Here is a 54919-nt window from a genome sequence, read left to right on the forward strand (position 1 = left end):
CTGCGACTACGTCGCCGGCATGACCGACCGATACGCCATTGAGGAGCATCGGCGGTTGTTCCACCTGGAGATCGGCCGCGAGGTGTGAGTCGTTCCGCCGCGTTCCGGCGGAGCTTCGCCTTCGGTAGAGTGTCGACCAACTGCGTCGCGATTCGGAAATTCGCGCCGCCCCGGAGGTTTCGTGCCCATGTCCGATCAAGAACGCGGCGCCTACACGCCGCCCACCGACGAGCCCCTGGCCTTCGACGCGCGCCGCACCACCGGCGAACGCCGGCCGGTGCCGATGACGCTGGTCGCCAGCGCCGTGGTGCTGGTGGTGCTGGTCGTCGCCGTGGTGCTGTTCTACCGCTCGGGCGTGCGCAGCCGTAACGAGGCCCCGAACGTGGGCGAGCCGGTGGCCGCGGTGAAGACCGCGCCGGCCCAGGACGCTCAGCCGGTCGACGAGGCCGCGGGCCTCGACGTCTACGTGGCCGAGCCGAACGCCCCGGCGCCGGCCCAGCCGACCTTCGCCCCCGGTCCGGAGCAGCCCGCCCCGCGTCCGGCCCCGCAGGCGACCCCGACCGCGCCGGTCGCTGCTCCGACCCAGCCCGTGACCTCCGGCGCCCTGCGCCCGGCCCAATCGGCCGCCGCCCAGCCGCAGGCGCCGGTCACGGCCGCGCCGAAGCCGACCCCGGCCGCCCCGATCCAGACCGCCCAGACCCCGACGCCCGCGCCGTCCGCCGCCGGCGGCTCCGCGGCCGTGCAGATCGGCGCCTTCTCCTCGACGGCCATCGCCGACGCCGAGTTCGCCAAGGTGGCCAAGGCCTTCCCGCAGTTCGCCTCGGGCAAGGCCAAGCGGGTCGAGCCGGTCGAGCGCGACGGCAAGACCCTGTACCGCACCGCCTTCACCGGCTTCTCGAAGGCCGACGCCCAGGCGTTCTGCTCGGCCCTGAAGGCCGCCGGCAACGCCTGCTTGGTGAAGTGATCTGAGACAGAGAGGGGGTTGGACGTGACGCTCGCCTGCATCCTGGGCTGCTCGGGTCCGACCCTCACGCCGGACGAACGCGACTTCTTCCGCGACGTCCGCCCCTGGGGCTTCATCCTGTTCCGCCGGAACGTGGAGACGCCTGAACAGGTGCGCGCCCTGGTGGACGCCCTGGTCGAGACCACCGGGCGCACCGACGTCCCGGTCCTGATTGACCAGGAGGGCGGCCGGGTGCAGCGCCTGCGTCCGCCGCACTGGCCGAAGTACCCGCCGGGCCGCGCCTATGGCCAGGTTTCGGCCAACGATCCCCTCGTGCAGCGTGAACTGACCCGGTTGGGCGCGCGTCTGATCGCCCACGACCTGCGCCAGCTCGGCATCAACGTCGACTGCCTGCCGGTGCTGGACGTGCCGGTGCCCGGCGCCCACGACATCATCGGCGACCGCGCCTACGCCGAGGACCCGTACACCGTCTCGGTGCTGGGCCGTGCGGCGGCCGAAGGCTTGATGGCCGGCGGCGTTCTGCCGGTGGTCAAGCACATTCCCGGCCACGGCCGCGCCTTCGCCGACAGCCACGAGGCCCTGCCGACGGTCGACACCGCGCTGGAGGAACTGGACGCGTGGGACTTCCAGCCGTTCAAGGCGCTGTCGGACATGCCCGCCGCCATGACCGCCCACGTGGTCTACACCGCCATCGACAAGAAAAAGCCGGCCACCACCTCGAAGAAGGCCGTGCGCCTGATCCGCGAGGAGCTGGGCTTCGGCGGGCTGCTGATGTCCGACGACCTGTCGATGAACGCCCTGTCGGGCGGTCTCGGCGAGCGGGCCCGCGACGCCCTGAAGGCCGGCTGCGACGTGGTCCTGCACTGCAACGGCGTCATGGCCGAGATGCAGCAGGTGGTTTCGCACACCGGAAAGCTGAAGGGCGACGCCAAGCGCCGGGCTGAGGCGGCCATGGCCCGCATCGTGCGTGCGCCCGAGCCGTTCGACCCGGCCGAAGCCCGCGCCCGCTTCGACGAGGCCTTCGCCGGGATCGACGCCGCCGCCGGTCCCAAGGTCGGCGAGGCGTGAGCGAGGCCTTTCAGCCTCAGCTGGACTTCGAGGCCGTCGACAACGCCGTCGAGGACGGCGAGGCGCTGGTCGTCGACCTGGAGGGCTACGAAGGCCCGCTGCACGTGCTGCTGGCGCTGGCCCGCACCCAGAAGGTGGACCTGCTGAAGCTGTCCATCACCAAGCTGGCCGAGCAGTACCTGAAGTTCGTGCAGGAGGCGCGCCGGCGCCGGTTCTCGCTGGCCGCCGACTACCTGGTGATGGCCTCCTGGCTGGCCTACCTGAAGTCCCGCCTGCTGCTGCCCAAGCCCGAGCGCAAGCAGGGCGAGGAGCCGCCGGCCGAAGAGATGGCCGCCGCGCTCGCCTTCCGGCTGATGAAGCTGGAGGCCATGCGCCGGTCAGTCGACGAGCTGAAGGCCCGGCCGCAGCTGGGTCGTGACGTCTTCACCCGCGGCGACCCCGAGGCCATGGTCGTGATCCCGTCCTCGCGGGTCGAGGCCACCCTCTACGAGCTGATGCAGGCCTACGTCACCCAGCGGGTGCGCGAGAGCCAGCGTACCTACAATCCCGGCCAGCGGGTCGAGGCCTACCAGCTGGACGACGCGCGCAAGCGGCTGCGCGGCCTGCTGCCGCGAATGGAGAGCTGGACCACGCTGAAGAGCGTCGCGCCGGAACCCGAGGCGGACGGTCCGGACGGCCCGACCGGCGCCTCCTACCTGGCTTCCACCTTCGCCGCGACGCTGGAACTGGCCAAGGAGCGGGCGCTGGAGGTCAAGCAGCTCGAGGCCTTCGCCGATCTTTACCTGCGCCGCATCGAGCGCCCGGCCGAACCGCTGGAACTGACGCCGTGAGCGAAGACCTCATCGAAATCGAACGCATGATCGAGGCCCTGCTGTTCGCGGCGGCCGGCCCGTTGTCGGCGCACGACCTGGCGCGGCGCTTGCCGGAGGGCGCGGACGTCGGCCGCGGCCTGGCGGCGCTGAAGGCGCGCTACGCCGGACGCGGCGTGGAGCTGGAGTGCGTGGCCGACCGCTGGCGCTTCCGCACGGCCGCCGACCTGGCCGGCCTGATGACCGAAGAGCGCGAGGATCCGCGCCGGCTGTCCAAGGCGGCGCTCGAGACGCTGGCCATCATCGCCTACCACCAGCCGGTCACCCGCGCCGAGATCGAGCAGATCCGCGGCGTGAGCCTCAGCAAGGGCACGCTCGACGTGCTGCTGGAGATGAACTTCGTGCGCCTGCGCGGCCGCCGGCGCACGCCGGGCCGGCCGGTGACCTACGGCACCACCGACGGCTTCCTGGAGCACTTCGCCCTGGCCAGCCTCGCCGACCTGCCGGGCGCGGCCGAGATGCGGGCCGCCGGCCTGCTCGACGTCGGCGTGCCGGCCGGCTTCGAAGTGCCCGACCCGTCGGGCGCGCGCGACGGCGAGGACCTGCTGGACGCCATCGACGAGGACGCGCCGGAGTTTCAGATGGACTTCGTGGGCGAAGGGGAGGGGTGAGCCTCTTCTCTTCCTCCGCGTCGCAGGGGAAGAGAAAAGTGACTCGCGGCCGCGTCGATAGGTTCCTTGGCTCGACGCCGTCCTTGCGCCTATATGACCGCCGACAGGAATTGCGGCCGCCTGAGTCTTTCGCGGCCATAGGGAGACAAGCCCATGGGCTCCATGAGCATCTGGCACTGGCTCATCGTCGCGCTCGTCGTGATGCTGCTCTTCGGCGGCCGCGGCAAGCTGTCCGGCCTGATGGGCGACGCCGCCAAGGGCATCCGCGCCTTCAAGGAAGGTCTGAAGGGCGAGGATGAAGCGCCGCGCGCCGGCGAACTGCCGCGCACCGACGCCGAAAAAGAAGACCTGAAGCGCTGACCGCCCGCGTCCCCGTTGCGTGAGGCTTAAGCCATGATGCCCTCCGTCGGGGGTTTCGAACTCGTCGTCATCGCGATCGTCGCCCTGCTGGTCGTCGGTCCGAAAGACCTGCCCGTCCTGATGCGCAAGGTCGGCCACGTCATGGGCCGCATGCGCGCCATGGCGGCCGACTTCCGCGCCAGCTTCGACGAGATGGCGCGGCAGTCGGAGCTCGACGAGCTGCGCCGCGAGGTCGAGGCCCTGCGCACCGGCCGGCTCAACGATCCGCTGGGGCGTGACGCCGACGCCCTGGTCCATGAGATCGACGAGGGCCTGCGCATCCAGCCGGACTACCAGCCGCCGGCCCTGCCGGACGCAGGCGAGATCGCCTCGCCGGACGCGGCCGAAGACGTCACGGAAGAGGCGGCGCCCGCCGTCGAAGCCGTCCCGGCGCCCGAGGCCGCTCCGGCCGACGCGCCTGTGAAGAAATCCCGCCGGAAGAAGACCGCGTGACCCAGGCCTACGACGACGAAGCCGACCTCGAGTCGTCGCGCGCGCCGCTGCTCGATCACCTGATCGAGCTGCGCTCGCGGCTGCTGATCTGCGTGGTGGCGGTGGGCCTGGCCTTCGCGCTGTGTTTCGCCTTCGCCAACCAGATCTACCTGTTCCTGCTGCACCCGTTCGAGGTGGCCGGCGGCCTGCTGGCGGCGCAGAAAGCCTCGGGCGGCAAGCATGGGCCGTTCGACCTGCTGCTGGCCCTGATGGGCCTCAAGGACGTCCCCCGGATGGCGGGCGGCGAGCTCAAGCTGGTGTTCACCGCGCCGCTGGAGTTCTTCTTCGCCAAGTTGAAGCTGGCCGGCTTCGGGGCGGTGATCCTGGCCTTCCCGGTGATCGCCTGGCAGCTGTATCGCTTCGTCGCGCCGGGCCTCTACCGGCGCGAGCGCAAGGCCTTCCTGCCGTTCCTGGTCGCCTCGCCGGTGCTTTTCGTGATGGGCGCGGCGCTGGTCTACTTCGTCATGCTGCCCTTCGTGCTGTGGTTCTCGCTGAACCAGCAGATCGTCGGCCCGGGCAACGTGCAGGTCGAGCTGCTGCCGAAGGTCTCGGAGTACCTGACCCTGGTCACCACCCTGGTGCTGGCCTTCGGCCTGTGCTTCCAGCTGCCGGTGGTGCTGTCCCTGCTGGGCATGTCCGGCATCATCGACTCCAAGGCGCTGGCCTCCGGCCGCCGCTACGCCATCGTCGGCATCGTCGTCGTCGCCGCGGTGGTCACGCCGCCCGATCCGATCAGCCAGCTGATGCTGGCCGCGCCGCTGGTGCTGCTCTACGAGGTCTCGATCTGGTGCGTGCGCCTGATCGAAATGCGCCGCCGCCGCCAGGAGCGGCTGGAGCAGGGCTAATTCCTCCCCCTGGCGAAGCGCTGGGGGAGGGGGACCGCCCGTAGGGCGGTGGAGGGGGCTGGGTTCGCGCGACGGCCGCCGTCCCACTCCGCTGGAGCCCCCACGGCGGCTTGCGCCGCCTGCTCCCCCCAGCGCTTACGCTCGGGGGGAGATCTTCGGAGCGCCCTTGGCGAGCGACTCGGCGCGACGTAAACAGGCCGCTTTCCTCCGCTCAAGCCAACCGAGGCGGCCATGCACGACATCCGCGCCCTCCGTGAGACTCCCGACGTTTACGTGCGCGGGTGGTCGTCTCGCGGCATGGCCGACGCGGAAAGCGTGGTCGCCGGCCTGCTGGATCTGGACCGCAAGCTGCGCGCCGCCCAGACCGCCTTCCAGGAAGGCCAGGCCCGCCGCAATGAAGCCTCCAAGCTGATCGGCCAGGCCAAGGCCAGGAAGGACGAGGCCGAGGCCCAGCGCCTGATGGCCGAGGTCGAGCGCCTGAAGGGCGCCATCGCCGCGGCTCAGGACGACGAGCGCGCGCTGGGCGAGGAGCTGCGCGAGAAGCTGGCCGCCCTGCCGAACCTGCCGGCCGAGGACGTGCCCGTGGGCGAGGACGAGACCGGCAACGTCGAGCAGCGCCGCTGGGGTGATGCGGCGATCCTGCCGGCCGGCCGCAGCGGCGCGACCAAGGACCATGCCGACCTGGGCGAAGCGCTGGGCCTGATGGACTTCGAGGCGGCCGCGCGCATGTCGGGCGCCCGCTTCGTGGTGCTGAAGGGCCAGCTGGCGCGCCTGGAACGGGCCATCGGCCAGTTCATGCTGGACCTGCAGACCAACGAGCACGGCTACACCGAAGTGAACCCGCCCGTGCTGGTGCGGGACGAGGCGGTGTTCGGCACCGGCCAGCTGCCGAAGTTCGCCGAGGACCTGTTCCACACCACCGACGGCCGCTGGCTGATCCCCACCGCCGAGGTGTCGCTGACCAACCTGGTGCGCGAGCAGATCACCGCCGAGGAGGAGCTGCCGCTGCGCCTGACGGCGCTGACCAGCTGTTTCCGCGCCGAGGCCGGCTCGGCCGGGCGCGACACCAAGGGCATGATCCGTCAGCACCAGTTCCAGAAGGTGGAGCTGGTCTCGATCACCACGCCGGAATCGTCGAACGAAGAGCACGAGCGCATGACGCAGTGCGCCGAGGCGGTGCTGAAGAAGCTGGAGCTGCCGTTCCGCACCATGCTGCTGTGCTCGGGCGACATGGGCTTCACCGCGCGCAAGACCTACGACCTGGAGGTCTGGCTGCCCTCGCAGGGGACCTATCGCGAGATCTCGTCCTGCTCGAACTGCGGCGACTTCCAGGCCCGGCGCATGGACGCTCGCGGCCGCAAGGCCGGCGAGAAGGGCACGCGCTTCCTGCACACCCTGAACGGCTCGGGCCTGGCCGTCGGCCGCACCCTGGTCGCCGTGCTGGAGAACTACCAGGACGAGGGCGGCCGCATCGCCGTGCCGGCGGCGCTGCAGCCGTACATGGGCGGCCTGACTCACATCGGCTGATCCCATGCGCGTCCTGCTCACCAACGACGACGGCTGGGATGCGGAGGGCTTCCACGTCCTGCAGCGCATCGCCGCCCAGCTCAGCGACGACGTGTGGATCTGCGCGCCGGAGCAGGAGCAGTCGGGCGCCTCGCGCGGCGTGACCCTGGCCAACCCCTTGCGGGTGCGCCGGTTCGGGCCGCAGGCCTGGGCGGTGTCGGGCACGCCGACCGACTGCGTGCTGCTGGCGGTCAACGACCTGATGGAGCAGAGGCCCGACCTGATCCTTTCGGGCGTGAACCGCGGACAGAACCTGGGCGAGGACGTCACCCTGTCCGGGACGGTCGCGGGCGCCCTGCAGGGCATGGCGCTGGGCATCCCGTCGATCGCCCTGTCGCAGGCGATGATGGTCTATCCGGAGCGCCGGGCGGACCTGTTCGCGCCGGCCGAGGCGTTCGGGGCGGGGATCGTCTCGCGCCTGATCGAGGCCGGCTGGGCCTCCAACGTGGTGATGAACGTCAACTTCCCCGACCTGCCGCCCGAGCTGGTCAAGGAGGTCGAGGTCACCACCCAGGGCTTCCGCGACGTGCACCACATGCACGCCGAGCGCCGCACCGACCTGCGCGGGCGCGACTACTACTGGATGGGCTTTCGCGGAAAGCTGTCCAACCCGCAGGAGGGCACCGACCTCAGGGCCGTCTACGAGGGCCGCATCTCGGTCACGCCTCTGCACATCGACATGACCCACATGCCCAGCGTCCACGACCTGAAGGGCGTTCTGGGCGGCGCGCCGCCGAAGGGCCCGCGCGAGGGCGCCGCGGGATGACGCGCACTTCCGGCCTCGCAATCCGTACGCGTCCTGATACGACGGGCGCCGAGCACCTCTGAATCGCACCCGCATGTCCGACCGCCCCGAAGACCGCGACGAAGCCAGTCCCCGCGCCCGCATGGGCCGGCTGATCATGGCGCTTCGCGCTCAGGGCGTGACCTCGCCCAAGGTTCTGAACGCCGTCGAGGCGACCCCGCGCGAGATCTTCGTGCCGGAGCTGTTCCAGGAGCGCTCCTGGGAGGATTCGGCCCTGCCGATCGACTGCGGCCAGACCATCAGCCAGCCGTTCATCGTCGGCCTGATGACCCAGGCCCTGAACGTCGAGCCGCGCCACCGCGTGCTCGAGATCGGCACCGGATCGGGCTACCAGACGGCGATCCTCTGCAAGCTGGCCCGCTACGTCTACACCATCGAGCGCTACCGCACCCTGCTGACCGAAGCGGAAGGCCGCCTGCGGCAGCTGGGGGTCGAGAACGCCGTCACCCGCTTCGGCGACGGCTCGCTGGGTTGGCCCGAGCAGGCGCCGTTCGACCGCATCATGGTCACCGCCGCCGCCCCGACCGAACCGAAACGCCTGCTCTCGCAGTTGAAGCCTAACGGCGTGCTGGTCGCGCCGGTCGGCCGTGGGCCGGTGCAGAGCCTGGTGCGCTACGTGGGCGACGGCGAGGGCGCCTTCCTGCGCGAGACGCTGGGCGAGGTGCGGTTCGTGCCGCTGGTCGAAGGCGTCGCGCGCGAACTTTGAACCGAGGCTGAACGCCGCGTTAACCCCGTTAAGCGGCGTTGGCGCTAAGGTGGAGCTTCGGGGATGTTTTCTCGAACCTCTTTGACGACTCGACGGCCGGCTGGCCGATCGACGCTTTCCGATGGTTGGATCGGCATGACGACGACGCTTTCACGGCTGCTTCTGCTGGGCGCTTCCGCGGCGGCGCTTTCCGCCTGCACCACCGTGGACCTCGCGTCCCTGCCGCAGCCCAAGTATGCGACCCGGATCGAGGACGTCGTGCCGGGCGGGCAGCCTGCGCCGCCGCCCACGCCCGTCTACGCGGCGCCGTCCGAGCCTGCGCCGGCCCCGCCGTCGGCCGAACCGGTCCCGCCGACCGTGCGCGCCGCGCCGGCGCCTTCGGGCCGGGTGACCAGCGAGGCCCTGCCGCCGCCCGCCCCGTCGGCCCAGGCGTCGAGCTATCCGGCCGACCACACGCCGCCACCGCCGCCGCCGCCCGTCAAGGGCGCGACCAAGCCGGCCACGACCGTGTCGGCCCCCAGGCCGGCGACGGCCACGACCGGCGGCCTGCGCTACACCGTCCAGCCGGGCGACACCCTGTCGGGCGTCGGCCGGCGCTTCGCCGTGCCGGTGCGCGCCCTGATCGACCTGAACGGCCTGCCGGCCGAAGGCGGGATACGCTCGGGCCAGAAGCTGAAGCTGCCGCCGGAGGCCACGGACCGCGGCACGGACCCCTACGCCTCGGGTCCGGTCACCGGCGAACCCGTCCGCCAGGTGGCCGAGGCCACGGCGCCGAAGCCGGTCACGCCCGCGCCCACCCGGCGCGAGCCGACCCCGGTCCGCACCGATCCCGCGCCGGTCGCTGTCCAGCCGGCCGAGACACGGCCGGTCCCGCCGACCGGCAAGGGCGTAAAGCCCTCGACCCCGCGCGCCGAAGTCTCGACGCCGGTCGCCCAGGCGCCGGTTCCGCCGTCCGGCCCGGCCGCCCCGATCATCGCCAGCGGCCCGCCGATCGACCCCGACGCTGTGATCGCTTCCGCACGCGGCCGCTTCGCCTGGCCCCTGAAGGGCGAGATCCTGTCGCGCTATGGCTCGATGGGGCAGGGGCTGCGCAACGATGGCATCAACATCGGCGCCTCGTCGGGCGCCCCGGTGAAGGCCGCCGACGCCGGCGAGGTGGTCTATGCCGGCGACTCCGTGCCGGGCTTCGGCAACCTGGTGTTGATCAAGCACGCCGACGGCTGGGTCACGGCTTATGGCCACCTGGCCAAGATCGACGTGAAGATGCGCCAGCAGGTCGCCCGCGGCGCGGTCATCGGCCAGGTCGGCCAGACCGGCGGGGTGGACCGGCCGCAACTGCACTTCGAGATGCGTTACGCCACCAGCCCCGCTGAAAAGGCGCGCCCGATGGACCCGCTGCCGCTGCTGCAATAGTCGCGGTGGTGTCGGCGCTCGTTGCAAACGCGGCCTTCGCATCATAGCTTCCGCGCCTGCTTTCGCCGGGACGCCTGCGCCCGGCGCCTTCTCATGGAGTGCCCATGGCTCCCGCTGATGCCGGCCCGATGGCTTTCGTCGTCCAGTTCGCGCCGCTGCTGCTGATCTTCGTCCTGTTCTACTTCCTGCTGATCCGCCCACAGCAGAAGAAGGCGAAGGAGCACCAGGCGCTGGTCGAAGCGGTTAAGCGCGGCGACACCGTGGTGCTGTCCAACGGCATGATCGGCAAGGTGACCCGCGTCGAGGACGCCGAGGCCATGGTCGAGATCGCCCAGGGCGTGAACGTCCGCGTGGTCAAGTCGATGATCGCCGACGTCCGCAACCGGACCGAGCCGGCGCCGGCCAACGACGCCAAGGCGTCGTCGCGCTAAGGCGCGGCTTCGGGGGATTTCACGCCAATGATTCAGGTTTCACGGTGGAAGGTGACGGTCGTCGCGCTGGCGACCGTCTTCGGCATTCTGTTCGCCCTTCCCAACGTCTTGCCGGCCGACGTGCGCGCGCGCATGCCGGGCTGGCTGCCGTCCAAGACCCTCAACCTCGGCCTCGACCTTCAGGGCGGCTCCTACCTGCTGCTCTCGGTCGACACCGAGGCGCTCAAGCGCGAGCGGGTGACCAACCTGATGGAAGACGTGCGCCAGGTGTTGGGCACGGATCAGATCGCGTTCAGCGGTCTGCAGAAGCTGCCGGACGGCGTGCGCGTGCGGATCAACGATCCCGCTCAGGTGAAGCAGGCCAAGAAGACGCTCGGCAACCTGGCGGTGATCAATCCCCGCACCGGCAAGCCTGAACTGGCGGTCGGCGACGCCGGCGACCAGAACGTGACCCTGCGGTTCACGCCGGAGGCGCTGTCGACCATCGGGGCCTCGGCGGTCGACCAGTCGATCGAGATCGTGCGCAAGCGCGTCGACGCCATGGGCACGCGCGAGCCGACCATCCTGCGTCAGGGCGCCGAGCGCATCGTGGTCCAGGCGCCGGGCGAAAGCGATCCCGAGGCGCTCAAGCGCGTCATCGGCCAGACCGCCAAGCTGACCTTCCAGATGCTCGACGAAACCGTGCCGGTGGCGGAAGCCCAGGCTGGCCACGTCCCCCCGGGCAGCGAGCTGCTGCCGCAGCCGAGCCGCCCCGACGAGCCCTACGTGCTGGTCAAGCGCCGCGTGCTGGTCTCGGGCGAGAACCTGACCCAGGCCAACGTCGGCCAGGACCAGAACCGCCGTCCGTCGATCGACTTCCGCTTCGACGGCGTCGGCGGGCGCAAGTTCGGGCAGGTCACCGCCGACAACATCGGTCGCCGTTTCGCCATCGTGCTGGACGGCAAGGTCATCTCCGCCCCGACCATCCAGTCGGCGATCACCGGCGGGTCCGGCCAGATCACCGGCAACTTCACCATCCAGGAAGCCTCCGAGCTGGTGAACCTGCTGCGCGGCGGCGCCCTGCCGGCGCCGCTGAAGGTCGAGGAACAGCGCACCATCGGCGCCGAGCTCGGCAAGGACGCCGTCGACAAGGGCAAGATCTCGGCCGTGCTCGGCTTCGCCCTGATCGTGGTGTTCATGATCCTGGCCTACGGCTTCCTGTTCGGCGGCATCGCCATCATCGCCCTGCTGCTCAACATCATCCTGCTGTTCGCGGCCATGACGGTGGGCCAGGCGACCCTGACCCTGCCCGGCATCGCCGGCATGATCCTGACGCTGGCCGTCGCGGTCGACGCGAACGTGCTGATCTACGAGCGTATCCGTGACGAGGAACGGGCCGGCCACAGCCCCCGGGCGGCCATCGACATCGGCTTCCAGCGCGCGCTGGTGTCCATCATCGACGCCAACGTGACCTCGCTCATCTCCGCCCTGATCATGTTCCAGTTCGGGGCCGGCCCGGTGCAAGGCTTCGCCTGGACCCTGCTGATCGGGGTGTTCACCTCCGTGTTCAGCGCCGTGCTGGTCAGCCAGCTGTTGCTCGGTCTCTGGCTGAACGCCAAGCGGCCGAAGACGCTTCCGATCTGAGGACCCGACCATGCGTTGGCCACTTATCCGCAACCTGCCGCACGTCACGAACTTCAAGTTCACGCGGCTCGCGCCCTACGCCGCCATCGTCTCCGGACTGCTGGTGCTCGCGTCCTTAGCCTGCCTGTTCACCATGGGCCTGAACCTCGGCACCGACTTCAAAGGGGGCACCCTGATCGAAGTCACCACGCCTGGGCCGGCGCCGCTGGGCGAACTGCGCACCACGCTGGGCCGCATCGGGGCCGAAGACGCCCAGGTGCAGGGCTTCGGCGCGCCCAACTCCGCCCTGCTGCGCTTCCGCACGCCTGAAACCGGCGGCGAGGCGGCGGCCGCCGTCATCCAGCAGAAGCTGACCGCCGAGTTCCCCGGCATCCAGATCAAGCGGGTCGAGGTGGTCGGTCCGAAGGTGTCGGGCGAGCTGCTCCGCTCGGGCTTCATGGCGCTGGGCGTCGCCCTGCTGCTGATGCTCACCTACATCTGGTTCCGCTTCCAGCTGCAGTTCGGCCTGGGCGCGGTGCTCGCGGTGCTGCACGACGTGGTGCTGACGGTCGGCTTGCTGGCGGTGCTGCAGATCGAGTTCTCCATGACCTCGATCGCGGCCCTGCTGACGGTCATCGGCTACTCGATGAACGAAAAGGTCATCACCTTCGACCGACTCCGCGAGAACCTGCGGAAGTTCAAGAAGACACCGCTGCGCGAGATCATCGACCTGTCGGAAAACGAGCGACTGTCGCGCACCCTGATCACCGGCTCGACGGCGCTGCTGGCGCTGGCCGGCATGCTGTTCCTCGGCGGCCCGGCCCTGTTCCCGCTGGTGTTCACGATGATCTTCGGCATCATCATCGGCACCTACTCGTCGATCTACGTCGCCCTGCCGGTCATCCTGGTGTGGGGCGTCAAGCGAGGTGACGAGGACGCCAAGCCGATCGATCTGTCGGTCGGCACCAGAAGCCAGTCGAAAAGGCCCTAATTCCCGTCGGGTGGAGCCCCGCGACAAAACGCCCTATACGGAATCCAGGGGGATCGATTCCCTGGATTCCGATAGGGTTGACGATGGGCGCTCTGCTCCAGAACTTCCGCAACACCATGGTGGTCAGCGTCTTCCTGGCGCTGATCATGATCTTCGGCTTCGGGATGCACGGTCCCGACCAGTTCGGACCGATTTTCTGGCAGGCCGTGACGCGCTGGGCGCACGTCTTCTTCGGCGTCCTCTGGATCGGCCTTCTCTACTATTTCAACTTCGTCCAGATCCGGAAAATGCCGGACATCCCCGCCGAGCTGAAGCCGGCGGTGTCGAAGTACATCGCCCCTGAAGCGCTGTTCTGGTTCCGCTGGGCGGCCCTGTTCACCGTCCTGGCCGGCCTGCTGCTGGCCTTCCAGCGCGGCTACATCGTCGAGGTCCTGTCGCTGGGCATGGCCGGCCCGCAGGCCGGCGCGGCCCAGTACACCCTGCTGGGCGCCGGGATCTGGCTGGCCATCGTGATGTTCCTGAACGTCTGGGTGTTCATCTGGCCGAACCAGAAGATCGCGCTGGGCCTGGTCGAGGCCGACGCCGACAAGAAGGCCAAGGCCGCCCGCACCGCCATGCTGTTCTCGCGCACCAACCTCTTGCTGTCGCTGCCGATGCTGACTTCGATGGCGATGTACCAGACCCTGTTCAACTAAGAGCAGGAACCGTTTAGAGCGAAGGCCCGCCGGCTCCCGGCGGGCCTTTTTCGTTTGTGCGATGACCGAAGCTCACGAAGACCTCGACGCCCGCATCGAGCGGGTCGACCCGGACCGCTGGCTGGCGACCCGCTTCATCGACGATCCGGACAAGCGGGCCGACGTGGTCGCCCTCTATGCGCTGAACGACGAGCTGGCCCGCATCCCGTCCGCGGTCACCCAGCCCATGCTGGGCGAGATCCGCTTCGCCTGGTGGCGCGAGGCGATCGAGGACGTCTTCGAGGGCCGCATGCCGCGGGCCCATCCGGTGACCCTGGCCCTGTCGACCGCCGTCAAGCGCCGCGGCCTGCCGCGGCCGCTGTTGGAGGCGCTGGTCGACGCCCGCGAGCGCGACCTCGATCCCGCGCCCTTCGCCGACGCTGACGAAGCCCTGGACTATGTCGACCGCACCGCCGGCGCCTTGGCGGCCCTGGCGGCCAAGGTGCTGGACGTCAGCGCCGATCCGCACGCGGTGCGCTCGGCCGCCCGCGCCTGGGGCCTGGCCGGCCTGCACCGGTCGGCGGCCTCCGGCGGGCCGGCGCGCCTGCCGGCCGAGCTGACCGCGAACCTGCGCGGCGAGGTGGCGCGGGCCGTCAAGGCCGCGCGCGGCGAGACCAAGGCGCTGTCGGTGCCGGCCTTCCCGGCGGTGGCCTACGTGGCGCTCGCCGCGCCCTACGCGCGCGGGCGCACGCCCTCGGACCTGATGCGGCGCCTGCGGGTCACTGCGGCGGTGGCGACCGGGCGGCTCTAACCCCGCGCCAAGGCGTGAGGCGCGGGATCCAGCGCGGCACGCCGGCGACGTAGGCCGGGTAGTCGTCAGGGAAGCGGCGGCGCAGGTCCGGCTCCTCGTAGAGCAGCACGAACAGGTGCGAGACCAGCCAGACCAGGACCGCATAGGCCAGCAGGGCCGTGTTTGCGAACAGCAGGCCCTGACCGAAGATCAGGGCGGTGACCGCGACATAGATCGGGTTGCGCACATGGCGGTAGACGCCCCCCACCACCAGCCGCGAGGGCGGCGCCACCGGGGCCGGCGTGCCGAACCCCTGCAGCACGAAGCGGGCGTAGCAGTCGAGCAGCAGGGCGAGGCCCGCGACGGCCAGCGTCGCGCCGACCCAGCGGCCGAGCTCCAGCCCCAGCAGCGGCGCCCCTAGCCGCCAGCCGGAGATCCACCAGGGGATCAGGCCCGCGACGGTCGCGGGCGCGAGCAGGAAAAGCAGGGTTCCGAGGGCGGCCGCCTTGCGGGTCATGGCCGCCCTCCGGTCATTCGGCCGCGAGCGCCGTTTCGCCCAGCCAGCCGTCGAGGTCGGCGATGGCGCGCGCGCTCATCGCCCGCTTCTTGGCCCGGCCGCGTTCCTGCGGCGGCAGCTTGCGACCCTCGGCGTCGCGGCGCGGGGCCTCCATCGGCGGCAGCAGGCCGTAGTTGATGTTCATCGGCTGGAACGCGCCGCCGCCCTCCAGCCATCCGCCGGTGATGTGGGCGATCAGCGCGCCCAGCGCCGTGGTGGCCGGCGGGGCGGCCAGCGGGCGGCCCAGGCGCTCCGCCGCGGCGAAGCGGCCGGCCAGCAGGCCGACCGCGGCGCTCTCGACATAGCCCTCGACCCCGGTGACCTGGCCCGCGAAGCGCAGGCGCGGCATGGCCTTCATTCGCAGCGAGCTGTCCAGCAGGCGCGGCGAGTTGATGAAGGTGTTGCGGTGCAGGCCGCCCAGGCGGGCGAACTGAGCGTTCTCCAGCCCCGGAATGGTGCGGAACACCTCGGTCTGGGCGCCGTGCTTCATCTTGGTCTGGAAGCCGACGATGTTGAACAGCGTGCCCAGCGCGTTGTCCTGGCGCAGCTGGACGACGGCCCAGGGCTTCTGGTCCGGCTGGTGCGGGTTGGTCAGGCCCACCGGCTTCATCGGCCCGTGGCGCGGCGTTTCGCGCCCGCGCTCGGCCATCACCTCGATCGGCAGGCAGGCGTCGAAGTAGGGGACGTTCTCCCAGTCCTTGGACTCGGCCTTCGGCGCGTCCAGCAGGGCCTGCACGAAGGCGTCGTACTGCTCCTTGGTCATCGGGCAGTTGATGTAGGCCGCCTTGTCGCCGCCGGGACCTTCCTTGTCGTAGCGCGACTGCCGCCAGGCCACCGACATGTCGATGCTTTCGGCGTGCACGATCGGCGCGATGGCGTCGAAGAAGGCCAGCTGGCCCTCGCCGGTCAGCTCCAGCACCGCCTGTGACAGGGCGGGCGAGGTGAGGGGGCCGGTGGCGACGACCACGCTGTCCCAGTCCTCCGGCGGCAGGCCGGCGACCTCTTCACGGACGATGGTGACCAGCGGGTGGGCTTCCAGCTTCGCCGTCACGGCGGCGGAGAAGCCGTCGCGGTCGACCGCAAGCGCGCCGCCGGCCGGCACCTGGTTGGCGTCGCCGCAGCTCATGATGATCGACGAGCAGCGCCGCATCTCGGCGTGCAGCAGGCCGACCGCGTTGTGCTCCCAGTCGTCCGAGCGGAACGAGTTGGAGCAGACCAGCTCGGCCAGCCCCTCGGTCTGGTGGGCCGGGGTGCCGCGCACCGGGCGCATTTCGTGCAGCACGACGGGCACGCCGGCCTGGGCGATTTGCCAGGTCGCTTCGGAGCCGGCCAGGCCGCCGCCGATCACATGAACGGGTTTCACAGTCATGCGCCCCACATAGCGCATTTTCCGCCGAAGTGGCCGCCGGTTCGGCGGAGAAAATGCGCGCACTCAAAGTCTTCCGAGCCTCATCCGATGCAGTGGATCGGATGAGGCCTGGCGGCCGTGACGTAGGAGGAAAGCGTCCCGGGATGGCGGGGCGTCACAGAACCCTGATATGGTTACGCCGTCGTTTGGGGGGATGACCATGTCTTCGAGTTCTGCCGCGGGCGCGGGCGCGCGCCTGTCCGTCGTCAACGCCGCCTTCGCCGGCTTCCGGCTGATCGCGCGACGGCCGCTGGCCGTGCTGGTCTGGGGCGCGCTGTACTTCGCGCCGCTGTTCCTGCTGCTCTGCGCCGTCCTGGCGCTGGCGGGGGCGGACGTCGGCGTGGACGCCGACAGCCTGTTCGCCGGAAGCTCCGATCCCGGCCTGCTGTTCCTGCTCGCCATGCTGGCCGTCGGCGTGCTGACCGTCATGGTCCGCGGCGTGGTCCAGGCCGCCACCATGCGCGCGGTGCTCAAGCCCGACAGCAAGTCCCTCGGCTACCTCGGCTGGGGCCGGGCCGAGCTGGACCAGACCATGCTCTATTTGGTGCGCGGTCAGATGTCCTGGTGGCCGGCCGAAGCGGTGGCCGTCGCCTTCGGCGCGCCGCTCGTCGCCGTGGGCGGCGTGCTGGCGTCCATGGCCATGCTGCCCGAGCCCTGGAGCTTCGTCGGCGCGGGCGTGTTCGTGATCGGCGCGGTCGTGGCCCTGGCCTATCTCAGCGTGCGCATGTCGATCATGCGCCCGCTGGTGTTCGAGCGCGGCCTGCATGGCATGCGCTCGGTCTGGCCGCTGACCCGCGGCATGGCCTGGGAGCTGCTGGCCATGAACATCGTCGCCTACGTCATGGCCCTGCTGACCTATGTCGTGCCGGCCCTGCTGGCCCTGGTTCTGATCGTCGGCGTGCTGCCGCAGGCCCTGCTGGCGGGCCTGCCGGTCCACGTCGCCACCGGCCAGTTCCACGTGTCGGGCGTGATCGCCGCCGTGGCGGCCGCCGCCCTGATCTCCTTGTGCAACGCGGTTCACCACGCGGTCGCCTACGCGCCGGCGGCAGTCGCCTATCAGGCGTTGAGCGCTCGCCACGGCGACGCGGCGGGCTAAGGTCGTTCCCTTAGTTTATAAACCGTAAAGCTTGGCGTATCGTCCCGTCAGCCGCCGGGAGGCGGACGGGACCAGGGGCGCGGCCGAAGCCGCGGGGTCGAGGGTGGCATGAGTGGTGGTCGTAGATTGCCCGTCTGGGCGTGTCTGGGCGAAGCGGTCCGGTTCCTGCCCCGGGCCTGGAGCGGCGCGTGGGCGGCCCTGATCCTGATCGGCCTGGCGGTCGGCGCGCCGGTGGTGCTGGCCGAGAGCGGCTGGCTGCGGGCGAACGCGTGGGCGTCCGCGCCGATCGTGCTCGCCGCGGTCGCGGCCGCCCTGGTCGCCGACGGCGCGCTTTATCGCCTGGGGGTGTTCGGCGCGGACGCCCGCCGCGAGGGTCTGGGCGTGGCCGGCCTGCAGTTCGGCCGGCCGGAGCTGCGCCTGCTGGCGGCGCGGCTCCTGATCGATCTGTTCCTGCTGATGATCGGCATCGCCTCGGTGGTGGTGCTGGCCGTCGCCCTGACCGCCGGCGGGCTGGGCGAGGTGGACTTCGCGACGGTGCGCTCGCTCGCCGACCTGCGCGAGCTGGCCGGGCCGGTGGAGCTCGTCGTGACCGGCGCCCTCGTCGCCGGGATCGCGGCGGTGTTCCTGCTGCTGAGCGTCCGCTTCTCGCTTTACGGCGCCGCCACCCTGGGGCGCCGCCGGATCGTCGCCCTCAACGCCCTCGGCGTCGCCGAGGGCGCCTTCTGGCCGCTGCTGCTCGGCATCGTGCTGGTCTCCCTGCCGGCGACGGCCCTGTTCGTCTGGCAGCACTGCGTCTCCGGCCTCACCGGGCGCAACCTACTGATTTTCCACGGGCTGCAGGCCCTGGCGTACGCGTTCGTCCAGAAACCGCTCACCGCCGGGTTCCTCAGCGCCGCCTATCGACGCCTGGAGTACCTGCCGGCCGGGCCCGACGGGAAATGACTTCATGGCGACCTTTTCGATAAGCGACGCCCTAGAGGCGGGCTTCAACGTGATCCGCCGGCGGCCGGTCTCGCTGCTGGCCTGGGGGCTGGTCTATTTCGTGCTGGCGGTGCTGCCGAGCGCGGCCCTGTTCTCCCTGGTCGGCGGCGACATCTTCGAGGTCTTTCGCACGGCGGGGGCCGGGGGACGTCCGGAGCCGGACCTTGAGTCCCTGGTGCGCGTGAACAGCACCCTGACCCTGTATCAGCCGATCGCCTTCCTGGCCGCGATCGCCGGGCGCGCCATCCTGACTTCGGCCGTATTCCGAGCGGTCCTCGAGCCTCAGAACCGCGGCTTCTTCTACCTGCGCCTGGGCAAGGACGAGCTGTGGCAGGCCCTGGTGTTCCTCTGCCTCTACGTCCTGCTGTTCATAGCCGCCTTCGCCATGGCGATGGGCGGTGCGGCCGCCGGCGCGGTGGTCTGGCTGCTGGGCGGCCTGGCCGCGGCGCCCTGGGCGGGGGTGATCCGCGCCGTCGGCCTGACGGCGGTGGTCCTGACCTCGGTGGGCGCGCTGATCTGGGTCGGCCTGCGCCTGTCGCTGGCCCCGCCGATGACCTTCGCGGACCGGACCTTCCGCCTGTTCGAGTCCTGGACCCTGACCCGCGGCCAGGGCGGACGCCTGTTCGGTCTGGCGGTGCTGATCCTGGTGGTCGTTCTCGTCATCGAAATGGTGGTGGGCGCGCTGGGCTGGGCCGCCGTGCTCGGCTTCGGCGTCGACGGCGGGTTCGATCCGCACCGCTTCCAGGCCTTCTTCCAGCAGCCGATGGAAGCGTGGATATCCGAACTGCTGCCCGCGATCCTGGCGTTCTCGTTCCTGCTGTCGCTGGTGACGGCGGCGCTCTACGCCATCGTCACGGCCCCGTGGGCGGTGGCCTACCGCCAGCTCGGCGCCCCTCAGACCGAGGGGGCCTGAGATGAGCTTTTCGATCTCGCACACGGGGCTGGAAGGCTTTCGCCTGATCGGGCGCCGGCCGGTGTCGGTGGCGCTCTGGGCCCTGGTGATGCTGGTGTTCTGCGCGGCGATCGTCGCGCTGTTCCTCGCCGTCGCCTGGCCGACCCTGGCCGCACTAGACGGGCTGAAGGACGAGACCCTGGGGCACGCCGAAGCGCTGCGGCTGTTCGGTCCGCTGGCCCTGGCCGTCGCCGCCGTCCTGCCGGTCGCCCTGCTGATGAAGGGCGTGCTGCTGGCCGCGCTGTTCCGGGCCGTGCTCAAGCCTGAAAAGGTCGGGTTCGGCTATCTGCGGCTGGGCGGGGACGAGCTGCGGCAGGTCGCGGTCGCCCTGCTGCAATCCCTGATCGCCATCGTCCTCGTTTTCGGTCCGGTCTTCGCGATCGTGCACCTGAACCTGGCCTTCCCGTTCACGGCCGGCCAATGGGCCCTGGGCGTGCTGGCCTGCGTCGCGGCCTTCCTGCTGTACATATGGGTCGGCGTGCGCCTGTCGCTGGCCGGACCGATGACGCTCGCGGCCGGTCGGGTGCGGTTCTGGAAGTCGTGGACGCTCACGCGAGGCCGGTTCTGGCCGCTGCTGGCCATGTTCCTGCTCGCCAACATCCTGGCCATGGTGATCTATTTCGTGGGCGACATGGTCGCCGAGGCCGCCCTGGCCTCCTCCGGCGTCCCATTCCACTTCAGCTACGACACCGACCACCTGCCGCCCTTGGCCGAGCTCGCGCTCACGTCGAAGGCCTGCATCGGCCTGGGCGTCTATTTCCTGTTGCAGATGGTGCTCGCGGCGTTGCAGTTCGTCGTCGCCTACGCGCCGCAGGCGGGGGCTTACCGCGACCTGACGTCGGCGCGGGAAGCGTAAGGCGCGCGGCCGAACGTCCGGCCTGCTCGCTTGTTGTTTCCGGGCCCGTGCGGCCCGCAGTTCGCTCTGGAGACCAGACATGGCGTTTTCCGCCACCGACGCGGCGTTCGAGGGCTTTCGCCTGACCCGCGAGAAGCCGTTGGCGGTGGTGGGCTGGGCGGTCTTCTACGTCGTGGCGACCGCCCTGGCCGGCGCCCTGATGGTGATGGCGGCGGGCCCGGGCGCGCTTGAGACGCTCGGGCCGAAGGCGCAGCCGGCCACGCTGGCGGAGGCGGTGAAGGCGCTCGAGGCGCTCGTCCCGTTCGCCGCCGTCGGCGGGTTGGCCTGGCTGTTGATCGGCAGCGTGGCCAAGGCGGCGGTGTACCGGGCCGTGCTGCGGCCGCAGGACGGCCGCTTCGCCTATCTCCGGCTCGGCGCCGACGAACTTCGGCTGATGCTGGTCACCCTGGTCCTGGTCCTGGTCGGGGCCGTCCTGCTCGCCGGCCTGGTGGCGGCCGCCGGCGTCGCGGACGGCGTGGCCGGTCCGGCCGCGGCCGGCGTGGTGGGCGTGATCGGCTTCCTGGTGATCGTCGCGCTCGGCGTCGTCTGGAGCGTGCGGCTGTCGCTCGCCGCGGCCATGACCTTCGCCCAGAAGCGGGTGAGGATCTTCCAGTCGTGGACCCTGACCCGGGGCTGGTTCTGGCCGCTGCTGGGCATGTACGTGCTGGTCGCGGCGCTCTACGTGGTCGTGCTGCTGCTGGGCTCGACCATCATCATCGCCCTGGTGATGATCCTGGGCGGCGGCTTCCACGCGCTGGAGGCGGTCAGCAACCCGGATCTGGGCGATCTCGGGCCGGGCCTGTGGGCGGCCTTCGCCGTCTACCTGCTCGGCAACATCGTGCTCGCGGCGCTGCAACTGGCGATCGCCTACGCGCCTCAGGCGTTCGCCTATCGAGAACTGGCGGGCGAGGGGGCCTGATCGCGCGGAATCGCGTTATCGGCAAGCGCGAGCCTGCGGAGGAAGTCGTGGCCCAGAATAAGTTCGGCGTGTTGGATGCGGTCGGGCACGCGGTGTTGTTCGCCAAGGCGAACTGGAGGTCCGCGTTCGGCGCGCTCACCCTCGTCGCCGTCACCACCGGAGCGACCATGGCGGCCCCGTATCTGGGCGCGCCGCAATTGACCCTGCCGGCGGTGGTGGCTTCCGCGCTCGCCGGGTGCGTGGCCTACGGCGCGCTCTATCGCCGGGCCTTCGCCCACGAGCATCCGGGAGACTCGGGTTTCCGCACCGGGCCGGGCGGCCTGCAGTGGGGCAAGCCGGAGTGGCGGCTGCTGGGCGCCGGGGCGTATCTGCTGGCCGTGATGGCCGCCCTGATGCTGGCGACGTTCGCGGTCATGGTGGCGATCGTCTTCGCCGGCGGCGGCGGTCCCGTCCTGCAAAGCCTCAGCCCGAGCGCTTCGCCGGAAGCGGTGTCTGAAGCGCTGATGAAGGTGCTTCCCGCGCAGTCCTCGGCTCTGCTGAGCCTGGTCGTGCTGGTCTTCCTCGTCCTGGTTTTCTGGCTGGGAATCCGCCTGTCGCTTTACCAGGCCGCCGTCGTCGCCGAAGAGCGGGTCGTGCTGTTCCGGAGCTGGACGCTGACCAAGGGGCGGTTCTGGCTCGTGTTCGCGTCCACCGTCCTGGTCAGCCTGCCGAGCTTGACCGCCTCAGCCGTCACGACCGCGGTCGAGCGCGCGCTGGGTATGCCGGGCGCTAACGGCGCGCCGGTCCTGCCGCTGGGCGCGGTGCTGGCCGTCTCCGTCTTGACCGCCGTGGTGGCGGGGTACGTGCAGCTGCCGCTCGCGACCGGGCTGTACGCCGAGCTCTACCGCCGACTGCGGTCGGACGCGGCGCAGCGGGGCTAGGCCCGCTTGCGCCGTTCCTTGCGCCGGTCCTCGTGCCGGCGGAGCACCTCGGAGAGATAGCGGCCGGTCCAGCTCTGCGGATCGGCCGCGACCTTTTCGGGGGAGCCTTGGGCCACGATCAGGCCGCCGCCGTCGCCACCCTCCGGACCGAAGTCCAGGATCCAGTCGGCAGTCTTCACGACGTCGAGGTTGTGCTCGATGACGACCACGGTGTTGCCCTGGTCGACCAGCTCGTGCAGCACCTCCAGCAGCTTTCGGGTGTCCTCGAAGTGCAGGCCGGTGGTCGGCTCGTCGAGGATGTACAGCGTCCGCCCGGTGGCCCGGCGCGACAGCTCCTTCGACAGCTTCACCCGCTGCGCCTCGCCGCCTGACAACGTTGTCGCCTGCTGGCCGACGTGGACGTAGCCCAGGCCGACGCGCTTCAGCGTCTCCATCTTGTCGCGGACGCTCGGCACCGCCTTGAAGAAGTCGGCGGCCTCCTCGACGGTCATGTCCAGCACGTCGGCGATCGACTTGCCCTTGAACACGATCTCCAGGGTCTCGCGGTTGTAACGCTTGCCCTTGCAGACGTCGCAGGTGACGTAGACGTCCGGCAGGAAGTGCATCTCGATCTTGATGACGCCGTCGCCCTGGCAGGCCTCGCAGCGGCCGCCCTTCACGTTGAAGCTGAACCGGCCCGGGCCGTAGCCGCGCGCCTTGGCCTCGGGCAGGGCGGCGTACCAGTCGCGGATCGGCTGGAAGGCGCCGGTGTAGGTCGCCGGGTTCGAGCGCGGCGTGCGCCCGATCGGCGACTGGTCGATGTCGACCACCTTGTCGAAGTGCTCCAGCCCCTCGATGCGGTCATAGGGGGCGGGTGCGTCGGTGGCGTTGTTCAGGCGCCGGGCGGCGGCCTTGTAGAGGGTCTCGATGGTGAAGGTCGACTTGCCGCCGCCGGACACGCCGGTGATGCAGGTGAAGGTGCCGACCGGGATCTCGCCGGTGACGCTCTTCAGGTTGTTGCCCGTGGCGCCGATCACCTTCAGCCGCTTCTTGCCCAGCGGCCGGCGGTCCTCCGGCACCTCGATCTCGCGCGCGCCGGTCAGGTACTGGCCGGTCAGCGACTTCGGGTTGGCCATCACGTCGTCGGGCGTGCCTTCGGCGACGATCTCGCCGCCGTGGACGCCGGCGGCCGGGCCCATGTCGATGACGTAGTCGGCGGTCAGGATCGCCTCCTCGTCGTGCTCGACGACGAGGACCGAATTGCCGAGGTCGCGCAGGCCCTTCAGCGAATTGAGCAGGCGCGTGTTGTCGCGCTGGTGCAGGCCGATCGACGGCTCGTCCAGCACGTAGAGCACGCCGGTCAGGCCGGAGCCGATCTGGCTGGCCAAGCGGATGCGCTGGCTCTCGCCGCCGGACAGGGTGCCCGACGAGCGCGCCAGGTTCAGATAGTTCAGGCCGACGTCGTTCAGGAACCGCAGGCGGTCCTTGATCTCTTTCAGGATCCGCCGCGCGATCTCGGCGTCCTTGGGCGACAGGGTCGGTTCAAGCGCCTCGAACCAGGCGTGGGCGTGCTGGATCGACAGGTTGGAGACCTTGCCGATGTGCTCGCCCCCGACGCGCACGGCCAGGGCTTCCGGCTTCAGGCGATAACCGTCGCACGCCTCGCACGGCGTCTCGGACTGGTAGCGGCCGAGTTCCTCACGCACCCAGGCGCTGTCGGTCTCGCGCCAGCGGCGCTCCATGTTGTTGACGACGCCTTCGAAGGCCTTGGAGACGTCGTACTTCCGCGCGCCGTCGTCGTAGGAGAACTTCACCTTCTCCTCGCCGGTGCCGAACAGCACCACCTTGCGCGCCTTCTCCGGCAGGTCGCGCCAGGGCTTGTCCATGGAGAAGTCGTAGTGCCGCGCCAGGGCCTGCAGGGTCTGGGTGTAGAAGGGCGAGGGCGAACGGGCCCAGGGCGCGATCGCGCCCTTGTGCAGGGTCTTGTCCTTGTCGGGCACGACCAGCTCGGCGTCGAAGGCCAGCTTCACGCCCAGGCCGTCGCACACCGGACAGGCGCCGAACGGGTTGTTGAACGAAAACAGCCTGGGCTCGATCTCGCTGATGGTGAAGCCGGAGACCGGGCAGGCGAACTTCTGCGAGAACAGGATGCGCTTGGGCTCCTTCTCGCCGTCCTCGACGCTCGCCCATTCGGCCGTGGCGATGCCGTCGGCCAGGTTCAGGGCGGTCTCCAGGCTGTCGGCCAGCCGCTGCTCCAGGCCGGGCTTGGTGACGATGCGGTCCACCACGACGTCGATGTCGTGCTTGAACTTCTTGTCGAGCGCCGGGGCGTCCTCGATGGCGTAGAACTCGCCGTCGATCTTCAGGCGCTGGAAGCCCTGGCGCTGCCAGTCGGCGATCTCCTTGCGGTACTCGCCCTTGCGGCCGCGCACGACGGGGGCCAGCAGGTAGAGGCGCTCGCCCTCGGGCAGGGCGGTGATCTTGTCGACCATCTGGCTGATGGTCTGGCTCTCGATCGGCAGGCCGGTGGCGGGCGAGTAGGGGACCCCGACCCGCGCCCACAGCAGGCGCATGTAGTCGTGGATCTCGGTCACCGTGCCGACGGTGGAGCGCGGGTTCTTCGACGTGGTCTTCTGCTCGATCGAAATGGCCGGCGACAGGCCCTCGATCAGATCCACGTCCGGCTTGCCCATCAGCTCCAGGAACTGGCGCGCGTAGGCCGACAGGCTCTCGACGTAGCGGCGCTGGCCCTCGGCGTAGATGGTGTCGAAGGCGAGCGAGCTTTTGCCCGAGCCCGACAGGCCGGTCATGACGACGAGCTTCCCGCGCGGGATGTCGACGTCGACGCCCTTGAGATTGTGCTCACGCGCGCCGCGCACACGAATGAAATTCTGATCGGACATGGGGCTCTTCGAAATACGCGCCGTACGGCTGGCCGAACGACGTAACGCCCGGGATGTAGTGCCGAGACTCGCGTTTTGCACAAGAACATTTTGCGAACGCGTGCGGCTTGGCGTCGCGCCGTTCGGAGAATCACGTTCAATAAGATCGTTAACGCGCGTTAATGCGCGGCTCCTCAGTGCATTCCGTTCAACCCAGTCGCCTTCTTCAGGGGGGGAGAATGCGTACTCTGGCCGTGCTGTCCCGCAAGGGCGGAACCGGAAAGACCACCGTCGCCGTCCAGATCGCCGTGGCGGCGTCCAAGGCGAAGCGCCGCGTCGTCGTCGCCGACCTCGACCCGCAGCGCTCGGCGCTGGACTGGCGTCGCGAGCGCATCGGCGACGGTCCGCGCGTGATCGAGGCCAAGGCCGGCGGCCTGTTCACGCTCAAACAGGCGGAGCAGCGGGCCGGCACCGACCTGCTGGTGCTCGACACCCGTTCCTCACACGATCAGGAGTCGGCCGAAGCCGCGCGCGAAGCGGACTTCTGCGTGATCGTCACCCGCCCGTGCTTCTTCGACGTGCGCTCGATCCAGCGCACGGCCGAGCTGGTCAACAACCTGCGCAAGCCCGCCTTCATCGTGCTGAACCAGGCCCCCTCGCGCCGCAATGGCGAGGAGCCGAGGCTGATCCGCGAGACGGTGGAGATGCTGGACTCCTACGGCCTGCCGGTCGCCCCGGTCGGCCTGCGCTACCGCGCCGCCTACCAGACCGCGGTGCGCGCCGGCCTCGCCGCCCAGGAGATGGACCCCGACAGCCTGGCCGCCTTCGAGATCAACGCCCTGTGGCGTCACCTCAAGCGCGAGATCTGGCCGGTGCAGCCCAAGACCGCGCAGCCGGTCGTCGAGCGGATGCTGGGCGCCGCCTGAGGCTCAAAGGTCCGGTTCGGCCGGCGGCGTCGACGCGTCGAACACAGCCGACAGCAGGCACGCCCGGTCGTGACCCGGGCGTGCGGCCCGGCCGGATGGGCGCCGAGCGCGTCCTGGACGTGCACCATCTCGCGATAGGTCGGGCGTGCGCCGCGGCCTCTGGTCGGCCGAAGCTCGATCCGGGCTTGCGCCGGGGCCGTTCGCCCCTAAGTTACGCCTCCCGCATCCGAGGAGAAGACGATGATCGAAGCGCTGGAAACCGGCACCGCCCTTTCCCGCCCTTGCTTCGAGTCTCGTCATGTCCGCCTTCGTCACCCTGGATCGCGTCAGCGCCGTCACCCCTGACGGCCGCACCCTCTTCGACAATCTGAGCTTGGCCTTCGGCCCCGAACGCATCGGCGTGGTCGGGCGCAACGGCACGGGCAAGACCACCTTGCTGCGGCTGCTGGCGGGGGAGGCGGCGGCTGCGGCCGGCACGGTCACGCACAGCGGGCGCGTCGGCGTGCTGCGCCAAAGCCTGCCGCTGGGGCCCGGAGACACGGTCGCCCAAGCCCTGGGGGTGGCCGAGGGACTCGCTCGGCTGGACCGCATCGAGCAGGGCCGCGCTTCCGATGCCGACTTCGAGGCGGCCGACTGGCTGCTGCCGTCGCGGCTGGAGGCCGCTCTGGCCGAGGCCGGCCTGGGTTCGATCGGCCTGGACCGGGAAGCCGCCACGCTCAGCGGGGGCGAGCGCACGCGCGTGGCCCTGGCCGCCCTGCTGGTCGACGCCCCGGACCTGATCCTGCTGGACGAGCCGACAAACAATCTCGACGTCCAGGCCAGGGCCGACGTCACGCGCCTGCTGGAAGGCTGGCGCAGGGGCGCGGTGGTGGTCAGCCACGACCGCGAGCTGTTGCGCCGGGTCGACCGGGTGCTGGAGCTCTCCAGCCTGGGGGCGCGGCTCTATGGCGGCGGCTGGGACCACTACGCCGAGCGCCGGGTCGAGGAGCGCGACGCCGCCGAGCGTGGCCTCGACGCGGCGGAGCGGGAGCTGCGCCGGGTCGAGCGGGAAAGCCAGACCGCCCGGGAGAAGAAGGCTCGCCGCGACAGCGCCGGCCGACGCGACGCGGCCAGGGGCGGCGCTCCGAAGATCCTGCTGGGCGCGCGCAAGGCGAACGCCGAGAACAGCGCCGGCCGCGAGCACCGGCTGGCCGAGCGCCTGCGCGACCAGGCCGCCGAGGGGCTGATGGCCGCCCGCGAGCGGGTCGAGCAGGTGCGGCTGCTGGGCTTCGACCTGCCGTCCACCGGCCTGCCGGCCGGGCGCGCGGTCCTGAGCTTCGACCGTGCCGGCTGGAGCAACGGGGATCGTCTGGTGCTGGCCCCGCAAACATTCGGTCTGAGCGGGCCGGAGCGCGTCGCGGTGAGCGGTCCGAACGGCGCCGGCAAGACCACCCTGCTGCGGCTCGCGAGCGGCGCGCTGGGGCCGACCGAGGGCCGGGTGCTGCGTCCGGTCCCGGCGGCGCTGCTGGACCAGCATGGCGACGCCCTGACGCCGGGTCTGACCCTGGTCGACAACTTCCGCCGCCTGAATCCCGGCGGGACCGACAACCAGGCCCGCGCCGCCCTGGCGCGCTTCCTGTTCCGGGCCGACGCCGGCCTGCGCACGCCCGAGACCCTGAGCGGCGGCGAACGCCTGCGCGCCGCTCTGGCCTGTGCGCTCGGCGGCGATCAGCCGCCGCAACTGCTGATGCTGGACGAGCCGACCAACCACCTCGACCTCGACTCCGTGCAGGCGGTCGAGCGGGCGCTGGCGGCCTACGACGGCGCGCTGCTGGTCGTCAGCCACGATCCGGACTTCCTCGCCGCGATCGGGGTGCAACGGGAGATCGCGCTCGCGCGCGGGTGACCGCCGTGCGCGCATCCTTCGCGCCTCTGGGACGTTGCTTTTGCGGGCTGTTCGCAATGCGCCGCCCACGGGCGGCCGGCAGGAAATGCCGCCATGACCCACGGACTGACGTCGGCCGATTTCGAGGCGCACTGGCCGCGACCGGAGGTGCGCCGAATTTCCGTAAAGGATCTGCGCGCGGTGCTGGCTGCCGGTTGGCGGGACTTCAAGGCCGCGCCCACCCAACTGCTGCTGCTGGGCGCCATCTACGCGGTGATCGGCCTGATCGCCGCCCGCGTCGCCTTCGGCGCGAAGCTTCTGCCCATGCTTTACCCGCTGGTCGCGGGCCTGGGCCTGGTCGGGCCGTTCCTGACCGTGGGATTCTGCGAGCTGAGCCGGCGGCGCGAGCACGGCCTGCCGGTGTCCTGGCGCAACGTGTTCGACGTGTTCGGCTCGTCCCAGGTCGGCGCGATTTGCGGCCTGGGCGCGGTGCTGCTCGGGATTTTCGTGCTGTGGGTGGGCGCGGCCGCGTCAGTCTACGCCGCCACCTTCGGCCCGGCGCCGGTCACACACATGGATTTCCTGGGCCGGCTGTTCACGACCCCTGAAGGCTGGCGTCTGGTGGTGCTGGGCAACGCCGTGGGCCTGTTGTTCGCGGTGGTGGCGCTCAGCCTCACCGTCGTGGCCTTCCCGGTGCTGATCGACCGGCACGTCGGCCCGTTCGTCGCGGTGGAGACCTCGCTGCGGGTGATGCGCGCCAATCCCGGGCCGATGGCGGTCTGGGGGCTGATCATCCTGGCCGCGCTGGCGCTGGGCTCGCTGCCGCTGTTCGTCGGCCTGGCGGTGGTGGTCCCGGTGCTGGGCCACGCCACCTGGCACCTCTATCGCCGCACCGTGGTGTGGGAAGACGCCCGGCTGTGAGCGGGGCCTCAGGCCTGCTTGTTGAGCGCGACCGCGCGGCTGTCGCCGACCGTCGCGCGGGCGCCCGGGCCGTAGCCGGTCCCCGCCGCCCGGGCCGAGGCGACCTCACGGGCCACCGTCTGCACCAGGCCTTCGGTGATGGCCTTGGCGGCGGCCAGGGCGTGCGAGTGGCGCTCCAGCATGGTCTCGAACGCGCGGGTGGCCTCGACGAGTTGAAGGCGCATCGCCTTGGGCGCCCCGGCCACCAGGTCCGGATTGGCCTTCACCCGCATCGACTCGTGCCGGTACAGGTTGGCCAGCCGTCCAGTCTCTTCCAGCCCTGCGGCCGCGTCCTGCGGACGGCGCGCCTCGAACAGGGCGGCTTCCTCGGCCAGTCGGCCGGTCAGCTGCTCGGTCAGGGCGATCAGCTGCTGCACGCGGTCGGCGGCGTCGATGGCGGCGAGGGTCACTGGTCCAGTCCCTGGAGCTTGAGGAGGTCGCGCGTGACGGAGTCGGCCAGGCCCACGCCGCCGGCCTTCACCGTCTGCTTGGCCATGGCGTCGACCAGGAACGACTTGAACGCCGCCTCGCCCTGGCCGCCGCCGAACGGGCCGTCGCTCTCCAGGCTGGAGAACACCGGCTGCAGCAGGGCCGACAGGAAGGTCGCCTCGAAGTCTTCGGCGGCCTTGCGGACGTCGGCGGGGACGGCGGTCTTCGACGCGGTCGCGCCGCGCACGCCCTGCAGCACGTCCAGCGGAAGGGAGGAGGCGGCGAGGTTGCTCATCACATCACCTCGATGTCGGCCTGGAGCGCGCCGGCGGCCTTCACGGCCTGCAGAATGGAGATCATGTCGCGGGGCGTGACGCCCAGCTTGTTCAGCCCGTCCACCAGGGTCGACAGCGACGCGCCCGACTGGATCACCATCATCTGCCGGCCGGTCTCTTCCGAGAAGCTGACGTCCGAGCGCGGCGCCACGGCGGTCTGGCCCTGGGAGAAGGGGGCCGGCTGGCTGATCTGCGGGGTCTCCTGCACCGAGATGGTCAGGTTGCCCTGGGCGATGGCGACCTTGGACAGGCGCACGTTCTCGCCCATCACCACCACGCCGTTGACCTCGTCGATCACCACCTTGGCCGGGGCGTCGACCTCGACGTTCAGCTGCTCGACGGCGGTGAGGAAGCTGATCATGTCGGCCCCGGCCGGCGCGCGCAGGGCGACGATGGTCGGGTTCTGGGCGGCGGCCGAGCCCGGGAAGCGGGCGTTCACCGCGTCGGCGATGTGGCGGGCGGTGGTGAAGTCCGGATTGCGCAGGGTCAGGCGCACCTCCGGCAGGGAGGCCAGCGCGAACTGCACCTCGCGCTCGACCGTGGCGCCGGAAGCGATGCGGCCGGCGGTCGGCACGCCCTTGGTCACCGACGAGCCCGACGCGCCAGAGGCCGAGACCGAGCCGGTCTGCACCGTGCCCTGGCCGACCGCATAGGCCTGGCCGTCGGCGCCCATCAGCGGGGTGACCAGCAGGGTGCCGCCCAGCAGGCTCTTGGCGTCGCCGAGCGCCGAGACCGACACGTCGATGCGCGAACCGGCCGCGGCGAAGGCCGGCAATTCGGCGGTGACCATGACGGCCGCGGCGTTCTTCGTGTTCAGGTTGGCGTCGCGGGTGTTGACCCCCAGCCGTTCCAGCATGGCCTCGAGGCTCTGCTTGGTGAAGGGCGAGTTGCGCAGGCTGTCGCCGGTGCCGTTCAGCCCGACCACGATGCCGTAGCCGACCAGCTGGTTTTCGCGCACGCCCTCGACGTCGACGATGTCCTTGATGCGCGATCCGGCGTGGGCCGGGGCGCAGGCCAGGCCCAGCGCCAGGGCGGCGAGAGCGGTGCGGACGAAGGTGCGGAGCATGACGCGGCGCCTGTTAAGCATGATTGCTGTGGACGGAGATGCGATATCCGTGCCACCCGGCGCTGGCCGCAAAGGCTTGTCGCGCAAGGGTTTGGAGTCAGGTTCGGGCGGCGCCTCGCGCCGGGCGGCAAGATTTGCCTGCTCGTTAAGAAACAGGTTACGCAGGGGCGGAACACTCTGAATCCAGAGAGTCTCTCGGGGGCTTTGCGTCGCATGAAGATCAACGGCACGGGCGGACCTTCTTCCGTGGGCGCGTCGCGCCCGTCGCGCGCCAGCGCGGGCGGCGGTTTCAGCGTCGGCTCGGCCGGCGAGAGCCGCGAGAGCGCGCCGGCGGCCAAGGCCGGCGCGGTGGGCGGCGTCAGTTCGGTCGACGCCCTGCTGGCCCTGCAGGCGACCGAAGGGCCGCTGGAGCGCCGCAGGCGTGCGATGGGCCGCGCCAGCCGCATTCTCGATCGCCTCGACGAGATCAAGCTGTCCATGCTGGGCGGGGGCGCCGCCGCCGGCGTCGCGCTGCAGGACCTGGCCCAGGCGGTGCGCGAGGAGCGCGCCGAGACCGACGACACTGGCCTGGAAGGCGTGCTGAACGAAATCGAGACCCGCGCTGCGGTGGAGCTCGCCAAGGCGGAAATGGGGCGGGTTGCGGCGTAACGAAGCTGGGCGGCCGGTGTCACAGAAGCGCCGTTGAACGGGACTTCCGACGTCGGTATAAGCTCAAGTGCCTCAAGGGGGCGCTAATATTAGCGTGAGGGCGTCAATGCAGGCCACCGCGTCTGTTGTCTTGGAGAAGGCTTACAAGCCGACCGAAGACGAGCCGTTCATGAACGAACGGCAAGTGGAATACTTCCGGAACAAGTTGCTCGCCTGGAAGGAGGACATCCTCCGGGAATCGCGGGAAACCGTGATCAATCTGCAGGCCGAGACCGAGAACCACCCCGACCTGGTGGATCGCGCGTCGTCGGAGGCGGATCGGGCGCTGGAGCTGCGGACTCGCGATCGTCAGCGCAAGCTGATTTCCAAGATCGACGAAGCCCTGCGCCGGATCGAAGACGGCTCCTACGGTTACTGCGAGGAGACCGGCGAGCCGATCGGCGTGGCCCGTCTGGACGCTCGTCCGACTGCGACGCTGAGCCTGGAAGCCCAGGAACGGCACGAGCGGCGTGAGCGGGTCCACCGCGACGACTGACACGCGTCGGGAGAGCGGGCCGGTCACCGTGTCCGCTCTCGCAGCGCTGGGGGGCTTACGGCGCTTGACAGGGCGTCGTGAGTGACGGACCTACGCGGCCTCTCCTCAAGAGGCCGCTTATGTCCGTGAAGGTTCGTTTCGCGCCGTCCCCGACGGGACGCATCCACGTCGGCAACGTCCGCGCCGCTCTGGCGAACTGGCTGTTCGCGAAGCGACAGGGCGGCACCTTCGTGCTGCGCATCGACGACACCGACCTGGAGCGCTCCACCAAGGAGTACGAGCACGGGATCGAGACCGATCTGCAGTGGCTCGGCCTGGCGTGGGACGAGCGTTACAACCAGTCGCAGCGGTTCCCGGTCTACCAGGAAGCGGTCGAGCGCCTGAAGGCGGCCGGCCGGCTCTATCCCTGCTACGAGACGCAGGAAGAGCTGGACCGTCGCCGCAAGGTGCAGCTGTCGCGCGGCCAGCCGCCGATCTACGACCGCGCCGCACTGAAGCTCTCCCATGAGGAACGCGCCGCGCTGGAGGCCGAAGGCCGCCGGCCGCACTGGCGCTTCAAGCTGAACGGCGAGCGCGTGAAGTGGAACGACATGGTCCGCGGCGACTGCGAGGTCGACACCGCGTCGATGTCCGACCCCGTGCTGATCCGCGAGGACGGCGCCTTCCTCTACACCCTGCCGTCGGTGGTCGACGACGTCGACATGAAGATCACCCACGTGATCCGCGGCGAGGACCACGTCACCAACACCGGCGCTCAGATCGAGATCTTCCGCGCGCTCGGCGCGCCGGAGCCGGCCTTCGGCCACATGCCGCTGCTGGTCGGCGCCGACGGCGGGCCGCTGTCCAAGCGGCTGGGCGCCCTGTCGATCTCCGAGCTGCGCGGCGAGGGCTTCGAGCCGCTGGCCGTCACCAGCCACCTGGCCAAGATCGGCACCAGCGACGCGCTGGAGGCGGGGGCGTCGCTGCAGGCTCTGGGCGAGAGCTTCGGCTTCGAGAAAATGGGCCGCGCACCGGCCCGCTACGACCCGGCCGACCTGGCCCGTCTGAACTCCGGCGTGCTGCACGCGCTCAGCTACGCCGACGCCAGGACGCGTCTGGCGGACCTGGATTGCGACCTCGGCGAGACCTTCTGGAACACGGTGCGCGCCAACCTCGGCAAGTTCGAGGAAGTGAAGCTGTGGGCGCGCGTCGTCCGCGGGCCGATCGAGCCGCTGGCCGAGGATTCCGACTTCCTGGAGAAGGCCGCCGCCCTGTTGCCCGAGGTGGTCGACGAGACCGCCTGGGCGCGCTGGACCGAGGCGGTGAAGGCCGAGACGGGGGCGAAGGGCAAGGCCCTGTTCATGCCGCTGCGCAAGGCGCTGACCGGTCTGGACCACGGTCCGGACATGGCCGCCATGACGGCGCTGATCGGTCGTGAGCGGATCGAGAAGCGGCTGCGCGGCCAAGCCGCCTAAAGACGCGTAAGTCGCCGCCGGGCGCCTGAACAGGCGGCTTAGGAGTGAAAAAGGCGGCGAACCCTGTGTTCGCCGCCTTTTGCTTCGTCAGGCCTTGGCCGCGGCGTTGCACTCGGCCAGGGCGTCGCCCGAGAGGGCTTCGCCGCGCCAGCTGAAGGCGCTGACCGTCCCGAGCTTGGCGACGACGCGCTTGCAGGCGCGCGCGGCCGGCTGGGCCTTGATCGAGCCGCCGGCGACGCAGGTCACGCCTTCGCACTTCCAGACGGTGCCGTCGACGATGACCTTGGCGGCGGCGCCTTCGCCGTTCTGCAGGGTGAGTTGGGTCTCGCCGCCCTGGGCGGCGGCGGCCCCGGCGGCCGCGAGCGAGAGCGCGAGGCTCAGAGCGATAGCACGCATGACTGTCTCCTTTGATCGCGCCGGGGTGGCGCGAGGGCATAGTGCGTTTTCAAAAGAGACTGTCAACGCCAGTTTTTATTTGAGACGCACTTTTAGCGTGACCATTGTTTACTGATCGCCGTTAAGTGTGCAACCAGCAATCAGCGCGCCCGCAGGCGGGCGCGCGCCGACGCGTCCGCGGCGTGACATTCAGGCGTCAGGGGAAGTGGGGGCGTTCAGGCCGCTTCGGCGGCCTTGGACAGCACCGGGATGATCTGGTCGACCCGGTCCACCACCGTCCAGCAGTTGCGGAACCAGGCGGGGGTCAGGTTGGCCTCGATGGTGTGCTCCATCAGGGCGAAGAAGGGATCCCAGAAGCCCTTCAGGTTCACGAACACCACCGGCTTGGCGTGCAGGTCGAGGCGCCGCCAGGACAGCAGTTCGACGATCTCCTCCAGCGTGCCGATGCCGCCCGGGAAGACGACGAAGGCGTCGGACTGCTCGAACATGATCATCTTGCGCTCGTGCATGGAGCGCACGACCACCGTCTCGACGTCGTCGAGCAGCATTTCGCGCGAGCGCAGGAAATCCGGCATGACGCCCAGCACGCGCCCGCCATTGGTGTGGGCGGCTTCGGCCGCGGCGCCCATCAGGCCGATGCCGCCGCCGCCGTAGACCAGCCGCACGTTCGCCTCCGCCAGGGCTTTGCCGAACTCGGCCGCGGCGGCGATGAAGTCGGGATCCGCCGCGTTCGACGAACCGCAATAGAGGCAGACCGAGTCCACGCGCCGCGCCGCCGCCGTCATCGATGGAATTCCCCGAACTTGGACGCGTCGCTTGCGGGCGCGTCTCTACTGAACGATTAAGCCAAGGTCGGGTTTCCAAACTTCGAAGGCAAGGCATGGATCGGCGTCGCGCATATCTTCTGTCGGCCGGCGCGCTCGCGCTGGCGGCTTTGCTGTCGGCCTGCGGCGAGGGCGGGGGACGCTCCGAGGGGCCGGCCAAGGCGAACGGCGAGGCCGCCGACGCCGGCTATCAGGCCCCGCTGCGGACAGTGTCGGTGAGCGCTTCGCCCGAAGGCGGCGCGATCGTGCGCGGCACGGCGCCGCCGGAAGCGCGGGTGCGCGCCTCCATGCCGGACAAGTCGGCCTACGGCGCGACCACCGACGGCGACGGGGCCTTCGTGATCGAACTGCCGCGCTCGGCCGAGCCGCGCCTGGTGGCGCTGTCGGCGGAGGAGGCGGACCGCTCTGTGCAGGCCGAGGGCTGGCTGTTCGTGCCGCCCGACCGTCCGGACGCGGCGGTGCTGCTGCGCGCCGGCGCGCCGGCTGTGCCGTTCCCCGGGGCGGGGCTGCTGGCGACGGTGGACTATGACGGCGCCGGCGGCGCCGCGGTGGCCGGCCGGACCACCGCGAACACGCCGGTGCGGGTGTCGGTCGACGGTCGCCCGGCCGGCCGGGGCCGGTCCGACGCCGCGGGCGTGTACGGGGTCCGCCTGAACGGCCCGATCAAGGCCGGCGAGCACGCCTTGCGGGTGGAGACGGACAAGGTCGCGGCGGAGCGGCGCGTCGTCCTGGCGAGCCGTGCGCCGGGCGGGGTGTTCTCGGCCGCCCGGACGGAGGCCGGATGGCGGGTGGACTGGACGCCGCCGGGCGGCGGCGCCCAATCCACCCTGGTTCTGGTCGAACCGAAGGCCTAGGGCCTGTCTACTCGGCCGGTTCCGGCAGCGGCCGGCCCGGCTGCGGCGGGTAGTCGCCGAGGGGCGGGAGCGCCGGCTCGGTGCGCTTGCGGGTGAAGCGGGCCTTCATCACGCTGGGCAGGGCCAGCATGGTCGGCGTCACCAACAGGGTGAGGAAGGTCGAGAACGACAGGCCCCACACGATGGCGCCGGCCATCTGCACCCACCATTCCGAGCCGGGCGGCTTGAACTCGATCGCGCCGGTGCGGAAGTTCGGCTCGATCTGGAACATCAGCGGCAGCAGGCCGACCACGGCGGTGAGCGTGGTCAGCAGCACCGGACGGAAGCGCATGGCCGCCGCCCGCATGGCCGCGAAGTCGCCCGGCACGCCCTTGCGCTTCTCCTGATAGAAGGTGTCCACCAGCACGATGTTGTGGCCGACGATGACGCCCGCGAGGGCGACGACGCCGGTGCCGCACATGATGATCGAGATGTAGTCGAAGGTGCCCAGAAGGTTGATCTGGATGCCTAGCACGACCCCGACCGTGGACAGGATCACCGCGAAGAGGGTGCAGAACACGCCCCAGAAGCTGTTGAACTGCCAGAGCAGGATCATGCCCATCATGAACAGCGACACCATCATGGCGGTCGCGAAGAACATGCCGGCCTTCGCCGTGTCCTCGTCGGCGCCACGGAATTTCCAGCGGACCGCGTCGCTGATGCCGGCCTTCTCGAGGCGCGGCTTCATCTTGGCGATCACCTGGTTGGCGGCGATGCCCGGCTTGGCGTTGGCCTGGATGACCACGACGCGCTGACCGTCGCGACGGTTGATGGTGGTCACCTGCGGCGCGGCCTGACGGGTCACGAAGTAGGAGGCCGGCACCGCGCCCTGCGGCGTGGTGATCTTCAGCTGGTCGAAGGTCGACAGGTTGCGCGCGTCGGCCGGGAAGCGGACGCGGATGTCCAGCTCGTCGTCGGCGTCGTCGGGACGGAAACGCCCGGCCAGCACGCCGTTGGTGGCGAACTGGATGGCCTGGCCGACCGACAGCACGCTGACGCCGTAGCGGCCGGCGGCTTCACGGTCGACGGCCAGGTTCCATTCCAGGCCCGGCGAGGTGCGGCTGTCCTCGATCTCGAACAGATCGCCGGTCTTGCGCATGTCGGCCAGGATGGTCTCGGCCGCGCGGTCCAGCGCCACGACGTCGGAGCTGCGCAGTTCGACCTGCACGTCCTTGCCGCCCTGAGGGCCGCCTTGCGGCTTGCGAACTTCGATGCCCACGCCCGGGATCTCGCCGACGCGGGCGCGGACGTCCTTTTCGATGTCCGCGCCGCGGACACCCAGCACCTTACGCTGGTCGAAGTCGACGAAGTCCATGCGCACGGAGCCGATAGTGTCGGCCGGGGCGCCGCCGAACAGGCCGCCGCCCTGGCGGCCGACGCGGACGAAGACGTTTTCCACGCCCTTGACGTTCTGCAGCTTGGCTTCGACCTGGCTGACGATCTGGTTCATCGCCGGGGTCGAGAGGTTGCCGCGCGCCTTGACGTAGACGGTGGCCCACTCCGGATCCTGGTTGAGGAAGAACTCGGTCTTGTGCGGAGTCTTGATGAACCAGAACATGATCGCGACGATCGCGACGATCATGGTGACCATCACGATGCCCGGCCGGTGCACCGCGCCCCACAGGAAGCGCGCGTAGGCCCCCATGAAGCCGCTCATCTCGCGGGCGTCGCCCTCTTCCGAGATGCGGATGTTCTCCTCGTCGTGGGTGTGCTCCTCCGAGCGCTTGCCGAACAGCGAGCCCAGCGCCGGGGTGAAGATCAGGGCGATGAAAATCGACGAGCCGAGCACGAAGAACAGGGTGATCGGCAGGTAGCTCATGAATTTGCCGGCGATCTCGTTCCAGAAGAGGAACGGCACGAAGGCGCAGAGCGTGGTGGCGATGCCGTTGAACACCGGCCAGAACATCCGCTCGCCGGCCAGCTTGTAGGCTTCCTTCTTTTCGAAGCCCTCGGCCAGTTTGCGGTCGGCGTACTCGACCACGACGATCGAGCCGTCGACGAGCATGCCCACGGCCAGCACCAGGCCGAACATGACCATCATGTTCAGGGTGATGCCGGTCGCCTGCAGGATCAGGAAGGCCAGCATGAAGCAGGCCGGGATGGCGGCGCCGACCAGGAAGCCGGCGCGGATGCCCAGCGAGGCGACGATGATGATCATCACCAGGATGACGGCGATGATCAGGCCGGACTCCAGCAGCGACAGGCTGCGGTTGATGTCCTCGCTCTGGTCGAAGGTGTAGGTGACCTTCGCCGCGCTCGGCCAGTGGGCCTTCTCGTCCTCGACCAGCTTGCGCGCGTCCTTGACGGTGTCGAGGATGTTGGCGCCCTGGCGCTTGATGATGTCGACGGACATGGACGGCTCGCCGTTCACGCGCGACATCGAGCCGGCTTCCTTGAAGGTGCGGTGCACCTGGGCGACGTCGCCCAGCGTCACGACCCGGTCGCCGTTGACCTTGATCGGCAGGCTGAGAATGTCGTTCGGGCCTTCGACGACGCCCGGAATCTTGACGGCGAACTTGCCCTGGTCGTTCTCCAGGTTGCCGGCCGGGACGAGCTGGTTGTTCGCGCGGATCACGTTGGCGATTTCGCCGGCGGTGATTTTGTAGGACTCCATCCGCAGCGGATCGATGGTGACCTCGAGCAGCTCTTCGCGGCCGCCGTAGACGTCGGCGCGCAGCACGCCGGGCAGGGTCTCCAGCCGGTCCTTGAGGTCCTGGGCGGTCTTGAACAGCTGGCGCTCCGGCAAGCCGCCATGCAGCACCACGGTCAGCACCGGGTCTTGGTTGGCGTTGTACTCCTCGATGATCGGCTCCATGGCGTCGGGCGGGAAGCGGCCCTTGGCCATGTCGACCTTCGAGCGGATGTCGTTGAGCGCCTTTTCCTTGTTGAAGTTGACCGGGAACTCGAGCGTCACGGTCGCCGCGCCCTGGGAGGCGACGGCGTTCATCTCCTTCAGGCCCTCGATCGACTGCAGCTCGACCTCCATGGGCCGCACCAGCAGGCGCTCGGCGTCCTCGGGGCTGACGCCCGGGTAGGGCACCGTCACCGAGACGAACGGGAAGGTGATGTCCGGGTTCGACTCACGCGGCAGGGTCAGGTAGGCGGCCAAGCCGAACAGGCTGGCGACCAGGGTGACGGCGAGCACCACCTTGCGTCGGGCGATGGCGCCGCTGATCATGGCTCCGATCATCGGTTCAGTTCCTTTCTCGGACCCGCGCTCAACGCGACGCCACGCGCACCTTCTGACCTTCGGCCACGTACGACTGGCCGACGGTGATCACATTGACCGAGCCGGTGAGGCCCGAGACCCACACGCCCCCGGCGGTCTCTTCCAGCACCTTGACCGGCGCGAACGCGACCGTCCGGCCGTCGTCCGCCACGTAGCGCACGCCCTGGCGGCCGGCGGCGTCCAGCACCAGCGCAGAAACCGGCACCAAGTGCGCGGCGCCGCGGCCGGCTTCGACGTTGATCTGCGCCGACAGGCCGGCGCGGACCGCGCCGTGCGGGTTCGGGGCGGCGATCTCGACGCGGTAGGTGCGGGTGGTCGGGTCGGCCTGGCGGGCGACGAAGCGCACCTTGCCCGACAGCGTGCCGCCGGCGCCCAGGTCGGCGCGGGCGGGCGCGCCCGCGGCGATGCGGCCGGCGTCGGCCTCCGGCACGTCGCCGACCAGCAGCAGCGGGCTCAGCTCGACCACCGTGCCGCAGGGCTGGCCCGGCGACAGGTAGGAGCCGACCTCGGCGTCGCGGTTGTCGAACACGCCGGCGAACGGGGCGCGGATGTTGATCTGCTCGTAGGCGACCTCGGCCTGGCGCACCTGGGCGGCGGCCTGGTCCATGTCGGCGCGGGCGGAGGCGACCTGGGTGTCGGAGCGGAAGCCCTTCTCCGCCAGGCGCTGGCCGGCTTCCCACTGAAGCGTCTTGGAGCGCAGGTTGGCGCGCGCCTGGTCCAGGGTGGCCTGGCGGGCGTCGACGTCGAGGCGGCACAGCACCTGGCCGGCCTTCACCCACGAGCCTTCCGGCGTCGGGGTGGCGGCGACCACGCCGGCGGTTTCGGAGCGCGCCACCACCGAACGCATCGCCTCGGTGCGGCCGCGGAGCACCACGGCGTAGGGGCGGACCGATTCCGGCGTCAGCACGGTGCGGACCAGCTGCAGCTCGTCCTTCTTCTTTTCGGCCGGGGCCGCTTCGGCGTGCTTTCCGCGGCCCACCGCGGCGCTGATCGCGAAATAGGCGATGACGACGCCGAAGATCACGCCGGCGAACAGGTAGGATTTGTTGACGCGCATTGGAGCTGCAGTCCGTTGGTTGCGGCTCCGGGGAGTCGAGCCGTCGGATATCGTTTCTCAGTGAAGCGCGGACCGCGAAGGCTCAAATGAATTCGCGGTAACCGCGTCGCTTCGACGCGAAGGTGTGGAGTTCGGGAAACGGTGGGGCGAGCCAAGACGCGCTCAGGCGCGGAGTATACTTCAGATCGCCCTTAACGCCCCCTTGTCCGCGGCGATTTAATCTATGCCGTGAGCGACCAACTGTTTGCGATCAAGCAATGCGGCGGTTCGGGATCTTGGCCGCTCGGCGGAGGGCGGCCTGCCGCGCGAAGTCGGGCGCGCGGCCCACGAACAGCTATGCCGGGGCTGTGAGCGGCCGCTAGGCCGATCGAGCATTTTTAAGGGGGAGCGCGATGGCTCCGCGGGTAGGATTCGAACCTACGACCAGCCGGTTAACAGCCGGCTGCTCTACCACTGAGCTACCGCGGATCAGGGCTCATCGCCGAGAGGAGGGGCGTATAACAGCCTCGCGGTTCGGGGCGCAAGGCGGGTTTTTCGTCTCTCCCAAAAAAAGAGCCCGACGCGTGCGCCGGGCCTGGTCGAGTTCGGTGATGGTGGGTGTCTCCAAGAAGAAGACCACGCCTCCATCGCGCCGATTTGGTTAGCGAAGGCTTAACGTGCGCGGCCCTCGTTCAGGTCGCGACAACCAAGCCGCCGGGCCGGTCTGGGACGGCCGCTCTGGCGCCAGCTTTGCTGGACGACCGGCGGTCGCCGATGATAGGTTAACGAAGTCTGACGGGCGGGGCTGCGCGGGGGAGCGGCGTCCCGACCGAAGGGGTCGCGGGACCGGGTTGGTGACGGCCGGTCTGGGGGGAATAGCGTGTCGTTGGATCGCGAGGCCGGCGAGGAGAGCGGCGCTTTCGGGCCTGTCGCCCGCTGGCTCGGACGGCGTTCGAGCATCTTCTACCTGGGTCTGGTCGCCGGCGCCCTGATCGGCCTGGTCGTGACGCCCGAGGGGCGGGCCGGCGCGGCGGCCCGGATCGCCGACTTCTTCGCACACCTGCCCACGTCCGGCGGCTCCGCCCAGGCGGCCGGGCGCGCGGCCGTCGCCGCGCCGGCGCCGGCTGTCGTGCCGGTCGTGAACGATCCGGCCGTGGTGCTGCGCGGGGCCGAGGCGGACGGTCGCATCACCGTGGGCGTGTTCGGGGACTCCATGGGCGACGGTCTGTGGGCCGGCCTCTACCGCCAGCTGCGCGCCGACAAGACCTACGAGGTCAGCAAGTTCAGCCGGGTCTCCACCGGCCTGACCCGCTACGACTATGTCGACGTGCAGGCCCAGACGGTCGAGCAACTGGCCGCCGGCAAGGTCGAGGTCGCGGTCATCGAGTTCGGCTGCAACGACGGCCAGGCCATCGCCGTCGACGGCCACGTCTATCCGTTCAAGAGCGAGGGCTGGCGCAAGGCCTACCTGGCGCGGATCGACGCCCTGGTGGCGGTCCTGCGCGCCCAGGGCGCGGCGGTCTACTGGGTGGGCCTGCCGAAGATGCGCCGCGCCGACCGCGACGCCAGCGCCGTCTACCTGAACGAGCTCTACGCCGAGCGGGCGAGGGCGCTGGGCGTGCCCTTCATCGCCACCGCCGAGCTGTTCCAGGACGAGAGCGGCGCCTACTCGGCCTACCTGTCGGAGCCTGGCTCGGATCACAAACGCCTGATGCGCGCCGACGACGGCGTGCACATGACCCCGGCCGGCTATCTGCGGCTGGCCGCGCCGGTGGCCAAGCGCATTCTCGCCGACGTGGCCCGGGCGAAGGCGCCTGCCGCCGGGACCGCGGCGGTCACGACCCGGACCGCGTCATGAGAATCGCGGCGCTCGCCCTGCTGCTGGGTCTGGCCTGCGCGCCGCTGGCGGCCGCCACCGCGCCGGAACGGCTGTCGGACGCGGGCGCGTTGCAATCGTTCGAAGCGGCGCTGCGGGACCTGCAGGCCGGCCGGCGCACCCGGCCGGTGCACGTGCTGCAGATCGGCGACAGCCACAGCGCCGCGGACCTGATCTCGGGCGCGCTGCGCGACCGGCTCCAGGCGCGCTACGGCTCGGGCGGGCGCGGGGTGCTGATCCCGGGCGCGCCCTATCCCGGCCTGGTGCAGCGGCTGGTCGACGTGCAGGCGAGCGGCTGGCGCATCGAGTACAGCCTCGCGCCCGCGGGTCGCGCGCCGACCCCGGCCAGCGGACCCTATGGCCTTTCCGGCTTCCGCCTCGTCGCTGACTCGCCCGGTGCGCGCCTGTCCCTGGCGGCCGAACCCGCGGCCGGCTTCGACCGGGCGACCGTGTGTCTCGAAACGGGACATGCGGGCGCCGATCTCGTCGTCACCGCCGGCCAGGAGCGCCGGCCGGTCTCGCTGCCGGCCGATTCCGGCCCGACCTGCCGCGCCTTCGACTTCCCGGCGCTCCAGACGCGGCTGGACCTGACCGTCGAGCGCGGCGGAGCGACCGTCCTGTCCTGGGCGAGCTTCCGGCGCGAGGGCGGGGTCGTCCTGTCCAACCTGGGCGTGGTCGGGGCCCAGCTGTCCCACTTCGCCCAGCGTGACGACCGCGCCTTGGCCGTCGAGCTGGAGGCCTATCGCCCGGACCTGATCGTGCTGGCCTTCGGCACCAACGAAGGCTTCGCCAGCGACATCGATCCGGTGGCGTACGAACAGCTTCTGCGCGACCAGATCCGCCGACTGCGGCGGCTCTCCGGCGGCGCGCCGGTGCTGGTCCTGGGCGCGCCCGACGCGGCCACCATTCGCCCCGACCTGCTGACCGACGGCATCGACCGGGAGTACCCGGCCTGCGGAGGGCTGTCCGAGGCCGAGCGCCGCGACTACGCGACCCTGGTCGAACACCGCAGCCCGGCGCTTGAGCGCTGGTACGCCCCGCCCATGCTCGACGTCGTGCGCACCGCTCAGCGCCGGGCGGCGGCGGCGGAGGGCGCGGCCTTCTGGGACTGGGAGCAGGCCATGGGCGGCGCGTGCGGCGCGCACGCCCTGACCGCCGGCGATCCGCCGCTGATGCGTCGCGACCACGTGCACTTCACGGCCCACGGCGGGGCGATGATCGCCGAGCGGCTGTTCGACGATCTGATGCGGGCCGGGGAGAACTGAGGCCATGCTCTTCCCGACCATGGCGTTCGCCCTGTTCTTCCTGGTGGTCTACGCGGTGTCGTGGAGCCTCGAGCGCGAGAACGAGCGCCGCAAGGCGTTCCTGATCGCCGCCAGCTGGTTCTTCTACGGCGCCTGGGACTGGCGCTTCGTCGGCCTGCTGGCCGGCAGCGCGCTTCTGAACTGGGGCGCGGCGCAGTTGATCGTGCGGGCCGACACGCCGACCATCCGCCGCTGGGTGGTGGGCCTGGGCGTCGCCGCCAACCTGACCATCCTCGGCTTCTTCAAGTACTACGGCTTCTTCGTGGAGCAGGGCGGGGCCCTGCTGCACCTGTTCGGCTGGGAGCGCGACCTGCCGCTGCTGCAGGTGCTGCTGCCGGTCGGCATCTCCTTCTTCACCTTCCAGGGCGTGTCCTACGTCATCGACGTTCACCGCGAGAAGGTGGCCGCGGCGAAGCTGCTCGACGTCACCCTGCTGATGTCCTTCTTCCCGCACCTGGTGGCGGGTCCGATCGTGCGGGCCAGCCACCTGCTGCCGCAGTTCGAGCGCACGCCCACGGTCACCCGCGAGATGACCGCCCACGCCTTCCTGCTGATCGCCTGGGGCCTGTTCAAGAAGACGGTGATCGCCTCGGAGCTGTCGTCCGGCATCGTCGATCCGGTGTTCTTCGACCCCGGCGCCCACGGCGCCTGGGACCTGCTGGCCGCGGTCTACGCCTACGCCGTGCAGATCTACTGCGACTTCTCGGCCTACAGCGACATGGCCATCGGAGTGGCGGCGCTGCTGGGCTACCGCTTCCCGCGCAACTTCGACCAGCCGTACCGGTCCGCCTCGCTGCAGGACTTCTGGCGGCGCTGGCACATCAGCCTGTCGAGCTGGCTGCGCGACTACCTCTACATTCCGCTGGGCGGCAGCCGCGGTCCGCTGTGGAAGGGCTGCCGCAACGTCTTGATCACCATGCTGCTGGGCGGCGTCTGGCACGGCGCGGCCTGGACCTTCGTGGCCTGGGGCGGCCTGCACGGCGTGGTGCTGGCGTTCGAGCGGGTGTGGCGCGCCTGGCGCCCGGCCGCGACCGGCCGATGGGCGAGCGTGCTGGGCGTCGTGGTCACCTTCCACATCGTCTGCCTGGGCTGGATCCTGTTCCGGGCCGAGTCCTTCCAGCTGGCGCTGGACTACGTGGAGGGCTTCGCGCGGGTGACGCAGCCGGCGGCTCTGGTCACGCCTTTCCTGGCCGTGCTGATCGCCGGCGGCCTGGCCATGCACTTCCTGCCGGCGCGCGCCGCGGAGCGGCTGGCCGGGCTGGTCCGTCCGCTTCCGTCGCCGGTGTTCGGGGCGGGTCTGGCCCTGGTGCTGCTGGCCGTCGAGGCCATGCGGCCCGAGGGCGTGGCGCCTTTCATCTACTTCCAGTTCTGAGGAGGCGGGGATGACGACCGAGACCCACCCGGGCGGCGCGATCGACATCTTCGGCGAAGGCGAAATGGTCGCCGACGAGCTGGAATCCTCCCGCGCCCGGCGCTGGGGCGCCCAGGTCGTGGTGGTGGCGCTGGTGATGCTGCTGTTCCTGAACGCTCGCTCCCTGCAGAGCTGGGCCTACACCCTGGAACCCAGCTGGCGCGCCGAGACCATCCGCGCGCTGGCCGACACCTGGGCGGCGCGCACCAAGCTGGCGGGCTTCGACGACCTGCGCGCCGGCCTGCGCTCGAACTACGAGGCGGCCAAGGCGCGCCCCGAGTCGGGCAAGCGCCGTCCGCCCGCCTGACGGCGAGGGGCGCCCTCGGCGCGACGAGCTTCTTATTCAGAAGGGAAGTTTGGAGGCCTGGCCGAGAATCGAACTCGGGTACACGGATTTGCAGTCCGCTGCGTAACCACTCCGCCACCAGGCCGTGGCGCTTGTCGCGCTGGAGAGGCGAGGGGTTAGCAGATCGGTTTCCAGCCCGCAACGCACAGGCGTCCGAAACTTTCCTGTTTTTTCTGGGTTTCGCCCTGCGTTGCCATTTCCGCGGCGCGCGCCCTATAAGCGGCGCGATTCAAAAGGCGGCCCTTATAAGGAAAGGCGAGCGCGATGGATTTCGTGTCGGCGCGGCTGAACATGGTCGAGTCCCAGGTGCGGACCAACGACGTGACCGATTTCGAGATCCAGGACGCCATGCGTCGGGTCGCGCGGGAGCGGTTCTGCGCCCCGGCCCGGGCGTTCGCGGCCTATGCCGAGGTCCCGGTCGAGATCTGCCCCGAGCGCTGGCTGATGGGCCCGCGCGAAGTGGCCAAGCTGCTGCAGGCGGCCGCGCCCAAGGCGGGCGAGAAGGCCCTGGCGATCGCGGCGCCCTACGCCGGCGCGGTCCTGGCCTCGATCGGCCTGGACGTCACCGCTCAGGAAAGCGACGCGCGCGCCGTGGCCGTGCTGGAGACGGCGCTGGGCGATTACGGGGTGAAGCTCAAGGCGGGCGACCTCGCCGTCCCGACGGGCGGCGACTACGACCTGATCATTTCGGAAGGCGCGGTGGCCGAGGCTCCGGCGGCCTGGATCGAGGCCCTGAAGGTCGGCGGCCGCCTGGCGGTGGTCGAGCGGGACGGGCCGGTGGGCCGCGCGCGCCTTTACGTGCGCACTCCGTCGGCGGTGGCGACGCGCGAGGTGTTCGACGCTGCGCCGCCGGTTCTGGCGGGTTTCGAGCGGCGTCCTTCGTTCCAGTTCTGAGCGACTTCCGAAAGCGTCGCCTTCGGGCGACGGAATTCCGGCGGTCCAACGTGAAAAAAGCTTAACTGGTGGATTGCTGGTCGGGCGGCCAGAGCGTGAGTATATGTCGCACTCGCGCCGCCTGGGCCGACTTTAGGGACTAAGTGTCATGTCGAATCGCCGTCGCGCCCTCCGATCGGCTGCGGCCCTGAGCCTGGTGCTGTCGCTGAGCGCCGGCGCGGCCTCCGCCGAGACCCTGGCTGAAGCGATCGGGCTGGCCTACCAGACCAATCCGACCCTGCAGCAGCAGCGCGCCAACCTGCGTGCGCTCGACGAGAACTACGTCCAGGCCCGCGCCGGATGGCGGCCCAACGCCGACGCGGCGGTGGGGGTGACCTACAGCGATCCGGAATTCGTGATCTCGTCCTTCCCGCTGGAGAAGGAGCGCTATCTGTCGTCGGCCTCGCTGTCGGCGACCCAGCCGCTCTACACCGGCGGCCGGGTGGCTTCGGGCGTGAGCGCGGCCGAGGCCGACATCATGCAGGGCCGCGAGAACCTGCGCTCGGTCGAGGCGGAAGTGCTGCAGTCTGTCGTCACGGCCTACGCCGACGTCCGTCGCGACCTGGCGGCCCTGGGCATCCAGCAGGAGAACGTGCGCGTCCTGCAGCGTCAGCTGGAAGAAGCCAGCGCCCGCTTCGAGGTCGGCGAGATCACCCGCACCGACGTCGCCCAGGCCGAAGCCCGTCTGGCCGCCGCCCAGGCCAACCTGTCCGCCGCCCAGGCCAATCTGGCCGTCAGCCGCGCTTCCTACACCTCGGTGGTGGGGCAGACGCCGGGCGAGCTGGCCGAGGAGCCGACCCTGCCGGGCATGCCGGGCGACTTCGATGCCGCCATGGACGCCGCCGAGCAGGCCAACCCGGCCCTGCGCGCGGCCCAGTACGCCGAAGACGCCGCCCGCGCCCGCGTGGTGCAGGCCAAGTCGCAGTTCCTGCCCAACGCCTCGCTGCAGGCCAGCGTCACGTCGCAGACCTCGATCAACGACTTCCTGACCAACCTCGACCAGCGGGAAGTCCGCGCCACCGCCAGCATCTCGGTGCCGCTGTACACCGGCGGCGTGAATTCCTCGGTGGTCCGCCAGCAGCTGGAACGCCAGAACGCCGCCCAGATCGCCGTGCAGGGCGCTCGCCGCGACGTGCTGCGCCAGGTTTCCAACGCCTGGTCGCTGCTCCAGTCGGCCAAGGCCGCCTACACCGCCAACGAAGAGCAGGTGCGCGCCCAGCGCATCGCCGCCGAGGGCGTGCGTCAGGAGAACCAGGTCGGCTTGCGCACCACTCTGGACGTGCTGAACGCCGAGCAGGAGCTGCGGACCTCCGAGCTGGCGCTCGTCAACGCCCGGCGCGACCAGTACATCGCCGGCGCCACCCTGCTGTCGGCCATGGGCCGGCTGGAGGCCGCCAACCTGGTCCAGGATGTCCCGGCGTACGATCCCAAGCGCAACTTCAACCGCGTGAAGGGCAAGGGCGGCGTGCCGTGGGAGCCGCTGATCGCCGTCGTCGACCGCACCCTGAAGCCGGGCGCCAGCGACAACGAGAAGGACACGGACGCGCCGATCGACCAGCGACTGAGCGCGAAGCAGCCTTCGCAGTAAACCTTCGTTGATCGGTTCCGATTTAACCATGAAGGCGTTTGCGGGCGCGCGCAGTCGGCCTTAGGCTGTGCGTGATCCCACGTTATCCCAGACCTGAACGGCCGCGCCGATGTCCGACCAGACCGCCCAAGAACCGACGATGGAGGAAATCCTCGCCTCCATCCGCCGCATCATCTCCGAAGACGAGGCGCCGGCCGAACCGCAGGCCGCTTCGGCGGCCGCGCCGGTCGCGCACGCCGTCTCGCCGGCCATGATGGACGAGACGCCTTCGCACATCGCCGACGTGGCCTACGAGGCCGACGACGAAGTGCTGGAGCTGACCCAGCGCTATGAAGAACCGGCGCCGGCCCCGGCTCCGGAGCCCACGCCGATCCGTCCGTTCGAGACGGTCGGCGACATCGAGGCCGCGCCGCGCGAAATGCCTGCGCCGGCCCCGGTCGCCAGCTTCAGCCAAACCGAAACGGAGCGTCTCGTGAGCGATCGTGCCGCCGAGTCCGCCGCCGCCGCCTTCGGCGCCCTGGCTTCGACCCTGCTGATGCCGCGCGAGGGCCGTTCGCTCGAAGACGTGGTCAAGGAACTGATGCGCCCGATGCTGAAGGACTGGCTGGACCAGAACCTGCCGGCCATCGTCGAGGCCCAGGTACAGTCGGAAGTCGAACGCATCGCGCGCCGCGGCGCCCGCTGACCCCTTCGCTTCGTCCCTAACAGGCTGCTAAGAGGGCGGGCCCCCCGGGTCCGCCCTCTTTCATTTATCCGATGCTCCAGAACCGTTTCGATCCCAAGACCGCCGAACCGCGCCTCTACGCCCAGTGGGAGGCCGCCGGCGCCTTCGCGCCCAAGGACGACCCGAACGCCGAGCCGTTCTCCATCGTCATCCCGCCGCCGAACGTGACCGGCTCGCTGCACATCGGCCACGCGCTGAACAACACCCTGCAGGACGTGCTGGCGCGCTTCGAGCGCATGCGCGGCAAGGCGGTGCTGTGGCTGCCGGGCACCGACCACGCGGGCATCGCCACCCAGATGGTGGTCGAGCGTATGCTGGCCGCCGAGGGCGGCCCGAGCCGGCGCGACATGGGCCGCGAGGCCTTCGTCGAGCGGGTCTGGAAATGGAAGGCCGAATCCTCGGGCACCATCCAGAACCAGCTGCGACGCCTGGGCGCGTCCTGCGACTGGAGCCGCGAACGCTTCACCCTGGACGAGGGCCTGTCGGCCGCCGTCCGCAAGGTGTTCGTCCAGCTCTACAAGGAAGGCCTGATCTACCGCGACAAGCGGCTGGTGAACTGGGATCCGCACTTCCAGACCGCCATCTCGGACCTGGAGGTCCTGCAGCCGACCGTCGACGGCGCCTACTACCACTTCGCCTATCCGCTGGCGGACGGCCCGGTGGGCGAGATCACCGAGGTGGTGGTCGCCACCACCCGGCCGGAGACCATGCTGGGCGACACGGCGGTGGCCGTCCACCCCAGCGACGAGCGCTATCAGGGCCTGGTCGGCAAGCTGCTGGCTCACCCGATCACCGGGCGGAAGATCCCGATCGTCGCCGACGAGTACGCCGACCCCGAGAAGGGCTCGGGCGCGGTGAAGATCACGCCTGCGCACGACTTCAACGACTTCCAGGTCGGCAAGCGCCACGGCCTGGAGATGATCAACATCTTCGACGCCTATGCGCGCCTGAACGATCAGGTCCCGGCCGAATTCGCCGGCATGGACCGCTTCGACGCGCGCCGCGCCATCACCGCGAAGATGGAAGAGCTGGGCCTGCTGCGCGGGATCGAGAAGACCCGCCATGCGGTGCCGCACGGCGACCGTTCGGGCGTGGTCATCGAGCCGTTCCTGACCGACCAGTGGTACGTCAACGCCGAGGTCCTGGCCCAGCCGGCGATCAAGGCCGTCGAGACCGGCGACATGGCCTTCGTCCCGAAGAACTGGGAGAAGACCTACTTCGAGTGGATGCGCAACATCGAGCCCTGGTGCGTGTCGCGCCAGCTCTGGTGGGGCCACCGCATTCCGGCCTGGTACGGCCCGGACGGACACGTCTTCGTCGAGGAGACGGAGGAGGCGGTCCGCGCCGCCGCGCGCGCGCACTATGGCTCCGACGTCGAGCTGCGCCAGGACGAGGACGTCCTCGACACCTGGTTCTCCTCGGCCCTGTGGCCGTTCTCGACCATGGGCTGGCCGGAGGAGACCTCCGACCTGAAGCGGTTCTACCCGACCCACACCCTGGTCACCGGCTTCGACATCATCTTCTTCTGGGTCGCCCGGATGATGATGATGGGCCTGCACTTCATGGACGACGTGCCGTTCAAGCGCGTGTTCATCAACGCTCTGGTCCGCGACGCTACCGGCCAGAAGATGTCGAAGTCCAAGGGCAACGTCATGGACCCGCTGGAGCTGGTCGACGAGCTCGGGGCCGACGCCCTGCGCTTCACCATGACGGCCATGTCGGGAGCTGCGCGCGACATCAAACTCTCGAAGCAGCGCATTGAAGGCTATCGGAATTTCGGCACGAAGCTGTGGAACGCCGCGCGCTTCTGCCAGATGAACGAATGCGTCCGGGTCGAGGGCTTCGACCCGGCCGAGGTCAAGTCGACCCTGAACCGCTGGATCCGCGGCGAGACGGTGAAGACCGCCGAGGCGGTCACCAAGGCGTTGGAGGCCTGCGCCTTCGACGACGCGGCAGGCGCCCTCTACCGCTTCATCTGGAACGTGTTCTGCGACTGGTACCTGGAGCTGGCCAAGCCGGTGCTGAACGGCGAGGACGAGGCCGCCAAGGCCGAGACCCGCGCCATGGCCGCCTGGGTGCTGGACCAGTGCCTGAAGCTGCTGCACCCGGTCATGCCGTTCCTCACCGAGGAGCTGTGGGCCGAGCTCGCCGCCTTCGGCGGTCCCAAGCGCGAGAGCATGCTGATCGTCGCCGACTGGCCGGCCCTGCCGCAGGCCTGGATCGACGCCGAGGCGGAGGCCGAGATCGGCTGGCTGGTCGACCTGGTCACCGACGTGCGTTCGATCCGCTCGGAGATGAACGTGCCGCCGTCGGCGCGCGCGCCCATCGTGCTGGTCGGCGCCAACGCCGTCACCCGTGAGCGTCTGGCCCGTCACCGCGACCTGATCGTCACCCTGGCCCGCGCCTCGGACGTCAAGGAAGCCGACGCCGTGCCGGCCGGCGCCGCGCCGTTCGCGGCCGGCGAAGCCACCGGCGCCCTGTCGATCGCCGAGTTCATCGACCTGGCGGCCGAACGCGCCCGCCTGGCCAAGGAGATCGGCGCGCTGGACGGCGACATCGAGAAGACCCGCAAGAAGCTCGACAACCCCGACTTCGTGGCCCGCGCCAAGGAAGAGGTGGTCGAGGAGAACCGCGAGCGTCTCGCCGAGGCGGAAGAGGCCAAGGCCAAGCTGCAGTCGGCCCTGGCGCGTCTGGAGGCGGTGGCCTGACGCGCAAGCGGCTGGACGTCCTGCTGGTCGAGCGCGGCCTGTTCGACAGCCGCGCCAAGGCGCGCGCCGCCATCGAAGCCGGCGGCGTGCGCGTCGCCGGCCGCGTGGTCGAGAAGGCGGCGGAAGCGGTCGACGCCGACGCCGAGATTGTGGCCGAGCCGGCGCATCGCTGGGTCGGCCGCGGCGCGCTCAAACTGGACCATGCGCTGGGCCTGTGGCCGGTCAAGGTCGAGGGACGGGTGGTGCTGGACGTGGGCGCGTCGACCGGCGGCTTCACCGAGGTCGCCCTGTCGCGCGGCGCGCGCCGGGTCTACGCGGTCGACGTCGGCCGCGGGCAGTTGCACGCCAGCCTGGGGCGCGACCCGCGGGTGGTTTCACTGGAGGGCACGGACGCGCGCGCGCTTGACCGGAGCCTGATCCCGGAAGCGCCCGAGCTGGTGGTTTGCGACGCCAGCTTCATCGGCCTGGCCAAGGTTCTGGCCGTACCGCTGGACCTCGCCGCCGACGGCGCCGATCTGGTCGCCCTGGTGAAGCCCCAGTTCGAGGCCGGGCCGGAGCACGTGGGGAAGGGCGGGGTGGTGAAGAACCCGGCCGTTCACACCCGCGTTGTCGAAGACGTGCGGAGTTGGCTGGAGGCCCGCGGGTGGCGCGTGCTCGCGGTCGCCGACAGCCCGATCACCGGGGCCGACGGCAACCGCGAACACCTGCTCTGGGCGCGCCTTGGCTAAGCTTGAGCGCGTTCTGATCGCAAAGCCGGATCCACTTTCCCGGAGCGCGCTCTAGTAAGCGACGCGATAGCGGCCCTGCCGGTCCGGGCAGACCCGGAAGTAGTCGCCGCGATAGTCCTGGGCCCAGCGGCAGCCCTGGCGGGCGTAATAGGTGTCGTTGCGGCGACCCGGCTGGGTCTGCCAGCGTTCGCCGTAGCGCCAGTCACGGGTGTCGTTGCGCGACCAGTAGGGACCCGTCGCGTCGCAGGCGGCCGAGTTCTTCGCCGACTTGCGGCCGACCTCGGCGCCGATCACCGCGCCGGCGACCGCGCCCAGGACCGCGCCTTCGGTGCGCTGGCCGCGACCTGCGACCTGCGAGCCGACCGTCGCGCCGGCGACGGCGCCGACCGCCGCGCCGGTGTTGCGCCGCTTGCGCTTCTCGTCCTGGCAGGCGTCCTGGTAGTAGCGGTAGTCGCCGTAGCGGACCCGCTGGCCGCGATAGCGGTCGTCGCCGTAGCGGTCGTCGCGATACCGGTCGTCGCGATACCGGTCGTCACGATACCGGTCGTCGTACCGGTCGTCGTGGCGATTGTCGTAGTAGCCGTCGCCGCGCCGATCGTACGGATCGTCGGCGCTGGCGATCGTGGGGACCAGGACGGAGGTCGCCACCAGGGCGGCGACCAGGACACGGGACGCGGAAGCGTACTTCATGGGATCCCTCCTCTCGAGGGCGGTCCCGGTCGTCCGGGCCGCGGCTCGCTTTGTCGAAGCGAATTGACACGCTTCAACCTGAACAACGCCTGATCGGGTCCGTTCATCCATGTTCATGGAACAAAGTTCGCCGCGGTGGCGCCCGGTAGCGGCGCTGCGTGCATTGAAAAAGCCGCCCGCGCGGGCGCGGGCGGCTCTCCAGACGTCGGCTGAGGGCGGGGCTGCTTAGATCAGTCGACGACGCGGTAGCGGCCGTTCTGGTCCGGGCAGACGCGCACGTAGCGCATCTCGGTGCGGCCGTCGGGCAGGTAGATCGGGCTCTCGGCCAGACGGCAGCCGTCGACCGGCGGCGGGGTGTCGGCGACCGGGCGGCGATAGTCGTCGTCATAGTCGCGGTCACGGCGCGCGTACGGATCGTAGACCGGCTCGCGGTAGCCGTAGTCCCGGCCGCCGTAGTTGTCGTTGCCATAGAAGCCGCCGTTCCCGTAGCCGTTCGAGCCGTAGCCCTGGCCGGTGGTGCCGCAGGCGGCGGTGCGCTGACCGGCCTTGGCGCCGACCGCCGCGCCGACGACCGCGCCCAGCGCGCCGCCTTCGGTCTTGGCGCCCTTGGCGGCGACGCCGGAGCCGGCGGCCGCGCCGAGGATGGCGCCCAGCACCGCGCCGGTGGTCTGGCGCTGCCGGGCTTCGCGGGTGCACGGGTCGTAGTTGGCGTCGCCATAGGCCTGGCCGCCGTAGGTCTGGGCGGCGGCGAAGGTCGGAACCGAGACGGCGCCCGCGACGAGCGAGGCGGCGACGGCGAGGACGACGGGGCGGAACTTCATTGGTCTGGCTCCCAAGCGTTTTCTTTGAGCGGGCTCTTTCCGATTTCGGGAGCCTCACCCGACACGCCCATTTGCGCAGGGTGAAGCTGAACGGCCTTTGACTGGGCCGTTCATTTTCGTTCAGCTTCGGAAACCCAGTTATTCTTTGGCGTGCTGGCGCGCCTTCCTTCCGCCGGCGGCGTGGGGCACAAGCGGCCCCATGTCGAAGCATCCTCACAAGCCCGTTCCCGCCCGCGTCGAAGAGCTGGAGATCCTCAGCGTCGGAGGGCAGGGCGACGGCGTCGCCGCCGGCCACGTCTTCGTGCCGCTGACCCTGCCGGGCGAGCGCGCGCGCGTGCGGGTCGAGGGTGACCGCGGCGAGGTGCTGGAGCTGCTCGAGGCCAGCCCCGAGCGGATCGCGCCGGTCTCGCCGCACTACGGCGAATGCGGCGGCTGCGCCCTGCAGCACTGGGCGGCCGAGCCGTACCTGGCCTGGAAGCGCGAGCAGGTGCGCCTGGCGCTGGGGCGCGAGCGGCTGGAGACCGAGATCGCCGACACCATCGCCTGTCCGCCGGCCTCGCGCCGGCGCCTGGCCCTGCACGCCCGCCCGGGCAAGGGCGGGGGCGCGGCGCTGGGCTTCAAGGCGCGCCGCTCCTGGCGGCTGGTGGAGATCACCAGCTGTCCGGTGGCCGATCCGGCGTTGGTGCGCGCCCTGCCGGGCCTGCGCGCCCTGGCGGCCGCCTTCCTGGAGCACCCGAAGTCGGCCCCGACGCTCCACGTCACCGCCACGCTGTCGGGCCTGGACGTCGACGTGACCGGGGTGGAGCGCAAGAGCGGCGGCCTGTCGGCTGACCGGCGCATGCAGGCGGCCGAAGCCGCCGCCGCCGCCGACCTGGCGCGGGTGACCATGTCGGGCGAGATCATCTACATGGCGCGCCAGCCCACCGTACGGTTCGGCCCGGCGACCGTGGCCTTGCCGGCCGGCTCCTTCCTCCAGGCGACGCCGCAGGCCGAGGAGGCCATGGCTCGCCTGACGCTGGACGCTGTCGCCGGCGCGGGGCGCCTGGCCGACCTGTTCTGCGGCGCGGGGACCTTCACCTTCCGCATGGCCGAGCTGGCCCCGGTGTTCGCGGCGGACGCGCACGAGCCGGCTGTGCGGGCCCTGAAGTCGGCCATCGCCACCGCGCCGGGCCTGAAGCCGATCACGGCCGAGACCCGCGACCTTTTCCGCGCGCCGGTGGTGGCCGAGGAGATGAAGAAGATCGACGCCATCGTGTTCGATCCGCCGCGGGCCGGCGCGGCCGCCCAGACCCTCGAGATCGCCCGGTCGAAGGCCGCCACCGTGGTCGGAATCTCCTGCAATCCCGCGACCTTCGCGCGCGACGCTCGCGTGCTGGTGAATGCGGGCTTCCAGCTTGAGAAGGTCACCCCGGTGGACCAGTTCCTGTGGTCTCCCCACATCGAGGTGGTCGGAGTCTTCCGCCGCTAGCGCATTTTCCGTCGAAGTGGTTCGGCGCAGAAAATGCGCTCACTCAAAATTCCAGAGCCTCAGCCGATTGGCTGAGGCTCTCTAGGGGAGCCGCTATGCCTGAGGTCCGGGCCGCCCGCAGATCCGCCTTCGCCGGCGACGCCGGCCTGCAGGCGTTGCGATCGACCTTCAAGGCGGCGTTCTGGACGGCGGGCGGCTTCGCGGCGCGGCGGGCCTCGCAGCGGCGCGACCATGACGAAGCGGAACGGTTCGAGCCGACCACGCCGCCGCCGGACCGGCTGCGCCTTCGGCGCGCCTGGCTGGAGGCGTTCGTGAAGGACGCGGCCGACGTCGCGGCCGGGCTCTACCCGGCCTCCGAGCCGATGTTCAGCGACCCGCGCCGGGCCTTCGACGCGGTCGAGGACCTGGTGAAGGACGCGCGCGAGGTGGCCGACCGGCGTCGGCGCAAGGGCGGCGTCGAAGCCAGGAGCGAAGCCGGATCAGAAGCTTATCCGCTCTACTATCGGCAGAACTTCCACTTTCAGAGCGGCGGCTGGTTCACCCCGGACAGCGCGCGCCGCTACGAGCCGCAGGTCGAGGCGCTGTTCTCGGGCGCGGCCGGGGCCATGCGCCGGCGGGCCCTGTCGCTGCTGGCCCGGGCCTGGCGCGGGCGCGACCAGCGCGGCCTGACGGTGGTCGACCTGGCCTGCGGAGCGGGAGCCTTCCTCACCGACCTGAAGACCGCGTTTCCGCGCGCCCGGGTGATGGGGCTGGACCTGTCGCCGAGTTATGCGCGCGAAGCCGCCGCCCGCAGCGGCGCGCCGGTGACGCAGGGCCACGCCGAGCGCCTGCCGTTCGCCGACGCCAGCCTCGACGCGGTCAGCTGCATCTACCTGTTCCACGAGCTGCCGCCGAAGGTCCGGCCCGTGGTGGC

The 54919-nt window shown here is 70.4% G+C and carries 53 protein-coding genes and 2 tRNA genes (2 of these 55 cut by a window edge); 41 read left to right on the plus strand and 14 right to left on the minus strand.

The window, feature by feature from the left end:
• The 17 genes from H8B08_RS08340 to H8B08_RS08420 all read left to right on the plus strand — a co-directional run.
• On the plus strand, positions 1–88 hold the 3' portion of the coding sequence (locus tag H8B08_RS08340; RefSeq protein WP_187449741.1) for a deoxyguanosinetriphosphate triphosphohydrolase. 1103 nt of this gene lie to the left of the window's left edge; only the last 88 of its 1191 coding nucleotides appear in the window; the start codon falls outside the window, past its left edge; it ends in the stop codon at positions 86–88.
• 99 nt (positions 89–187) lie between these two features.
• Complete coding sequence (locus H8B08_RS08345; protein ID WP_187449742.1) at positions 188–964, plus strand: SPOR domain-containing protein; 777 nt, start codon at positions 188–190, stop codon at positions 962–964.
• A 24-nt stretch (positions 965–988) separates the two neighbouring features.
• Entirely contained in the window at positions 989–2032 is a 1044-nt protein-coding gene (gene nagZ, locus H8B08_RS08350; RefSeq protein ID WP_187449743.1) for a beta-N-acetylhexosaminidase, read from the plus strand.
• Positions 2029–2862, plus strand: a complete 834-nt coding sequence (locus H8B08_RS08355) for a ScpA family protein (protein ID WP_187449744.1) — start codon at positions 2029–2031, stop codon at positions 2860–2862. Before nagZ ends, H8B08_RS08355 begins: the two co-directional genes overlap by 4 nt.
• 26 nt (positions 2863–2888) lie before the next feature.
• A complete protein-coding gene (gene scpB, locus H8B08_RS08360) occupies positions 2889–3512 on the plus strand; it encodes an SMC-Scp complex subunit ScpB (protein ID WP_187449834.1) in 624 nt (207 codons plus the stop codon).
• Positions 3513–3665: 153 nt separating this feature from the next.
• Positions 3666–3872, plus strand: coding sequence for a twin-arginine translocase TatA/TatE family subunit (locus H8B08_RS08365; RefSeq protein ID WP_163263055.1), 207 nt, complete (start codon positions 3666–3668; stop codon positions 3870–3872).
• Positions 3873–3905: 33 nt separating this feature from the next.
• The gene (gene tatB, locus H8B08_RS08370) at positions 3906–4364 is read left to right on the plus strand and encodes a Sec-independent protein translocase protein TatB (protein WP_187449745.1); all 459 of its coding nucleotides are present in this window, start codon (positions 3906–3908) and stop codon (positions 4362–4364) included.
• Positions 4361–5248: a twin-arginine translocase subunit TatC gene (tatC, locus tag H8B08_RS08375; protein ID WP_187449746.1), complete on the plus strand. Its 888-nt coding sequence runs from the start codon at positions 4361–4363 to the stop codon at positions 5246–5248. The genes tatB and tatC overlap by 4 nt, the downstream gene beginning before the upstream one ends.
• Positions 5249–5479: 231 nt before the next feature.
• A complete protein-coding gene (serS, locus tag H8B08_RS08380) occupies positions 5480–6775 on the plus strand; it encodes a serine--tRNA ligase (RefSeq protein WP_187449747.1) in 1296 nt (431 codons plus the stop codon).
• 4 nt (positions 6776–6779) lie between these two features.
• Positions 6780–7580, plus strand: a complete 801-nt coding sequence (surE, locus tag H8B08_RS08385; protein WP_187449748.1) for a 5'/3'-nucleotidase SurE — start codon at positions 6780–6782, stop codon at positions 7578–7580.
• Between the two features lie 73 nt (positions 7581–7653).
• Complete coding sequence (locus H8B08_RS08390; RefSeq protein WP_163263060.1) at positions 7654–8325, plus strand: protein-L-isoaspartate(D-aspartate) O-methyltransferase; 672 nt, start codon at positions 7654–7656, stop codon at positions 8323–8325.
• A 135-nt stretch (positions 8326–8460) separates the two neighbouring features.
• Positions 8461–9738 carry a M23 family metallopeptidase gene (locus tag H8B08_RS08395; RefSeq protein WP_187449749.1) on the plus strand — a complete coding sequence of 426 codons (1278 nt, stop codon included), beginning with the start codon at positions 8461–8463 and terminating at the stop codon, positions 9736–9738.
• A gap of 104 nt (positions 9739–9842) precedes the next feature.
• Positions 9843–10169, plus strand: a complete 327-nt coding sequence (yajC, locus tag H8B08_RS08400; RefSeq protein WP_240454816.1) for a preprotein translocase subunit YajC — start codon at positions 9843–9845, stop codon at positions 10167–10169.
• 27 nt (positions 10170–10196) lie between these two features.
• Positions 10197–11792: a protein translocase subunit SecD gene (gene secD / locus H8B08_RS08405; protein ID WP_187449750.1), complete on the plus strand. Its 1596-nt coding sequence runs from the start codon at positions 10197–10199 to the stop codon at positions 11790–11792.
• A gap of 10 nt (positions 11793–11802) precedes the next feature.
• Positions 11803–12762 (plus strand): protein translocase subunit SecF, encoded by a 960-nt coding sequence (gene secF / locus H8B08_RS08410; protein ID WP_187449751.1) that lies wholly within the window; start codon positions 11803–11805, stop codon positions 12760–12762.
• Positions 12763–12845: 83 nt separating this feature from the next.
• Positions 12846–13457 (plus strand): hypothetical protein, encoded by a 612-nt coding sequence (locus tag H8B08_RS08415; RefSeq protein ID WP_187449752.1) that lies wholly within the window; start codon positions 12846–12848, stop codon positions 13455–13457.
• Between the two features lie 61 nt (positions 13458–13518).
• Positions 13519–14247, plus strand: coding sequence for a squalene/phytoene synthase family protein (locus tag H8B08_RS08420; RefSeq protein ID WP_187449753.1), 729 nt, complete (start codon positions 13519–13521; stop codon positions 14245–14247).
• Here H8B08_RS08420 and H8B08_RS08425 read toward each other — a convergent pair.
• Positions 14216–14743: an isoprenylcysteine carboxylmethyltransferase family protein gene (locus H8B08_RS08425; RefSeq protein ID WP_187449754.1), complete on the minus strand. Its 528-nt coding sequence runs from the start codon at positions 14741–14743 to the stop codon at positions 14216–14218. The two genes, H8B08_RS08420 and H8B08_RS08425, sit on opposite strands and share 32 nt — an antisense overlap.
• 13 nt (positions 14744–14756) lie before the next feature.
• The gene (gene trmFO, locus H8B08_RS08430; RefSeq protein ID WP_187449755.1) at positions 14757–16151 is read right to left on the minus strand and encodes a methylenetetrahydrofolate--tRNA-(uracil(54)-C(5))-methyltransferase (FADH(2)-oxidizing) TrmFO; all 1395 of its coding nucleotides are present in this window, start codon (positions 16149–16151) and stop codon (positions 14757–14759) included.
• Between the two features lie 199 nt (positions 16152–16350).
• Between trmFO and H8B08_RS08435 the strand changes: the two genes are divergently transcribed.
• The 6 genes from H8B08_RS08435 to H8B08_RS08460 all read left to right on the plus strand — a co-directional run bounded on the left by H8B08_RS08435 (position 16351) and on the right by H8B08_RS08460 (position 21953).
• Positions 16351–17286 carry a hypothetical protein gene (locus H8B08_RS08435; RefSeq protein ID WP_187449756.1) on the plus strand — a complete coding sequence of 312 codons (936 nt, stop codon included), beginning with the start codon at positions 16351–16353 and terminating at the stop codon, positions 17284–17286.
• 126 nt (positions 17287–17412) lie between these two features.
• A complete protein-coding gene (locus tag H8B08_RS08440; protein ID WP_187449757.1) occupies positions 17413–18228 on the plus strand; it encodes a hypothetical protein in 816 nt (271 codons plus the stop codon).
• Positions 18229–18232: 4 nt separating this feature from the next.
• A complete protein-coding gene (locus H8B08_RS08445; protein ID WP_187449758.1) occupies positions 18233–19180 on the plus strand; it encodes a hypothetical protein in 948 nt (315 codons plus the stop codon).
• Position 19181: 1 nt separating this feature from the next.
• The gene (locus tag H8B08_RS08450; RefSeq protein ID WP_187449759.1) at positions 19182–20075 is read left to right on the plus strand and encodes a hypothetical protein; all 894 of its coding nucleotides are present in this window, start codon (positions 19182–19184) and stop codon (positions 20073–20075) included.
• Between the two features lie 79 nt (positions 20076–20154).
• The gene (locus tag H8B08_RS08455; RefSeq protein WP_187449760.1) at positions 20155–21033 is read left to right on the plus strand and encodes a hypothetical protein; all 879 of its coding nucleotides are present in this window, start codon (positions 20155–20157) and stop codon (positions 21031–21033) included.
• Positions 21034–21080: 47 nt separating this feature from the next.
• A complete protein-coding gene (locus H8B08_RS08460; RefSeq protein ID WP_187449761.1) occupies positions 21081–21953 on the plus strand; it encodes a hypothetical protein in 873 nt (290 codons plus the stop codon).
• Here H8B08_RS08460 and uvrA read toward each other — a convergent pair.
• Positions 21950–24835, minus strand: coding sequence for an excinuclease ABC subunit UvrA (gene uvrA, locus H8B08_RS08465; protein WP_187449762.1), 2886 nt, complete (start codon positions 24833–24835; stop codon positions 21950–21952). The two genes, H8B08_RS08460 and uvrA, sit on opposite strands and share 4 nt — an antisense overlap.
• Positions 24836–25053: 218 nt before the next feature.
• On the opposite strand from uvrA, the gene H8B08_RS08470 reads away from it, so the two are divergent.
• From H8B08_RS08470 to H8B08_RS08480, 3 genes are all read left to right on the plus strand, one after another.
• Complete coding sequence (locus H8B08_RS08470) at positions 25054–25740, plus strand: AAA family ATPase (protein ID WP_187449763.1); 687 nt, start codon at positions 25054–25056, stop codon at positions 25738–25740.
• Between the two features lie 298 nt (positions 25741–26038).
• Complete coding sequence (locus H8B08_RS08475; protein WP_187449764.1) at positions 26039–27625, plus strand: ABC-F family ATP-binding cassette domain-containing protein; 1587 nt, start codon at positions 26039–26041, stop codon at positions 27623–27625.
• A gap of 93 nt (positions 27626–27718) precedes the next feature.
• Positions 27719–28525 (plus strand): DUF2189 domain-containing protein, encoded by an 807-nt coding sequence (locus H8B08_RS08480; protein ID WP_187449765.1) that lies wholly within the window; start codon positions 27719–27721, stop codon positions 28523–28525.
• A gap of 8 nt (positions 28526–28533) precedes the next feature.
• On the opposite strand, the gene H8B08_RS08485 is transcribed toward H8B08_RS08480, so the two are convergent.
• From H8B08_RS08485 to H8B08_RS08495, 3 genes are read right to left on the minus strand one after another with little or no spacing between them, the layout of a single operon-like run.
• Complete coding sequence (locus tag H8B08_RS08485) at positions 28534–28974, minus strand: flagellar basal body protein (RefSeq protein WP_187449766.1); 441 nt, start codon at positions 28972–28974, stop codon at positions 28534–28536.
• Complete coding sequence (locus H8B08_RS08490) at positions 28971–29288, minus strand: rod-binding protein (RefSeq protein WP_187449767.1); 318 nt, start codon at positions 29286–29288, stop codon at positions 28971–28973. Before H8B08_RS08490 ends, H8B08_RS08485 begins: the two co-directional genes overlap by 4 nt.
• Complete coding sequence (locus tag H8B08_RS08495) at positions 29288–30394, minus strand: flagellar basal body P-ring protein FlgI (RefSeq protein ID WP_187449768.1); 1107 nt, start codon at positions 30392–30394, stop codon at positions 29288–29290. Before H8B08_RS08495 ends, H8B08_RS08490 begins: the two co-directional genes overlap by 1 nt.
• Before the next feature lie 213 nt (positions 30395–30607).
• Here H8B08_RS08495 and H8B08_RS08500 point away from each other — a divergent pair, with 213 nt between their 5' ends.
• The 3 genes from H8B08_RS08500 (at position 30608) to gltX (ending at position 33031) form a co-directional block, all read left to right on the plus strand.
• Positions 30608–31042 carry a flagellar assembly protein FliX gene (locus H8B08_RS08500; RefSeq protein ID WP_187449769.1) on the plus strand — a complete coding sequence of 145 codons (435 nt, stop codon included), beginning with the start codon at positions 30608–30610 and terminating at the stop codon, positions 31040–31042.
• Between the two features lie 106 nt (positions 31043–31148).
• Positions 31149–31577: an RNA polymerase-binding protein DksA gene (gene dksA / locus H8B08_RS08505; protein ID WP_187449770.1), complete on the plus strand. Its 429-nt coding sequence runs from the start codon at positions 31149–31151 to the stop codon at positions 31575–31577.
• A 119-nt stretch (positions 31578–31696) separates the two neighbouring features.
• Positions 31697–33031, plus strand: a complete 1335-nt coding sequence (gltX, locus tag H8B08_RS08510) for a glutamate--tRNA ligase (RefSeq protein ID WP_187449771.1) — start codon at positions 31697–31699, stop codon at positions 33029–33031.
• A gap of 87 nt (positions 33032–33118) precedes the next feature.
• On the opposite strand, the gene H8B08_RS08515 is transcribed toward gltX, so the two are convergent.
• Together H8B08_RS08515 and H8B08_RS08520 are read right to left on the minus strand one after the other, a co-directional pair.
• Complete coding sequence (locus H8B08_RS08515; protein WP_187449772.1) at positions 33119–33427, minus strand: hypothetical protein; 309 nt, start codon at positions 33425–33427, stop codon at positions 33119–33121.
• 215 nt (positions 33428–33642) lie between these two features.
• Positions 33643–34212, minus strand: coding sequence for a TIGR00730 family Rossman fold protein (locus H8B08_RS08520; protein ID WP_187449773.1), 570 nt, complete (start codon positions 34210–34212; stop codon positions 33643–33645).
• Between the two features lie 95 nt (positions 34213–34307).
• Here H8B08_RS08520 and H8B08_RS08525 point away from each other — a divergent pair, with 95 nt between their 5' ends.
• Positions 34308–35105 (plus strand): hypothetical protein, encoded by a 798-nt coding sequence (locus tag H8B08_RS08525; RefSeq protein WP_187449774.1) that lies wholly within the window; start codon positions 34308–34310, stop codon positions 35103–35105.
• Positions 35106–35112: 7 nt separating this feature from the next.
• Here H8B08_RS08525 and H8B08_RS08530 read toward each other — a convergent pair whose 3' ends face one another.
• The 3 genes from H8B08_RS08530 to H8B08_RS08540 all read right to left on the minus strand — a co-directional run bounded on the left by H8B08_RS08530 (position 35113) and on the right by H8B08_RS08540 (position 39898).
• Positions 35113–38334, minus strand: coding sequence for an efflux RND transporter permease subunit (locus tag H8B08_RS08530; protein WP_187449775.1), 3222 nt, complete (start codon positions 38332–38334; stop codon positions 35113–35115).
• Between the two features lie 28 nt (positions 38335–38362).
• A complete protein-coding gene (locus H8B08_RS08535) occupies positions 38363–39430 on the minus strand; it encodes an efflux RND transporter periplasmic adaptor subunit (RefSeq protein ID WP_187449776.1) in 1068 nt (355 codons plus the stop codon).
• Positions 39431–39823: 393 nt separating this feature from the next.
• Positions 39824–39898, minus strand: a tRNA-Asn gene (locus H8B08_RS08540).
• Positions 39899–40289: 391 nt separating this feature from the next.
• Between H8B08_RS08540 and H8B08_RS08545 the strand changes: the two genes are divergently transcribed.
• The 4 genes from H8B08_RS08545 to H8B08_RS08560 are packed head-to-tail and all read left to right on the plus strand — an operon-like array spanning position 40290 to position 44307.
• Positions 40290–41267 carry a DUF459 domain-containing protein gene (locus tag H8B08_RS08545; protein ID WP_370545441.1) on the plus strand — a complete coding sequence of 326 codons (978 nt, stop codon included), beginning with the start codon at positions 40290–40292 and terminating at the stop codon, positions 41265–41267.
• Positions 41264–42550, plus strand: coding sequence for a GDSL-type esterase/lipase family protein (locus H8B08_RS08550; RefSeq protein ID WP_187449777.1), 1287 nt, complete (start codon positions 41264–41266; stop codon positions 42548–42550). The genes H8B08_RS08545 and H8B08_RS08550 overlap by 4 nt, the downstream gene beginning before the upstream one ends.
• Positions 42551–42554: 4 nt before the next feature.
• Positions 42555–43961 carry an MBOAT family protein gene (locus tag H8B08_RS08555; RefSeq protein WP_187449778.1) on the plus strand — a complete coding sequence of 469 codons (1407 nt, stop codon included), beginning with the start codon at positions 42555–42557 and terminating at the stop codon, positions 43959–43961.
• Positions 43962–43971: 10 nt separating this feature from the next.
• Positions 43972–44307 carry a hypothetical protein gene (locus H8B08_RS08560; protein ID WP_187449779.1) on the plus strand — a complete coding sequence of 112 codons (336 nt, stop codon included), beginning with the start codon at positions 43972–43974 and terminating at the stop codon, positions 44305–44307.
• A 50-nt stretch (positions 44308–44357) separates the two neighbouring features.
• Here the strand turns inward: H8B08_RS08560 and H8B08_RS08565 are convergent.
• A tRNA-Cys gene (locus tag H8B08_RS08565) sits at positions 44358–44431 on the minus strand.
• Between the two features lie 179 nt (positions 44432–44610).
• Between H8B08_RS08565 and H8B08_RS08570 the strand changes: the two genes are divergently transcribed.
• The 5 genes from H8B08_RS08570 to H8B08_RS08590 all read left to right on the plus strand — a co-directional run bounded on the left by H8B08_RS08570 (position 44611) and on the right by H8B08_RS08590 (position 51027).
• On the plus strand, positions 44611–45240 hold the full coding sequence (locus tag H8B08_RS08570) for a protein-L-isoaspartate O-methyltransferase (protein ID WP_187449780.1): 630 nt from the start codon (positions 44611–44613) through the stop codon (positions 45238–45240).
• A gap of 148 nt (positions 45241–45388) precedes the next feature.
• Complete coding sequence (locus H8B08_RS08575) at positions 45389–46867, plus strand: TolC family outer membrane protein (protein ID WP_187449781.1); 1479 nt, start codon at positions 45389–45391, stop codon at positions 46865–46867.
• Between the two features lie 109 nt (positions 46868–46976).
• Entirely contained in the window at positions 46977–47552 is a 576-nt protein-coding gene (locus H8B08_RS08580) for a DUF2497 domain-containing protein (RefSeq protein WP_187449782.1), read from the plus strand.
• Positions 47553–47623: 71 nt separating this feature from the next.
• Entirely contained in the window at positions 47624–50299 is a 2676-nt protein-coding gene (locus tag H8B08_RS08585) for a valine--tRNA ligase (protein ID WP_187449783.1), read from the plus strand.
• On the plus strand, positions 50296–51027 hold the full coding sequence (locus tag H8B08_RS08590; protein WP_187449836.1) for a TlyA family RNA methyltransferase: 732 nt from the start codon (positions 50296–50298) through the stop codon (positions 51025–51027). Before H8B08_RS08585 ends, H8B08_RS08590 begins: the two co-directional genes overlap by 4 nt.
• 51 nt (positions 51028–51078) lie before the next feature.
• Here H8B08_RS08590 and H8B08_RS08595 read toward each other — a convergent pair whose 3' ends face one another.
• Both H8B08_RS08595 and H8B08_RS08600 read right to left on the minus strand, forming a co-directional pair.
• Positions 51079–51717, minus strand: coding sequence for a glycine zipper 2TM domain-containing protein (locus H8B08_RS08595; protein ID WP_187449784.1), 639 nt, complete (start codon positions 51715–51717; stop codon positions 51079–51081).
• A gap of 230 nt (positions 51718–51947) precedes the next feature.
• Positions 51948–52538: a hypothetical protein gene (locus tag H8B08_RS08600; RefSeq protein ID WP_187449785.1), complete on the minus strand. Its 591-nt coding sequence runs from the start codon at positions 52536–52538 to the stop codon at positions 51948–51950.
• A gap of 199 nt (positions 52539–52737) precedes the next feature.
• Here H8B08_RS08600 and H8B08_RS08605 point away from each other — a divergent pair, with 199 nt between their 5' ends.
• Positions 52738–54006, plus strand: coding sequence for a class I SAM-dependent RNA methyltransferase (locus tag H8B08_RS08605; protein WP_187449786.1), 1269 nt, complete (start codon positions 52738–52740; stop codon positions 54004–54006).
• A gap of 95 nt (positions 54007–54101) precedes the next feature.
• A protein-coding gene (locus H8B08_RS08610; protein WP_187449787.1) for a class I SAM-dependent methyltransferase crosses the window boundary here: on the plus strand, positions 54102–54919 show its 5' portion. It continues 277 nt past the right edge of the window; the window shows 818 of its 1095 coding nt (coding positions 1–818); it begins with the start codon at positions 54102–54104; its stop codon lies off the right edge, out of view.

The organism is Caulobacter sp. 17J80-11 (assembly GCF_014349105.1).
Taxonomy (GTDB): Bacteria; Pseudomonadota; Alphaproteobacteria; order Caulobacterales; family Caulobacteraceae; genus 17J80-11.

What these genes read in the sequence shown, in the direction of transcription:
- gltX (WP_187449771.1), top strand. Translation starts at nt 31,697, where the DNA reads ATGTCCGTGAAGGTTCGTTTCGCGCCGTCCCCGACGGGACGCATCCAC.
- H8B08_RS08420 (WP_187449753.1), top strand. Translation starts at nt 13,519, where the DNA reads ATGACCGAAGCTCACGAAGACCTCGACGCCCGCATCGAGCGGGTCGAC.
- H8B08_RS08580 (WP_187449782.1), top strand. Translation starts at nt 46,977, where the DNA reads ATGTCCGACCAGACCGCCCAAGAACCGACGATGGAGGAAATCCTCGCC.
- dksA (WP_187449770.1), top strand. Translation starts at nt 31,149, where the DNA reads ATGCAGGCCACCGCGTCTGTTGTCTTGGAGAAGGCTTACAAGCCGACC.
- H8B08_RS08495 (WP_187449768.1), bottom strand. Translation starts at nt 30,394, where the DNA reads ATGCTCCGCACCTTCGTCCGCACCGCTCTCGCCGCCCTGGCGCTGGGC.
- H8B08_RS08555 (WP_187449778.1), top strand. Translation starts at nt 42,555, where the DNA reads ATGCTCTTCCCGACCATGGCGTTCGCCCTGTTCTTCCTGGTGGTCTAC.
- yajC (WP_240454816.1), top strand. Translation starts at nt 9,843, where the DNA reads ATGGCTCCCGCTGATGCCGGCCCGATGGCTTTCGTCGTCCAGTTCGCG.
- secF (WP_187449751.1), top strand. Translation starts at nt 11,803, where the DNA reads ATGCGTTGGCCACTTATCCGCAACCTGCCGCACGTCACGAACTTCAAG.
- H8B08_RS08390 (WP_163263060.1), top strand. Translation starts at nt 7,654, where the DNA reads ATGTCCGACCGCCCCGAAGACCGCGACGAAGCCAGTCCCCGCGCCCGC.
- H8B08_RS08445 (WP_187449758.1), top strand. Translation starts at nt 18,233, where the DNA reads ATGGCGACCTTTTCGATAAGCGACGCCCTAGAGGCGGGCTTCAACGTG.
- H8B08_RS08520 (WP_187449773.1), bottom strand. Translation starts at nt 34,212, where the DNA reads ATGACGGCGGCGGCGCGGCGCGTGGACTCGGTCTGCCTCTATTGCGGT.
- tatB (WP_187449745.1), top strand. Translation starts at nt 3,906, where the DNA reads ATGATGCCCTCCGTCGGGGGTTTCGAACTCGTCGTCATCGCGATCGTC.
- trmFO (WP_187449755.1), bottom strand. Translation starts at nt 16,151, where the DNA reads ATGACTGTGAAACCCGTTCATGTGATCGGCGGCGGCCTGGCCGGCTCC.
- uvrA (WP_187449762.1), bottom strand. Translation starts at nt 24,835, where the DNA reads ATGTCCGATCAGAATTTCATTCGTGTGCGCGGCGCGCGTGAGCACAAT.
- H8B08_RS08550 (WP_187449777.1), top strand. Translation starts at nt 41,264, where the DNA reads ATGAGAATCGCGGCGCTCGCCCTGCTGCTGGGTCTGGCCTGCGCGCCG.
- H8B08_RS08500 (WP_187449769.1), top strand. Translation starts at nt 30,608, where the DNA reads ATGAAGATCAACGGCACGGGCGGACCTTCTTCCGTGGGCGCGTCGCGC.
- H8B08_RS08425 (WP_187449754.1), bottom strand. Translation starts at nt 14,743, where the DNA reads ATGACCCGCAAGGCGGCCGCCCTCGGAACCCTGCTTTTCCTGCTCGCG.
- scpB (WP_187449834.1), top strand. Translation starts at nt 2,889, where the DNA reads ATGATCGAGGCCCTGCTGTTCGCGGCGGCCGGCCCGTTGTCGGCGCAC.
- H8B08_RS08435 (WP_187449756.1), top strand. Translation starts at nt 16,351, where the DNA reads ATGTCTTCGAGTTCTGCCGCGGGCGCGGGCGCGCGCCTGTCCGTCGTC.
- H8B08_RS08455 (WP_187449760.1), top strand. Translation starts at nt 20,155, where the DNA reads ATGGCGTTTTCCGCCACCGACGCGGCGTTCGAGGGCTTTCGCCTGACC.
- secD (WP_187449750.1), top strand. Translation starts at nt 10,197, where the DNA reads ATGATTCAGGTTTCACGGTGGAAGGTGACGGTCGTCGCGCTGGCGACC.
- surE (WP_187449748.1), top strand. Translation starts at nt 6,780, where the DNA reads ATGCGCGTCCTGCTCACCAACGACGACGGCTGGGATGCGGAGGGCTTC.
- H8B08_RS08600 (WP_187449785.1), bottom strand. Translation starts at nt 52,538, where the DNA reads ATGAAGTTCCGCCCCGTCGTCCTCGCCGTCGCCGCCTCGCTCGTCGCG.
- H8B08_RS08595 (WP_187449784.1), bottom strand. Translation starts at nt 51,717, where the DNA reads ATGAAGTACGCTTCCGCGTCCCGTGTCCTGGTCGCCGCCCTGGTGGCG.
- H8B08_RS08395 (WP_187449749.1), top strand. Translation starts at nt 8,461, where the DNA reads ATGACGACGACGCTTTCACGGCTGCTTCTGCTGGGCGCTTCCGCGGCG.
- H8B08_RS08560 (WP_187449779.1), top strand. Translation starts at nt 43,972, where the DNA reads ATGACGACCGAGACCCACCCGGGCGGCGCGATCGACATCTTCGGCGAA.
- H8B08_RS08345 (WP_187449742.1), top strand. Translation starts at nt 188, where the DNA reads ATGTCCGATCAAGAACGCGGCGCCTACACGCCGCCCACCGACGAGCCC.
- H8B08_RS08490 (WP_187449767.1), bottom strand. Translation starts at nt 29,288, where the DNA reads ATGAGCAACCTCGCCGCCTCCTCCCTTCCGCTGGACGTGCTGCAGGGC.
- H8B08_RS08585 (WP_187449783.1), top strand. Translation starts at nt 47,624, where the DNA reads ATGCTCCAGAACCGTTTCGATCCCAAGACCGCCGAACCGCGCCTCTAC.
- H8B08_RS08415 (WP_187449752.1), top strand. Translation starts at nt 12,846, where the DNA reads ATGGGCGCTCTGCTCCAGAACTTCCGCAACACCATGGTGGTCAGCGTC.
- H8B08_RS08470 (WP_187449763.1), top strand. Translation starts at nt 25,054, where the DNA reads ATGCGTACTCTGGCCGTGCTGTCCCGCAAGGGCGGAACCGGAAAGACC.
- H8B08_RS08570 (WP_187449780.1), top strand. Translation starts at nt 44,611, where the DNA reads ATGGATTTCGTGTCGGCGCGGCTGAACATGGTCGAGTCCCAGGTGCGG.
- H8B08_RS08480 (WP_187449765.1), top strand. Translation starts at nt 27,719, where the DNA reads ATGACCCACGGACTGACGTCGGCCGATTTCGAGGCGCACTGGCCGCGA.
- H8B08_RS08365 (WP_163263055.1), top strand. Translation starts at nt 3,666, where the DNA reads ATGGGCTCCATGAGCATCTGGCACTGGCTCATCGTCGCGCTCGTCGTG.
- H8B08_RS08605 (WP_187449786.1), top strand. Translation starts at nt 52,738, where the DNA reads ATGTCGAAGCATCCTCACAAGCCCGTTCCCGCCCGCGTCGAAGAGCTG.
- H8B08_RS08530 (WP_187449775.1), bottom strand. Translation starts at nt 38,334, where the DNA reads ATGATCGGAGCCATGATCAGCGGCGCCATCGCCCGACGCAAGGTGGTG.
- H8B08_RS08475 (WP_187449764.1), top strand. Translation starts at nt 26,039, where the DNA reads ATGTCCGCCTTCGTCACCCTGGATCGCGTCAGCGCCGTCACCCCTGAC.
- H8B08_RS08450 (WP_187449759.1), top strand. Translation starts at nt 19,182, where the DNA reads ATGAGCTTTTCGATCTCGCACACGGGGCTGGAAGGCTTTCGCCTGATC.
- H8B08_RS08535 (WP_187449776.1), bottom strand. Translation starts at nt 39,430, where the DNA reads ATGCGCGTCAACAAATCCTACCTGTTCGCCGGCGTGATCTTCGGCGTC.
- H8B08_RS08515 (WP_187449772.1), bottom strand. Translation starts at nt 33,427, where the DNA reads ATGCGTGCTATCGCTCTGAGCCTCGCGCTCTCGCTCGCGGCCGCCGGG.
- H8B08_RS08575 (WP_187449781.1), top strand. Translation starts at nt 45,389, where the DNA reads ATGTCGAATCGCCGTCGCGCCCTCCGATCGGCTGCGGCCCTGAGCCTG.
- serS (WP_187449747.1), top strand. Translation starts at nt 5,480, where the DNA reads ATGCACGACATCCGCGCCCTCCGTGAGACTCCCGACGTTTACGTGCGC.
- H8B08_RS08525 (WP_187449774.1), top strand. Translation starts at nt 34,308, where the DNA reads ATGGATCGGCGTCGCGCATATCTTCTGTCGGCCGGCGCGCTCGCGCTG.